Origin of the sequence: Sulfuriferula multivorans (assembly GCF_003851125.1) — a bacterium.
In the GTDB taxonomy this organism is placed as follows: domain Bacteria; phylum Pseudomonadota; class Gammaproteobacteria; order Burkholderiales; family Sulfuriferulaceae; genus Sulfuriferula; species Sulfuriferula multivorans.
The window spans coordinates 1-45,890 of record NZ_BGOW01000045.1 but is presented as its reverse complement, the minus strand read 5'-3'; the positions used below and the strand labels follow the sequence as shown (position 1 = coordinate 45,890).

General features: G+C 54.6%; 39 protein-coding genes and 2 pseudogenes. 27 read left to right on the top strand and 14 right to left on the bottom strand.

Annotated features, from left to right (window positions below; genetic code table 11):
* Together EI185_RS16590 and EI185_RS16585 are read left to right on the top strand one after the other, a co-directional pair.
* Nucleotides 1–81 (top strand): annotated as a pseudogene (locus EI185_RS16590) (IS5/IS1182 family transposase); the annotation flags it as partial.
* A 135-nt stretch (nucleotides 82–216) separates the two neighbouring features.
* Nucleotides 217–1,110 (top strand): crotonase/enoyl-CoA hydratase family protein, encoded by an 894-nt coding sequence (locus EI185_RS16585; RefSeq protein WP_124706266.1) that lies wholly within the window; start codon nucleotides 217–219, stop codon nucleotides 1,108–1,110.
* 4 nt (nucleotides 1,111–1,114) lie between these two features.
* On the opposite strand, the gene EI185_RS16580 is transcribed toward EI185_RS16585, so the two are convergent.
* The 3 genes from EI185_RS16580 to EI185_RS16570 all read right to left on the bottom strand — a co-directional run bounded on the left by EI185_RS16580 (nucleotide 1,115) and on the right by EI185_RS16570 (nucleotide 4,861).
* Entirely contained in the window at nucleotides 1,115–3,259 is a 2,145-nt protein-coding gene (locus EI185_RS16580) for an ATP-binding protein (protein ID WP_223247899.1), read from the bottom strand.
* Between the two features lie 12 nt (nucleotides 3,260–3,271).
* Complete coding sequence (locus EI185_RS16575) at nucleotides 3,272–3,703, bottom strand: response regulator (protein WP_124706265.1); 432 nt, start codon at nucleotides 3,701–3,703, stop codon at nucleotides 3,272–3,274.
* A 90-nt stretch (nucleotides 3,704–3,793) separates the two neighbouring features.
* Nucleotides 3,794–4,861, bottom strand: coding sequence for an HD domain-containing phosphohydrolase (locus tag EI185_RS16570; protein WP_124706264.1), 1,068 nt, complete (start codon nucleotides 4,859–4,861; stop codon nucleotides 3,794–3,796).
* Between the two features lie 264 nt (nucleotides 4,862–5,125).
* Here EI185_RS16570 and EI185_RS16565 point away from each other — a divergent pair, with 264 nt between their 5' ends.
* From EI185_RS16565 to sucB, 8 genes are all read left to right on the top strand, one after another.
* Complete coding sequence (locus EI185_RS16565; RefSeq protein WP_124706263.1) at nucleotides 5,126–6,325, top strand: malic enzyme-like NAD(P)-binding protein; 1,200 nt, start codon at nucleotides 5,126–5,128, stop codon at nucleotides 6,323–6,325.
* A gap of 4 nt (nucleotides 6,326–6,329) precedes the next feature.
* Nucleotides 6,330–6,707: a succinate dehydrogenase, cytochrome b556 subunit gene (gene sdhC / locus EI185_RS16560; protein ID WP_124706262.1), complete on the top strand. Its 378-nt coding sequence runs from the start codon at nucleotides 6,330–6,332 to the stop codon at nucleotides 6,705–6,707.
* On the top strand, nucleotides 6,695–7,030 hold the full coding sequence (gene sdhD / locus EI185_RS16555) for a succinate dehydrogenase, hydrophobic membrane anchor protein (protein WP_124706261.1): 336 nt from the start codon (nucleotides 6,695–6,697) through the stop codon (nucleotides 7,028–7,030). Before sdhC ends, sdhD begins: the two co-directional genes overlap by 13 nt.
* Nucleotides 7,027–8,790, top strand: coding sequence for a succinate dehydrogenase flavoprotein subunit (gene sdhA / locus EI185_RS16550; RefSeq protein WP_124706260.1), 1,764 nt, complete (start codon nucleotides 7,027–7,029; stop codon nucleotides 8,788–8,790). Before sdhD ends, sdhA begins: the two co-directional genes overlap by 4 nt.
* On the top strand, nucleotides 8,790–9,488 hold the full coding sequence (locus tag EI185_RS16545; RefSeq protein ID WP_124706259.1) for a succinate dehydrogenase iron-sulfur subunit: 699 nt from the start codon (nucleotides 8,790–8,792) through the stop codon (nucleotides 9,486–9,488). Before sdhA ends, EI185_RS16545 begins: the two co-directional genes overlap by 1 nt.
* 273 nt (nucleotides 9,489–9,761) lie before the next feature.
* Nucleotides 9,762–11,288: a citrate synthase gene (gene gltA, locus EI185_RS16540; RefSeq protein ID WP_124706258.1), complete on the top strand. Its 1,527-nt coding sequence runs from the start codon at nucleotides 9,762–9,764 to the stop codon at nucleotides 11,286–11,288.
* Between the two features lie 6 nt (nucleotides 11,289–11,294).
* A complete protein-coding gene (locus EI185_RS16535; protein ID WP_124706257.1) occupies nucleotides 11,295–14,042 on the top strand; it encodes a 2-oxoglutarate dehydrogenase E1 component in 2,748 nt (915 codons plus the stop codon).
* Complete coding sequence (gene sucB / locus EI185_RS16530; RefSeq protein WP_124706256.1) at nucleotides 14,043–15,164, top strand: dihydrolipoyllysine-residue succinyltransferase; 1,122 nt, start codon at nucleotides 14,043–14,045, stop codon at nucleotides 15,162–15,164.
* An 18-nt stretch (nucleotides 15,165–15,182) separates the two neighbouring features.
* Here sucB and EI185_RS16525 read toward each other — a convergent pair whose 3' ends face one another.
* Nucleotides 15,183–16,679, bottom strand: a complete 1,497-nt coding sequence (locus EI185_RS16525; RefSeq protein WP_124706255.1) for an HDOD domain-containing protein — start codon at nucleotides 16,677–16,679, stop codon at nucleotides 15,183–15,185.
* Between the two features lie 24 nt (nucleotides 16,680–16,703).
* Nucleotides 16,704–18,413, bottom strand: coding sequence for a sensor domain-containing protein (locus EI185_RS16520; RefSeq protein ID WP_223247898.1), 1,710 nt, complete (start codon nucleotides 18,411–18,413; stop codon nucleotides 16,704–16,706).
* 499 nt (nucleotides 18,414–18,912) lie between these two features.
* Here EI185_RS16520 and flhD point away from each other — a divergent pair, with 499 nt between their 5' ends.
* The 5 genes from flhD (at nucleotide 18,913) to motB (ending at nucleotide 22,675) form a co-directional block, all read left to right on the top strand.
* Complete coding sequence (gene flhD, locus EI185_RS16515; RefSeq protein WP_124706254.1) at nucleotides 18,913–19,230, top strand: flagellar transcriptional regulator FlhD; 318 nt, start codon at nucleotides 18,913–18,915, stop codon at nucleotides 19,228–19,230.
* A 52-nt stretch (nucleotides 19,231–19,282) separates the two neighbouring features.
* Nucleotides 19,283–19,840, top strand: a complete 558-nt coding sequence (gene flhC, locus EI185_RS16510) for a flagellar transcriptional regulator FlhC (RefSeq protein ID WP_124706253.1) — start codon at nucleotides 19,283–19,285, stop codon at nucleotides 19,838–19,840.
* A 65-nt stretch (nucleotides 19,841–19,905) separates the two neighbouring features.
* Entirely contained in the window at nucleotides 19,906–20,676 is a 771-nt protein-coding gene (locus EI185_RS16505; RefSeq protein WP_223247897.1) for a class I SAM-dependent methyltransferase, read from the top strand.
* 151 nt (nucleotides 20,677–20,827) lie between these two features.
* Nucleotides 20,828–21,688, top strand: coding sequence for a flagellar motor stator protein MotA (motA, locus tag EI185_RS16500; RefSeq protein WP_124706251.1), 861 nt, complete (start codon nucleotides 20,828–20,830; stop codon nucleotides 21,686–21,688).
* A 24-nt stretch (nucleotides 21,689–21,712) separates the two neighbouring features.
* Nucleotides 21,713–22,675 (top strand): flagellar motor protein MotB, encoded by a 963-nt coding sequence (motB, locus tag EI185_RS16495; protein WP_124706250.1) that lies wholly within the window; start codon nucleotides 21,713–21,715, stop codon nucleotides 22,673–22,675.
* Nucleotides 22,676–22,755: 80 nt separating this feature from the next.
* On the opposite strand, the gene EI185_RS16490 is transcribed toward motB, so the two are convergent.
* Genes EI185_RS16490 through EI185_RS16480 form a run of 3 tightly spaced genes read right to left on the bottom strand, consistent with a single transcriptional unit; the run spans nucleotide 22,756 to nucleotide 26,505 of the window.
* Nucleotides 22,756–23,598 carry an HDOD domain-containing protein gene (locus EI185_RS16490; RefSeq protein ID WP_124706249.1) on the bottom strand — a complete coding sequence of 281 codons (843 nt, stop codon included), beginning with the start codon at nucleotides 23,596–23,598 and terminating at the stop codon, nucleotides 22,756–22,758.
* Nucleotides 23,591–23,914 (bottom strand): hypothetical protein, encoded by a 324-nt coding sequence (locus EI185_RS16485; protein ID WP_124706248.1) that lies wholly within the window; start codon nucleotides 23,912–23,914, stop codon nucleotides 23,591–23,593. Before EI185_RS16485 ends, EI185_RS16490 begins: the two co-directional genes overlap by 8 nt.
* The gene (locus tag EI185_RS16480; RefSeq protein WP_189836447.1) at nucleotides 23,911–26,505 is read right to left on the bottom strand and encodes an EAL domain-containing protein; all 2,595 of its coding nucleotides are present in this window, start codon (nucleotides 26,503–26,505) and stop codon (nucleotides 23,911–23,913) included. The genes EI185_RS16485 and EI185_RS16480 overlap by 4 nt, the downstream gene beginning before the upstream one ends.
* Before the next feature lie 364 nt (nucleotides 26,506–26,869).
* On the opposite strand from EI185_RS16480, the gene flhB reads away from it, so the two are divergent.
* The 8 genes from flhB (at nucleotide 26,870) to EI185_RS16440 (ending at nucleotide 35,177) form a co-directional block, all read left to right on the top strand.
* Nucleotides 26,870–28,042, top strand: a complete 1,173-nt coding sequence (flhB, locus tag EI185_RS16475) for a flagellar biosynthesis protein FlhB (RefSeq protein ID WP_124706246.1) — start codon at nucleotides 26,870–26,872, stop codon at nucleotides 28,040–28,042.
* Nucleotides 28,039–30,120: a flagellar biosynthesis protein FlhA gene (flhA, locus tag EI185_RS16470; RefSeq protein WP_124706245.1), complete on the top strand. Its 2,082-nt coding sequence runs from the start codon at nucleotides 28,039–28,041 to the stop codon at nucleotides 30,118–30,120. Before flhB ends, flhA begins: the two co-directional genes overlap by 4 nt.
* Nucleotides 30,117–31,391: a flagellar biosynthesis GTPase FlhF gene (gene flhF / locus EI185_RS16465; protein ID WP_124706244.1), complete on the top strand. Its 1,275-nt coding sequence runs from the start codon at nucleotides 30,117–30,119 to the stop codon at nucleotides 31,389–31,391. The genes flhA and flhF overlap by 4 nt, the downstream gene beginning before the upstream one ends.
* Nucleotides 31,384–32,175 carry a MinD/ParA family ATP-binding protein gene (locus EI185_RS16460; protein WP_124706243.1) on the top strand — a complete coding sequence of 264 codons (792 nt, stop codon included), beginning with the start codon at nucleotides 31,384–31,386 and terminating at the stop codon, nucleotides 32,173–32,175. Before flhF ends, EI185_RS16460 begins: the two co-directional genes overlap by 8 nt.
* Before the next feature lie 2 nt (nucleotides 32,176–32,177).
* Nucleotides 32,178–32,909, top strand: a complete 732-nt coding sequence (locus EI185_RS16455; RefSeq protein ID WP_124706242.1) for an RNA polymerase sigma factor FliA — start codon at nucleotides 32,178–32,180, stop codon at nucleotides 32,907–32,909.
* The gene (locus EI185_RS16450) at nucleotides 32,891–33,631 is read left to right on the top strand and encodes a flagellar motor protein (RefSeq protein WP_124706241.1); all 741 of its coding nucleotides are present in this window, start codon (nucleotides 32,891–32,893) and stop codon (nucleotides 33,629–33,631) included. The genes EI185_RS16455 and EI185_RS16450 overlap by 19 nt, the downstream gene beginning before the upstream one ends.
* Nucleotides 33,632–33,767: 136 nt before the next feature.
* Nucleotides 33,768–34,544 (top strand): flagellar motor protein MotD, encoded by a 777-nt coding sequence (gene motD / locus EI185_RS16445; protein ID WP_124706240.1) that lies wholly within the window; start codon nucleotides 33,768–33,770, stop codon nucleotides 34,542–34,544.
* A 165-nt stretch (nucleotides 34,545–34,709) separates the two neighbouring features.
* The gene (locus tag EI185_RS16440) at nucleotides 34,710–35,177 is read left to right on the top strand and encodes a DsrE family protein (RefSeq protein ID WP_124706239.1); all 468 of its coding nucleotides are present in this window, start codon (nucleotides 34,710–34,712) and stop codon (nucleotides 35,175–35,177) included.
* A 135-nt stretch (nucleotides 35,178–35,312) separates the two neighbouring features.
* Here EI185_RS16440 and EI185_RS16435 read toward each other — a convergent pair whose 3' ends face one another.
* The 4 genes from EI185_RS16435 to EI185_RS16420 all read right to left on the bottom strand — a co-directional run bounded on the left by EI185_RS16435 (nucleotide 35,313) and on the right by EI185_RS16420 (nucleotide 41,196).
* Nucleotides 35,313–37,595 (bottom strand): putative bifunctional diguanylate cyclase/phosphodiesterase, encoded by a 2,283-nt coding sequence (locus tag EI185_RS16435; RefSeq protein ID WP_124706238.1) that lies wholly within the window; start codon nucleotides 37,593–37,595, stop codon nucleotides 35,313–35,315.
* Nucleotides 37,596–37,799: 204 nt separating this feature from the next.
* Complete coding sequence (locus EI185_RS16430; protein ID WP_124706237.1) at nucleotides 37,800–38,081, bottom strand: hypothetical protein; 282 nt, start codon at nucleotides 38,079–38,081, stop codon at nucleotides 37,800–37,802.
* Between the two features lie 205 nt (nucleotides 38,082–38,286).
* The gene (locus EI185_RS16425) at nucleotides 38,287–38,955 is read right to left on the bottom strand and encodes a spondin domain-containing protein (RefSeq protein WP_124706236.1); all 669 of its coding nucleotides are present in this window, start codon (nucleotides 38,953–38,955) and stop codon (nucleotides 38,287–38,289) included.
* A 291-nt stretch (nucleotides 38,956–39,246) separates the two neighbouring features.
* The gene (locus EI185_RS16420; RefSeq protein WP_124706235.1) at nucleotides 39,247–41,196 is read right to left on the bottom strand and encodes an AsmA family protein; all 1,950 of its coding nucleotides are present in this window, start codon (nucleotides 41,194–41,196) and stop codon (nucleotides 39,247–39,249) included.
* Between the two features lie 210 nt (nucleotides 41,197–41,406).
* Here EI185_RS16420 and EI185_RS16415 point away from each other — a divergent pair, with 210 nt between their 5' ends.
* Nucleotides 41,407–42,201, top strand: coding sequence for a ZIP family metal transporter (locus EI185_RS16415; protein ID WP_124706234.1), 795 nt, complete (start codon nucleotides 41,407–41,409; stop codon nucleotides 42,199–42,201).
* Here EI185_RS16415 and EI185_RS18080 read toward each other — a convergent pair.
* Nucleotides 42,198–42,371, bottom strand: coding sequence for a hypothetical protein (locus EI185_RS18080; RefSeq protein WP_189836446.1), 174 nt, complete (start codon nucleotides 42,369–42,371; stop codon nucleotides 42,198–42,200). The two genes, EI185_RS16415 and EI185_RS18080, sit on opposite strands and share 4 nt — an antisense overlap.
* A 37-nt stretch (nucleotides 42,372–42,408) precedes the next feature.
* Here EI185_RS18080 and rimO point away from each other — a divergent pair, with 37 nt between their 5' ends.
* A complete protein-coding gene (rimO, locus tag EI185_RS16410; protein ID WP_124706233.1) occupies nucleotides 42,409–43,722 on the top strand; it encodes a 30S ribosomal protein S12 methylthiotransferase RimO in 1,314 nt (437 codons plus the stop codon).
* Between the two features lie 4 nt (nucleotides 43,723–43,726).
* Nucleotides 43,727–45,154, top strand: coding sequence for an exodeoxyribonuclease I (gene sbcB / locus EI185_RS16405; protein ID WP_124706232.1), 1,428 nt, complete (start codon nucleotides 43,727–43,729; stop codon nucleotides 45,152–45,154).
* Between the two features lie 150 nt (nucleotides 45,155–45,304).
* On the opposite strand, the gene EI185_RS16400 is transcribed toward sbcB, so the two are convergent.
* Entirely contained in the window at nucleotides 45,305–45,619 is a 315-nt protein-coding gene (locus EI185_RS16400) for a hypothetical protein (protein ID WP_124706231.1), read from the bottom strand.
* 150 nt (nucleotides 45,620–45,769) lie between these two features.
* Between EI185_RS16400 and EI185_RS16395 the strand changes: the two are divergent.
* Nucleotides 45,770–45,890 (top strand): annotated as a pseudogene (locus tag EI185_RS16395) (IS5/IS1182 family transposase); the annotation flags it as partial.

The window sequence follows — 45,890 nt, the reverse complement described above, 5'->3', positions numbered from 1 at the left end:
ACGCGCTACGTTAAAAACGCTTCCTCATTCCTGGCCGCAGTCCGCATACGCTGCTTGGTGCTTTGGCTCGCTATCTCGTGACGACACTATCTAACGATCAGGCAGTATATTTATTTTTGATTAGAAAGAATATTTACGCCGAAATATTTTTGTGATACCACTGACAACGCGCACATGCGCCGGCAGAGTCATCCCTCGATATACCAGGAGAAAATAATGAACGCAGTAGTGGAATTCCAGCAGTACAGCAATGACAACTTTGAACAGATCCGCACCCGTTTCGATGAAGAATATGGTGTCATGTGGTCGTTCATGAGGCCCGAACCTCGGCCATGTTTTACACGAACTGTTTTACAAGATCTCTTGATGTATCAATATAACCTTGAGAGCTTTAAAGGGCGTGTTGTAACCAATGGACAAATTAAACAGGCTAATTACATGGTTCTGGCCTCCGATCTTCCAGGAGTGTTTAATCTTGGTGGTGACCTAGCCACATTTCGCCGCGCAATTACACAACAAGATCGAGAAGGTCTCTTATCATATGCCAAGTTGTGCATTGATAACGTGTGGACTTACTACAATATGCGGGCCCCAATTACGACCATTTCCCTGGTTCAGGGACAGGCAATGGGGGGAGGATTCGAGTCGGCGCTTTCCGCACACGTGATGATCGCCGAGAAAAGTGCGTTAATGGGTTTGCCCGAGGTGCTGTTTAATCTCTTTCCGGGTATGGGTGCGTTCAGCTTTCTGTCGCGCAAAATCGGAATGCAGGCGGCCGATACCATGGTGCGTTCAGGCAAGGTTTATACAGCGACGGAATTGTATGGGATGGGAGTGGTGGATGTGCTGGCCGAAGACGGGCAGGGGGAAAAAGCCCTGTACGACTGGATACGCAAGAATCACCGTTCGTTGAATTCTTTCCAGGCCATACAGCGCGCCAAGCAGCGTGTAAACCCGCTTACTGTAGAAGAATTATACGAAATCACCGAGATTTGGGTGGATGCGGCGCTGCGCTTGAGTGAACGCGATCTCAAGATCATGGAGCGTCTGGTACGGGCGCAGAACCGCAAAGTGACGGAGCCGGCTATAGCAGAGCAAGCTATCGCATGAGGACTCAGCGCGCGGCTGTCTGCCGACGACTGAGATAGTCTTCGATAGCAGCCCGCGCCGCTGTGTAGTCAGTGCGTAAAAGTCCGAGCATGGCGATACCGCGAAAGCGCAGTTCGCCAGGATCAGCTTGATCCATGGTTTCGGCGCGGACGAAGACCCCTCGGGCACCGACGCTCAGGCTATTGCCTTTGAGCGCGTGGCAATGGTCGCGCAGTGCGCCGTATTGTTTGTGCTTGACCGCGTATTCGATCTTGTCCAGTAATTCGCTTGAATCACGCAAATAGTTGCGTAATAGGCGTTGCACAAACAAGGCATCCCCCGCCCCCAGGATTTCCAGTTCGCTGAGCGTGGCGGCATCCAGCACTGCGTTGGTTTCCGAACTGGCCGGAATCGGATTGGGATGGGAACCGCCCATGACCGTATTCAGCCAGGTTTCAGAGGTGGTGGCAGGCATGCCCAGCAGGTTTGCGATGGTGCTGAACAAAGTGGAGGCATCTACAGGTTTGCTCAGGAAGGCATCGAACCCGGCTTCCTTGCCTGACTGGCGCGCACCAGGAGTGGCATCGGCGGTATGCAGTATGAAACGTGTGCGAGTGTCGTCCGGCCTGGTGAAGCGATAGAGCTTCAAGGCATCCGTTCCGCTCATGCCCGCCATATTGAGATCGGCAATAACCAGATCGAAGCTGGCGCGTTCAAGGTGGTCGAGCAATTCTTCGCCATTGTTGGCCAAAGAGGCCTGATGACCGGCCAGCTCGAGTAAGCGCAGCAGTATTTTCTGATTGGTGGCATCGTCCTCGCATACCAGGATGCGCAGCGAACTACCGAGGTGGGCATCACGCGTAGCTGCTAACGGCACGACCCAGTCATGTTCGGGCTGAGTCAACAGCGTTTTTTCCAGCGGCATGTCAAACCAGAAGCGGCTGCCCATATTTTCTGCGCTTTCAAAAGAGAGGCGTCCCCCCATGGCTTCCACCAGATGCTTGGAAATGGTCAGCCCCAGCCCGCTACCACCGAAGCGACGGGTCGTGGAGATGTCAGCCTGGGTAAAGCTCTCAAATATTTTGCCCTGTGCACTGGTGGGAATGCCTACGCCGGTATCTGCGACTTCAAAACGTAGGTTGCAGTGATGCTCGTCTTCCCCGAGCAAGGTGACGGATAGGGTGACGCCGCCAAGTTCCGTGAATTTGATCGCGTTGCCTACCAGATTGGCAAGCACCTGCTGCAGCCGATGAGGATCGCCGCGCAGCATGTCCGTTGTGGTTGCGATATGGGTATCCAGGTGGATATTTTTGGCTTCAGCATTGGAATGAAAAATTTTTACGGTTTCTTCCAGCAGCTTATGTACGGAAAAGCTGGTGTGCTCGATAGTCAGTTTGCCATCCTCGATTTTGGCGAAATCCAGCACATTATTCAGAAGGGATACCAGTAATCTGGAAGAACTGTCCAGGGTGTCGAGCAAATCCCGTTGCTCGCTGTTGAGCGGGGTGGCTTTAAACAAGGTGCCGATACCGATAATGCCATTGAGTGGCGTGCGAATCTCATGACTCATGTTGGCCACAAAGCGGGTTTTCGCGGTGCTGGCTTCTTCAGCTTTAAGCTTGGCTTCGTTCATTCTGCTAATTAATGCGGCGACATAAATTGGCAAAGCGGTTAGCATCAATAGCAGCCCATAACCTATGGTGGTATGTTCCAGCCAGTATGGGTTAACTTGTGACGTAAAAACGAACCCTGCAACACTTAATGTTTGGGCATGGAAGAGGTATTTGTTGCCATATCTAAACCCGTTACCAAAAATTACCCATAAATATATACCAACCAAAAGGACGCCTGCTTCCCCGGTGAGTAACATAAACAAAGTGGTACTACCTTGATCTAGCCAAGCACCTGCGAGTCTGCGAGTGACTGAAGATTTTCCCGTATAAAGAATGGTGCCAATTATGATAAGGGTTAAAAATAAGAAGACGCTGATAATTTTTATGGCTATCAAATCATTATTTGTAAGCGTATTGCGGACAGTTAGCCTGACTATTAGGAAAGCTAAGATAGATAATCCGATACCCAGCCGAATCAACGATTGCTCAAGCTCCACCCTGTCGCATCTCGCAACATGATCGGTGAACCAGATTTTCATTTTTCCCAGCATGCTCATGGTTGGTCTGCTTTACCGCGTAGTGTATTGCCGCCTGCCATTTTCGAGCAGGGTACGAGCTATTTTTGACAGCTGTGCTGCGCGTGCGGGCTTGGTCAGGCAGGCCGTGACGCCTGCTTTCAGCAATTGCTGATGAATATTTTCATCTTTCAGCGCTGTCACCACGATTATCGGACACATGGGCTCGATTCTTGAATCGCGTACGGCATGGATGAAATGGATGCCATCCATCTGATACATCCGGTAATCGGTGACAATCAGGTCTACCTGTTTTTGACCCAGCCATTCGAGCGCGGCCTTGGGATCGGTCATGGCTACAATGCGCAAATCCATGGAAATGGATTTCATCACGGCAGTATGGATCGCCAGGACCATGGGTTGATCATCAATGATGAGCACGGTCTGGCGATAGGTAGGCGCACTGCGTATATTGCGGACGGACATATGACTGATGGAAGCGAATGAGAATAAATGCTGAGAAGAAGAGGATATCAGCATCATGGCGCACATTTATAGATTCCTCAAGCGCGAGGGTCAGGGGAGATCGGCAAATTCCGACTGTATTTTTTGCACATTCGCGCCGAGTGTAAGCATGATTTTTACCAGTTCAGGATCGAAATGCTGGCCGCTTTCCTTGAGCAAATACTGCATGGCTGCTTCGATGCTCCAGGCTGACTTGTAGGGACGTACCGAGGTAAGCGCGTCCAGTACGTCCGCGATAGCCACGATGCGCGCAGAAAGCGGTATCTCCTGGCCTGAAGTGCCAAGCGGGTAGCCCGACCCGTCGTAGCGTTCATGATGGGCCAGGGCGATTTCACCGCCCAGCCGCAGATACTTGGACGGGCTGTTTGCCAGGATGTCGTGACCGATTTTCGGGTGCTGGCGCATGACGGCAATCTCTGCATCCGTGAGTGGCCCGTTTTTGCGCAAGATGCTGTCGGGAATACCGATTTTTCCGATATCGTGCAGTGGCGCAGCAAGTTCTATGAGCTCCGCTTCCTCTTCAGGCAGCCCGAGTGCATCTGCCAGTATGCGACTATAACGCGACATGCGTAGCAAATGCCTGGCCGTATCGGTATCGCGGTATTCGCCAGCGCGAGCCAGCCGCATCAGGGTTTCCCTTTCACGGCAGCGGATTTCTTCAGTGGCCACGCTAACCATATCTTCCAGAACGCGGCTCTTGTCTTCCAGTGCCAGTTGCTGGTGGCGCTGCGTCAGCAGGTTGCGACAGCGTGAAAAGCACTCGCGCATGTCCACGGGCTTGGTCAGGAAATCGGTCATCCCTGCGTCCAGTGCAGCATAACGCGTTTCCATATCCTGCTTGATGGTGACCATGACGACTGGAACGTGCTGATAGCCGGGTAATTGACGCAAGCGGCTAATAAACTCGACACCATTCATGTCGGGCATTAAATAATCTGCCAGCACCAGATCGGCGGAGTGGGCTGCCGCCCAGGCCAGCGCAGCGGAAGGCGAGGTTTCCTCTTGTACGCTGATACCGGTGCCTATACCGCGCACGACCTGGGCGAGGATAGTGCGGCTGGTCGCCTGGTCATCAAGTATCAGAACTGTACTGGTTGTGGGCATATTGAAATTGGTCATGATCCCGTTTGGCAGAGATTCGACATGGAATGTCATTATATTAATATTATCGGCAGGACTAGCCGAAGCTTTATTCTGGCTGCGCTGTTTTACTCGCGTGTCCTATCCGTTGGCAACATAAGGATCAAGTAAATAATCTTAAACGTTTGATTTTTCATAATAAACACATGCATGGTAGCGCTGAGGGTATAATTTCCCACTGCCTACAATGTAGGCTCGCTTGCTTCATTATAACTACTGCGCAATCAACTATCCCGGAATCCCATGTCCTCATTCAAACAACAAGCTCTCGATTACCATCAGTTTCCCAAACCCGGCAAGCTCTCCGTTGAATCTTCCAAACCGTGTGCCACCCAGCATGAGTTGTCGCTGGCTTATAGCCCCGGCGTGGCGGAACCGGTACGTGCGATCGGTGCCGACCCGGAACTGGCCTATCGCTATACCAACAAGGGCAATCTGGTGGCGGTGATTACCGACGGCACGGCGATTCTGGGCCTGGGGAATCTGGGACCGCTGGCCGCCAAGCCGGTGATGGAGGGCAAAGGCGTACTGTTCAAGCGTTTTGCCGGAATAGACGTGTTTGATATCGAAATCAATGCACCCAGTGTGCAGGCATTTATTGATACGGTCGTGAATATTGCGCCAACGTTTGGCGGGATCAACCTGGAAGATATTGCCGCCCCGCACTGTTTCGAGATCGAAAAAGCGCTGTCCGAACGACTGGATATCCCAGTATTTCACGACGACCAGCACGGCACGGCAGTGATCATTTGCGCAGGCCTGATCAATGCGCTGCATGTTCAGGGCAAAAAGCTGGCCGATGCCCGGATCGTCTGTCTGGGCGCCGGTGCGGCGGGCAGCGCGTCATTACGTTTGTTGCTGGCCATGGGCGCGGACAAATCCAGGCTGCTGGTGGTGGATAAGGTGGGTGTCCTGCACACCGGCATGACCGATTTGCCGCCGCATCATGCTTTTTTTGCCGCTGAGACGGATGCACGGACGCTGGCCGATGCGATGCAAGGTGCGGATGCATTCATCGGCGTGTCGGCGGCCAATCTGGTGACGCCTGCGATGATCAGGAGCATGGCGGACAAGCCCGTAGTATTTGCCTTGGCTAACCCGGACCCGGAGATTACGCCGGATGCAGCGCATGCTGCGCGCGATGATCTTATCATGGCGACAGGACGTTCGGATTACCCGAATCAGGTGAACAATATACTGGGCTTCCCGTTCATTTTCCGCGGAGCGCTCGATGCCAGAGCCAAGCGTATTACACAAAAAATGCTGATAGCGGCCGTGCATGCGCTGATGGATTTGGCGCGCGAACCGGTACCGGCAGATGTTCTGGCTATATACAACCTGACCAAACTGGAATTTGGACGCGATTACATCCTCCCCAAGCCTTTTGATGCACGTCTGATGGAACGCATCCCGCCTGCAGTGATGAAAGCGGCAAAGGAGTAAACCGGTGCGGTATCCGTCCCGTCCGGTTTACCTCAACCTGTTTAAAATCCACCTGCCCTTGCCGGGGTGGGTGTCCATCCTGCAACGCATGAGCGGTGCCGTGCTGTTTCTGGTCACGCCGCTACTGTTATATCTGCTGCAAATCTCATTTGACGTCGACGGCTACACACGGCTGCGCGAGTGGCTGCACATGCCGGTGGTCAAAGTGCTGTCGACGCTATTGCTGTGGATCTATTTGCAGCACCTGCTGGGAGGAGTGCGCTTTTTGCTGCTGGATATCCATGTAGGCACAGCACTAACCATGGCACGCAAGCTGTCTGCAGTGACGCTGCTGGCAAGTAGCTTGCTGACTCTGGTCATTGCAGGGAGATGGTTATGGTAGGCGGTGCGCTGTCAACGTGGCTGGTGCAACGCGTGAGTGCACTGCTTTTGGCCGCGTACTCGCTGTTTTTCCCGCTGTGGGTCGCGCTGCATTGGCCGCTCGATTTTGCTGTCTGGCGCGGATTGTTCGTGCCTTTGCCAATGCGCATCGCGACATTGTTATTCGTGGTGGCGCTGGCGCTGCACGCCTGGGTGGGGATGCGTGATATTTTTATGGATTATGTGCATCCGCTCGGGCTGCGTCTGACTCTGCATATTGTAGCGTTGCTCTGGCTGGCGGCTTGCGTGGTATGGGCGACGGCGATTTTGTGGCGTTTATCATGATGCCGGTCAAGCGCAAATTCGACGCGGTCATCGTCGGTGGCGGCGGGGCAGGGCTGCGCGCTGCTTTGCAGTTGTCCGGTTCCGGCCTGCAGGTGGCGGTGGTGTCCAAGGTATTCCCGACGCGCTCGCACACGGTATCGGCGCAGGGCGGCATTACCGCAGCGCTGGGCAATGTCACGCCGGACAACTGGCACTGGCACATGTATGACACGGTGAAGGGCTCGGATTATCTGGGCGACCAGGATGCCATCGAATTCATGTGCCGCCATGCCGCCGAAGCGGTGATCGAACTGGAGCACATGGGGCTGCCTTTTTCGCGTCTGGACAATGGCCGCATCTACCAGCGCCCGTTCGGCGGCCAGTCGATGAACTACGGCGGCGCGCAGGCCACGCGCACCTGCGCTGCCGCCGACCGCACCGGCCATGCCTTGCTGCATACCTTGCACCAGCAGAATCTCAAGGCCCGTACCCATTTTTTCGACGAGTATTTCGCGCTCGATTTGCTGCGCGACGCCGATGGCTATGTGCTGGGCGTGACCGCGCTGTGTATCGAAACCGGCGCGCCGCTGGTGATCGAGGCGCGCGCCACGCTGCTTGCAACCGGCGGCGCGGGACGCATTTTCCGCTACTCCACCAACGCGCACATCAATACCGGCGACGGTCTGGGTATGGTGTTACGGGCAGGTCTGGCGCTGCAGGACATGGAGTTCTGGCAGTTTCACCCCACCGGGCTACCTGGTTCGGGTAGTCTGATTACCGAGGGCGTGCGCGGAGAGGGCGGGTATTTGGTCAACAACCGGGGCGAGCGTTTCATGGAACGTTACGCGCCGCACGCCAAAGACCTTGCCGGGCGCGACGTGGTGGCGCGCGCGGTGGCGCTGGAAATTCATGCAGGACGCGGCTGCGGGCCGCACGGCGACACCATCCATCTCAAGCTCGACCACCTCGGCGCGGCGCTCATCAAGGACAAGCTGCCGGGTATCCGCGAACTGGCGTTGCGCTTTGCCGGCGTCGATCCGATTGATGAGCCCATCCCGATTGTGCCGACGGCACATTACATGATGGGCGGCATTCCCACCAATCTGCACGGCCAGGTAGTCATGCCAGCCCGCTTCGGGCCGGAGGAACCGGTGCCAGGGTTGTACGCGGTAGGTGAATGCGCCTGCGTTTCCGTGCATGGCGCCAACCGGCTGGGCGGCAACTCGCTGCTGGATCTGGTGGTGTTCGGCCGCGCTGCCGGCAATCACATTATCGAAACCTTGCGTGAAAACCCGTTCGCGCGCCTGTTGCCGGAATCCGCGGCTGAAGGAGCGCTGACGCGGTTGGAGCGCTGGAATAAAACTGGCGCAGGGGAAAATGTGGCCGATCTGCGCCTGACGCTGCAAACGCTGATGCAAAGGCATTGCGGCGTATTCCGCACCGAGGTGCTGATGCGTGAAGGCATCGCTGCCCTGGATATTCTGCAAACCAGGCTGGAGGGCGTCCGCCTTGCCGACCACAGCCAGGTATTCAATACCGCCCGCATCGAGGCGCTGGAGTTGGAGAATCTGTTTGTCGTGGCTCGCGCCACGCTGGTTTCGGCACTGGCGCGCACCGAGAGCCGCGGTGCACACGCGCGTGATGACTATCCCGAACGCGATGACGACCATTGGCTTAAACACACCCTGTACACAAGTGAAAACGACCAGATCGATACCAAGCCGGTGCGCCTGAAGCCGCTCACCGTGGAGCCGTTTTTACCCAAGGAGCGAACCTACTGATGCGTTTCTCCATTTACCGTTACGACCCTGAGCAGGATGCCAAGCCGCATATGCAGGTCTACGATCTGGACATCGATCCGGCCGGCAACATGCTGCTGGATGCGCTGCTGATGATCAAGGATACCCTCGACAGCACACTCACCTTGCGCCGCTCCTGTCGCGAAGGGGTATGCGGTTCGGATGGTATGAACATCAACGGCAGCAACGGGCTGGCCTGCATTACTCCGCTGGCAGACCTGAAGCAGCCGGTGGAGGTGCGCCCGTTGCCGGGTCTGCCGGTGATCCGCGATCTGGTGGTGGACATGACACCGCTCAATCAACAGTATCGTTCGGTTGAGCCCTGGCTGAATAATGCCGACCCCGCACCCGAGATCGAACGCCTGCAAAGCCCGGAGCAGCGTGCGCAGATGGACGGACTGGTGGAGTGCATCCAGTGCGGTTGCTGCTCTTCCGCCTGCCCGTCGTTCTGGTGGAACCCGGACAAGTTCGTCGGCCCGGCCGGACTGCTGGCAGCCTATCGTTTCATTGCGGATAGCCGCGACCAGACTTCTGATCGGCGCCTGGACAATCTGCAAGATCCCTATCGGCTGTTTCGCTGCCACGGCATTATGAATTGTGTGACAGTTTGCCCAAAAGGGCTGAATCCCACCGCAGCAATTGGTAAAATGAAAACATTGCTGGTAAAGCGCGGTGCATGATTAAGGGCTCGTTCATGAATAAATGGACTTACGTTGTCGTGTATTCGGGCGTCTGCGGCGTTGCAAAGCTTGCGAATGGAACAACCATTCGCCGCGCTTCGCGCCTAGCATCCATCCCGAATACACGGCAACCCTTCGGGCTGGGGCCGCTTTGGGCGCATCCCGGCGTTGCGAGCCGCTTGTTGTGAATGACACAACCGCTCGTCTCGCGCCTTGGGCTGCATCCCAAAGCGACCCCAGCGTAAGTTCATTTATTCATGAACGAGCCCTAAATTGAACCGTCTGCGCTGGCGTGCCCGGCGCGGGATGCTCGAACTGGACATCCTGCTACAGGATTTTCTGGAGCGGCATTACCCCGATCTCCCATCCAGCCAGCAAATCGCATTCGGCGACTTGCTGGAACTGGGCGATAACGAGCTGTGGGATATGATCCAGACAAACCAGTCTGTGGTTCAGCCCGAACAGGCAATAATTATTGAATGGCTGCGTACAGGAAAGCAAAAAATGAAACCACCGACTAAAGCCACCCTCACTTTTGACAACGGCGCCAAGCCCATCGAATTGCCCGTGCTGTCCGGCAATCTCGGTCCCAGCGTGATCGATATTCGCAGCCTGGGAAAATCGGGTTATTTCACCTATGACCCGGGTTTCCAGGCCACAGCGAGTTGCAGCTCCAGCATCACATTCATAGATGGCGACAAGGGCCTGCTCTATTACCGTGGCTACCCCATCGAGCAGCTGGCGCAGCATTCCGATTTCATCGAAGTGGCATATCTGCTGCAATATGGTGAATTGCCCACAGCCGAGCAGAAGCAGCACTTCGACGCCACCATGCGTCAGCACAGCATGCTGCATGACCAGATCAACATGGTATTTCGAGGCTTCCGACGTGATGCGCACCCGATGGCCGTGATGGTAGGTGTGGTGGGCGCGCTGTCGGCGTTTTATCATGACTCGCTGGATATAAATGACCCGCGCCACCGCGAAGTGTCCGCTTTCCGCCTGCTGGCAAAAGTACCCACGATTGCGGCAGGAAGCTACAAATACAACACCGGCCAGCCCTTTATGTATCCGCAGAACCGCCTGGGTTATGTGGAAAACTTCATGCACATGATGTTTGCCACGCCATGCGAGCCTTATGTTGCCAACCCGGTACTGACGCGCGCGCTGGAACGCATCATGATCCTGCATGCAGACCATGAGCAGAATGCCTCCACTTCCACGGTGCGCCTGGCAGGTTCCTCGGGTGCCAATCCCTTCGCCTGCATTTCGGCAGGCATCGCATCGCTGTGGGGCCCAGCACATGGTGGTGCCAACGAGGCAGTTTTGAAAATGCTGGAGGAAATCGGTGATGTTTCGCGCATCGGTGCTTTCATTGAGCGTGCCAAGGACAAGAGCAATTCGTTCCGCCTGATGGGCTTCGGCCACAGGGTATACAAAAACATGGACCCGCGTGCCGCAGTGATGCGCGAAACCTGCCATGAAGTGCTGGATGAGCTGGGGCTGAACGACGACCCGCTGTTCAAGATTGCGCGCAAGCTGGAACAGGTCGCGTTGGAGGATGAATACTTCATCGCCAAGAAACTCTATCCCAATGTGGATTTCTATTCCGGCATTGTGTTGCGTGCGTTGGGCATTCCTGTAAACATGTTTACCGCCATCTTCGCGATGGCCCGCACCGCGGGATGGGTGGCGCAGTGGAACGAAATGATCGGCGACCCGGAAAACAAGATTGGCCGGCCACGTCAGCTGTATGTGGGGGAAGTGCGGCGCGATTATATTGCGGTGGACAAACGGTAAACTGATTTGGATCAATGGCAGTCACATAGCGCGCTGTTTTCCGGCAATGCGCCACTGCTGGAAGCGTTGTTCGGAGCTTATCAGGCTGACCCGGGCAGCGTGCCACCACACTGGCGCGCCTGGTTTGATGCGCTGCCGCCAGCCTCCGACCGGAGTCTGACGCCACCCCCTCTAACTGTATCCGGCACGCCATGTGACGTACGCCAGGTGAGCGTACTGCAACTGATCAATGCGCATCGTTTTCTCGGTGTGCGTCATGCCGATCTTGATCCGCTCAAGCGTTTTCCACGGCCTGAAGTTCCGGAACTCGATCCGGCGCATTACGGGTTGACGGCTGACGATAATGGCCGTCTATTTGATACCGGCTCTCTGGTAGCGCCTGCACAGGCCACCCTGAACGATATTTTGTACATTCTGCGGCGCACCTACTGTGGCACGCTGACGGCGGAGTATATGTATATTTCCGACAATGCGCACAAACGCTGGATGCAGGCGCGGCTGGAGGGCTGTCTCTCCACACCGCAGTTCGATGCACCACAAAAAAAACGCATACTTGAAGGACTCACCGCTGCCGAGACGCTGGAAAAATTCTTGCATACTCGCTATGTGGGGCAAAAGCGTTTTTCGCTGGAAGGTGCAGAAACCCTGATTCCCATGTTGCACGGTGTGATTGAAGGTGCGGCACAACGCGGTGCGCAGGAAATCGTGCTGGGCATGGCGCATCGTGGACGTATCAACGTACTGGTCAATGTATTGGGTAAACCACTCGGGCAGATATTCGGTCCGGCACAGGTCCACGTTGATGGCGCGTTAACCGGCGACGTGAAATACCACCAGGGTTTTTCCACGGATGTGGCGACCAGAAACGGGACAATACACCTGGCTCTGGCATTCAATCCTTCGCATCTGGAAATTGTCCATCCGGTGGTGCGCGGATCGGTACGCGCACGTCAGCAGCGTCGCGGCGATCACGACGGCACCGAAGTGGTACCGGTGATCCTGCACGGCGACGCCGCTTTCTCCGGCCAGGGTGTGGTGATGGAAAGCCTCAACATGTCGCAGACGCGCGGCTTTACCAATGGCGGCGGAATACACATTGTCATCAACAACCAGATCGGTTTCACTACCTCCGACCCACGCGATACACGCTCATCGCTGTATTGCACCGATGTGGCAAAAATGATCGAGGCGCCGGTGTTGCACGTCAATGCCGACGACCCGGAGGCTGCGCTGCTGGCGGTTGAGATCGCCCTCGATTACCGGCGCGAGTTTCGCAGGAACATCATCATTGATCTGGTGTGCTTCCGCCGCCATGGCCACAATGAACAGGATGAACCGGCTGTGACGCAACCGTTGATGTACCACAAGATTGCCGAACACCCTGGCACACGTACGCTGTATGCCGGCAAGCTGGCTGCACAAGACGTGATCAGCGAGACCGGGTCAATGGATATGATTTCAGCTTATCGGGAACAACTGGAAACCGACGAACGCATCGTGCAGCCTGCCGTGTCGCTATACAAACGCGCCTTCGCCGCCAACTGGAAAGCCTATCGCGACATCGACTGGAAACATCCCGCAGAGACTTTTTTGCCGCTTACCCAATTGCGTGAACTGGCGGAAAAAGCCTGTACTGTTCCGGAAGGCTTCACGCTGCACCCGCGCGTAGCCAAGATTCTTGCCGACCGCCGCGACATGGCGGCGGGGAAGTTGCCGCTGGATTGGGGAATGGCCGAGATACTTGCCTATGCCAGCTTGTTGCGCGATGGCTATCCGGTGCGGCTGTCGGGTCAGGATAGCGGACGCGGCACTTTTTTTCATCGCCACGCCGTGTTGCACGATCAGCAGCGCGAACGCTGGGATGCGGGCGAGTATGTGCCATTGCAACATATCTACCCGAATCAGCCGCATTTCGTCGTGATTGATTCCTTGCTCTCGGAACTGGCTGTGCTTGCGTTCGAATACGGCTACGCGACCGCCGAGCCGGACGAACTGGTGATCTGGGAAGCGCAATTCGGTGATTTTGCCAATGGCGCGCAGGTAGTCATCGATCAGTTCATCGCCAGTGGCGAAGCCAAATGGGGGCGCTTGTGCGGTCTCACACTGTTTTTGCCGCACGGCCAGGAAGGACAGGGGCCGGAACACTCTTCGGCACGGCTGGAGCGTTTCATGCAATTGTGTGCCAACGACAATATCCAGGTGTGCCAGCCCACCACTGCGGCGCAGATGTTCCATCTCATCCGCCGCCAGATGTTGCGCCCGTATCGCAAGCCGCTGATCGTGATGACGCCGAAGAGTCTGCTACGCGCCAAACCGGCCAGCTCGCCGCTCGAGGCATTCACTGCGGGCGAATTCAATGTCGTGATCGGCGCAGACGATGCGATAGATGCCGCTCGCGTGCGTCGCGTTGTGGCCTGCAGCGGCAAGGTCTATTTTGACCTTCTCAACGCATCCCAGGAACGCGGTATCACCGATATTGCTCTGGTGCGCATCGAGCAACTCTATCCGTTTCCACGCGACGCATTCAGCGCGGAAAGGGCGCGCTACCCGAACGCCACCGAGCTGGTATGGGCGCAGGAAGAACCGCAAAACCAGGGCGCCTGGTTTTCCATCCAGCATCATCTGCGTGAATGCATGGCGGCGACGCAGACCCTGAACTATGCCGGCAGACCTTTCGCCGCATCGCCTGCGGCAGGCTATCCTGAAGTGTATGAAGCACAGCGCAAAGCGTTGATAGACGAGGCACTCAAATAAATGCGGATCGAAGTCAAAACCCCCGAACTGTCCGATTCGATTACCGAGGGAACGCTGCTGGAATGGCACAAGCAAGTCGGCGATACCGTGGTGCGCGATGAAACCCTGATCGATCTGGAAACCGACAAGGTCATACTTGAAATTTCCGCCCCGGCTTCCGGGATACTGGTGGAGTTGCTGCGCGAGAACGGCGCGGTGGTGACGGCGGGAGAGGTGATCGCCCGGATTGAAAATGGCGAGCCGGAGACAACAACGCCTCCTTCGCCGACGACAACAATACCCGGGCAGCAAGAGAAAGTAGAGATAATCCTGGCGCAGGAGAAACCGTTACCTGTCGCGCAGCCTGTTCTGCAAACCTCAGTGCCAGAAGTGCCGGCTACGCCGTCTAAACCCGCACCTCCCCCTCTCGACACACGCCAGGGCCGGAACGAGCGCCGCGAACCAATGAGCCGTCTGCGTATTCGCATCGCCGAACGTCTGATGTCCGCGCAACACAGCGCCGCCATTCTCACCACTTTCAATGAAGTCAACATGCAGCCGGTAATGGACCTGCGCGCCCGTTACAAGGATGATTTCCAGCGCGAACATGGCGTCAAGCTCGGTTTCATGTCGTTCTTTGCCAAAGCGGCAGTATTGGCGCTGAAGCAATTCCCCGTCGTCAACGCCGCCATTGATGGCAACGATATCGTGCACCATGATTACTATGATATTGGCATCGCGGTTTCCACCACGCGCGGCCTGGTCGTACCCATTCTGCGCGACGCCGACTGCAAGGGTTTTGCCGATATCGAGCGCGCCATCGGTGACTTCGCCCAGCGTGCCGAGGCGCTGCAACTGACTCTGGAAGAACTCAGCGGCGGCACCTTTTCGATCAGCAACGGCGGCGTGTTCGGCTCGCTGCTCTCAACGCCGATTCTGAATCCACCGCAGTCGGCTATTCTGGGGATGCACAAAATTCAGGAGCGCCCCATCGCCGAGAACGGCCAGGTGGTAATCCGCCCGATGATGTACCTGGCGTTATCCTACGATCACCGCCTGATCGATGGCCGAGATGCTGTGCAGTTTCTGGTGGAGATGAAAACCGCGCTGGAAGACCCGGCGCGGCTGATGCTGGGTATCTGAGCTGTGGAATCTTCTGAGTCAAATGAGTAATGTGGAATTTTGCTGATAATGCTGTTCAATTGCGCTCACCAGTACTGAGCGCAGTTCATTCAGTTGCATGAGCTCAGCCGTATTGATATGGATTCCGTCAACGGCAGGGGTGGTGTCCCAGTCACCGTAGATGAAGCCTGCCGGATGACGATTTACTGTCAGGGGCAGAATGACGAAACTGTGCGCCGTTGGCAGCGCATCGCGCCACCAGCGTGGCAGCTTGTTAACAAAATTTGGGTCTTTGGCGTTCTTTACAAAAATTATTTTGTCGTTCGCCAGACCTGCATGAAAAACGTCGGGTTGATAGGCATCACTGAATACCAGGCGTGGCATGAGTTCCTGCATTTTTTCGCCAAAGCCGGTACGGGCAAAATACTTACCTTCGTTGCTGTTGCGCAGGAAAAAAATGGCACGGCTCAGGCCCAGACCCTGATAAACAGTTTCCAGTGCCATGGTCAGTATCTGGTATGCCGTGGCTTTGTTTGATATACCGTGCATATCGGCTACACCACGTTCCAGAATCGTCACAGCGTTTGCCGGCTGGTCGCTTTGTACAGAAGCAGCGGAGACCTTCTCAGGCGGATGTGTTTTAGCGACGCTGATAAACAGGGTATCTTTTTCAGCGGCTTGCTGGCCGGCCTGGATGGCTGTAAGCATTTCGGATCCATCCATCCCCAGCATATCGGCATAACTGTTTGCTATATTTGCCAGTTCGGCAGAGCCGGCGTCAGTCTCATCACACAGCACCTTGGCACAGTGGGTGGACATGGTTGAAACAGCGCCCAGCCACGCGGCATGATCCAGCGGTTCGTCCACGATTTTGGGTAATACATCCTGCATACTGTTGATGAGTACAGGCGGCAAACCCCATTTCTGGCCGACCCACCGGCCTATCTCGTCGAGCCCTATTCCCAGCGTATCGCACGCCGCCTGCGCTTCTTCGATGCCCTGCTCTGCACAGCGTGCCTGTACCAATGCCCAATGATCGGGCAGGTAAAAAGTCACCATCATGCGACCCAGGTTATGCAACATCGAACACACAACAGCTTCTTCAGCATCGCGAGCGCTGGCAGCGCCGGTGACTTGTCGCGCGATATGGCTGGCGAGAACTGCTTTTTCCATTTCATTGTGGGTGTTTGTCGAAGCTGCCGATGCCTTGGCCAGGCCATCTATCAGTTTTGAGCTCAGTGCCAGATGGCCTATTGATTCCGTACCGACGATAAGGACCGCTTTCGACACGGTGTTGATGTCCCGCCCGAACATCGAGTACATGGCGCTGTTGGCGAGCCGCAATACCTTTTGAGTCAGTGCCGGATCGGACAATACCGTTTTGGTCATGTTGAACTCGCGGTCACCCTCGTCGTGTACTGCGCTCATGATCATACTGACCACATTGGAAAAACCCGGTAAGTCACCCTGTTGCTTGACGCGTTTCCACAGCAATTCCAGGGTTTTTTGCGGATTACCGGTCGATATTGTGCTCATTGCATCAAAGACTTTCATAAATTTTCAGATTACGAACGCTGCTGCAGAATTGGCTTTCAGGGCCGCTATGGCTTCGTCGGGCAGCATGGGATGGCCTGTCAGAAACCCCTGGATCAGTGTGCAACCCTGTTTGGCGAGGAATTGCAGCTGTTGTTCATCCTCAACGCCTTCAGCGATCGTGTTGAGATTTAAATGGCTGGCCAGACTGATCACGACGTCGCAAATGGCCGCATCCTTAACCGAGCCAGGCAAATCCTTGACGAAAGTGCGGTCGATTTTAAGCGTGTTAATAGGAAAACGTTTCAGGTATGCCAGTGAAGAGTAGCCGGTGCCAAAATCGTCGATCGCGATGCGTACGCCGCGCGCGGCAATCGCCGTCAGCAATGTTTCGGCATGATCAGGATCCGACATCAGGATGCCTTCGGTGATTTCCAGAAGCAATTGACTGCCTTGCAGATCGGATAGCTTCATGGCTTCATCCACGGTTTCCAGAAAATGATCGTTCCTGAATTGTCTTGGACTGACGTTAACTGAGATATAGAGCTGACGTCCGGCCGCTTCTTCGAAATGCCTGATTTGCACGCAGGCTGCCTTGAGAACCCATGCGCCCAGCAAAGTGATCAGGCCGTTATTTTCTGCCATGGGAATGAACTGAATGGGAGGCACCAATCCCAGATCGGGATGCATCCAGCGCATGAGTGCCTCGAAACCCATAATCTGGCGTGTCGTTGCGTCGACTACAGGTTGATAATGCAATAGGAACTCGCCGTTCTTGACTGCCTCGAACATTGCCGCTTCGATCGAGACATCATGTACCGGTTTGGTGAACGTTTGGGGATCATAAAGTACGTAACGCGCTTTGCCGGTTTCTTTTGCGCGATACAGGGCTAAATCGGCATGAGCTAGAAGTGCCACCTCGTTATCGCCATGATTCGGATAGGTTGCTATGCCGATAGAGGTGCTCACGTACAAGGCGTGGCCCTGAATTTCGAAGGGTAACTGTATGGCGGCAATCATGCGACGCGCGACAATTTGAATGTCGGCTTCAGTCAATGCATTGGGCAGCAGGGCTATGAATTCATCACCACCCACGCGCGCCAGGGTGTCTGTGTCGCGCAATGTGTCACGCAGTCGCATACTGGCTTCGCGCAGCAAAACATCTCCCACCGGATGTCCCAGTGCATCATTGATTTTTTTGAAGCCGTCCAGATCCAGCGCGACGACCGCAAAGCCTTTTCCGGTCCGCCTGGCTTGTGCCATCGCCATGCTCAGGCGGTCTGAAAGTAGCGATCGATTGGGTAAGCCGGTTAACGCATCGTGGGTGGCCAGGTGGCGCAAACTCTCTTCAGTCGCCAACTGTTGCGCAATGTTTCTGCCCACGGCGAGCAGTTCCATATTGCCTTGCCCGGTAGCATAGGCAGTTATCAGAAAATCAAAGCAGTGCACCGAAGCATGAGTTTTTATCTGTACGTTTACCTGGCTGTGCCGACCCGACTGGATGGCCTGTGTGACAGCCGCGCTAATCAATGTATTTTCTTCCGGTACGGCCAGATCAGATAATAATAAACCAATGAGGATACCGTCAGGTTTGATCAGTTCGATGGTGCGCTTGCTGGCGGAAAGAATTTCACCTTTATCATTTAACTGAAAGACAGCATCTCCCGCAGCTTCCATCAAATTTTCCAACTGGATTTTGAGATTGGCGCGTGGTGGGATATCGGGCATGACAAACATGATGGGAATCTATCTCCAGTGGGGCATATCAAGAGCAGTGCACGGCATTATAGATAGGCTAAGTCCGCAATGAAGCCGTGCCTGATTGCGAGTAACTTTGCATTGATCCGGAGTGTTCAAATATTTTTTGCGGATGAAATACTGTCTGGCGCCATGATACCCGCGCATAGAATCGGATGGTAAACCGGTTCGGAACTATCTTCCAGCATTACCTCTGCATGTTTAATCCTGGTTGATCTGTGTCAATTTTTTTATGGGTTTAATCGGTCGTCTGATGGACAGTTCTTATCGGTATGGAAATGGTGGGGTATTTGAGCCCATAGGCTCATTGCCTGCAGGGAGCTTGTAAGACAAACACCTACAAGCGGTCTGTTGCCGTTTCTGACGTGAATTACAGAACATGGCCTATTTTCCCCGTTTGATTCAGGCTTCATTATGGCAACCACTGGGATTGCGAGTTGCAAACAGGTTACCGACGGTTACTGCTAAAGGAAAAAAAATGACAGCGAACGAAGTAATGACTGAAATCCGTGACGCCAACCTGAGCTATCTGATGCTTGCGCAACAGTTGATCCGTTCCGACAAGGCCACGGCGATTTTCCGTCTGGGGATCGACAATCAGATCGCCGATCTGATTTCAGGCCTGAGCAACGCACAAATTCTCAAACTGGCGGGTACCAGCATGATGCTGGCGCGCTTCCGTTTTGACGATAGCGCCATTCTCGGCATGTTGACCAATTACAACAAGGACCGCTCTCTGGCGCAATCACACGCCGCCATCCTGATGGCTGGACAACCTATAGAAGAAATCGCCTAGTCAATGTAAGCGCAACAACGCACATCAAATCGATTCAGACTGGAACGCAAAAATGACCAAGAAAAGCGTAGTAACCGAATCCAATGAAATTCAACTCGCAATCAAACTGGTCAATCTTGGCGCCCGCCTGCAATTGCTTGAGTCGGAAACGTCCTTGTCGCGCGAGCGTTTGCTAAAGCTGTACAAGGAACTCAAAGGGGTTTCGCCACCGAAAGGCATGCTGCCATTTTCCACCGACTGGTTTCTGACCTGGCAACCCAATATTCATTCTTCACTGTTCATCAATATTTATAATTATCTGGTAGAGCACGCCAAAGTTCATGGTATTGAGGCGGTGATGAAGGCGTATCAGCTTTATCTTGAGCAAATACAACCCGGCAACGACGAAGAACCCGTCCTGTCACTTACCCGTGCCTGGACACTGGTGCGTTTTGTGAGCAGAAAAATGCTTAAAACGACGACCTGCTGCAAATGTGGAGGTCACTTTGTGGTGAATAGTCTGGATCTGCATAATGACTACGCCTGCGGCCTCTGCCATATGCCATCCCGCGCCGGGAAAACCAAAAAAGTCCGTGAAGATGCCGCCGCTGCGCTGGCAATGGCAGCCTGATAAATATCTACCTCATAGCAAAGTAGCGATTAATCGTGGATAGCGGGATGCTGCCAGGTAGCCACGTGCACTCTTTCATATCCACACTGCGCATACCAGCAATCCAGGCACTGATTATTCAGTTCGTGTCGTTTTTTCTGGCCATACTGGCAATACGCGGAATTTGGATCCTGACTGACATGCAGGCAGGCATTGTTGCGGCTGCACTATTGCAAGGAGTCATTGCGGCTGCCTTGGCTTTCTGGCGGCGCCTTGCACCCTGGTGGTTAGCCATTCAATTTCTGTTTCCGGTCGCGTTGATAGCCATGCTTTCGCTTTCACTGCCGCCGGAAATTTTTCTTGGCCTGTTCGTTTTACTACTTGGTTTGTACTGGACGACATTCCGTACCCAGGTTCCGTTTTATCCATCCGGACTGGAAGCCCGGGAAGCAGTGGCCGGCCTGCTTCCGGTTGATCGCCCAATCCGTTTCATCGATATCGGCAGTGGTTTGGGTGGATTGGTGCTGAATCTTGCAGCGCGCAGACCGGAAAGCGCTATTTCCGGAATCGAACTGGCACCGCTACCCTGGCTGGCAAGCTGGCTGAGGGCGCAGCTGGTGCGCAGCCGCGGGCATTTTATCCATGGCGATTACACGCGTCTGGATTTTTCGCAATACGATGTGGTGTTTGCTTATCTGTCACCTGCGGCCATGTCTGCGCTGTGGGAAAAAGCCGGAATCGAAATGCAACCTGGCACGTTGCTGTTGAGTTATGAATTTTCCATTCCGGGCGCCGTTGCCGATGTCATTGTCACGTCCAAAACACAAGGGCCTACCCTCTATGCCTGGCGCTTTTGATTAACAGATGCAAGAGGGGGTGCGTTGCTCAAGTTCTTGTAACGTGCGTCGTAAACCTAAATGAGCGCGGCTTTCAGATTCCTGTTCAGTCAAATAGGCGTTCAGGCAGTCAGCTATCTTAAGAATCATATAATCAACGGAGTTTGAGCGCGTGTTAGTCATTGTCGGGTATATCGTTGTTTTAGCTTCCGTGTTTGGCGGTTTCGCACTTGCTGGCGGGCATTTGGCTTCGCTTCTGCAGCCGGTGGAGTTGCTCATGATCGGCGGCGCCGCGACGGGTGCATTTCTGGTTGGTAATAATGCCAAATCCATCAAGGCCACGCTCAAGGCGCTGCCCAGCCTTGTAAAAGGATCCAAGTACACCAAAGCGCTGTACATGGAGTTGATGGCGCTGTTGTATGAATTATTGAGCAAAGTACGCAAAGAAGGCCTGATGTCGATCGAGGGAGACGTCGACAGGCCGGAAGAAAGCCCGATTTTCAGCAAATATCCGGCGATTCTCTCCGATCATCATATTATGGAATTCATGACCGATTACCTGCGTCTGATGGTGGCCGGAAACATGGATGCATTCCAGATCGAGAATCTCATGGACAACGAGATCGAAACTCACCATCACGAAGGTGAAGTGCCTGCGCACTGTATTGCAAAACTCGGCGACGGCATGCCGGCATTCGGCATCGTGGCCGCAGTCATGGGGGTGGTCCATACCATGGCATCGGTGGGGCTGCCGCCTGCGGAACTGGGTATTTTGATCGCCAATGCATTGGTCGGAACCTTCCTCGGCATCTTGCTCGCGTATGGATTTGTGGGGCCGCTTGCCAGTCTTCTGGAGCAAAAGCTGCATGAATCCTCGAAGATGTTTCAGTGCGTTAAAGTGACCTTGCTGGCCAGCCTGAATGGCTATGCCCCTGCGCTTGCAGTTGAGTTCGGCAGAAAGGTGTTGTTCTCGACAGAGCGTCCTTCTTTCAGCGAACTGGAAGATCACGTCAAGCAAGCCAAATCCAAGTAATCAGATAGCTCAGCGGGAACAGACATGGCCGAAGCGGTACCACGCCCCATTATCGTCAAACGTATCAAGAAATCCGGGGGCGGCCATCACGGCGGCGCCTGGAAGATTGCCTATGCTGATTTCGTCACGGCGATGATGGCGTTTTTTCTGTTGATGTGGTTATTGGGATCCACGACCAAGGGCGAGCTGCAAGGCATTGCGGAATATTTCCAGACGCCTCTCAAGGTGGCCATGTCGGGCGGCTCGGGGAGTGGCGATAGTTCCAGCGTCATCAAAGGCGGTGGTAAGGATCTGACCAAACAGGTTGGGCAGATTAACAGGGGTGACAATCCAGCGCAGAAAAAAACCTATGATCTCAAGTCCGCGCAGGCTGACCTGGAGCGTATTGAAGCTTCTCGTCTGAAAGCCCTGAAGGGCCGTATTGAAGCCGCTATCGACGCCAACCCGACGCTGAAACAATTCAAAAAACAATTATTGATCGATATCACTACTGAAGGTTTGCGGATCCAGATTGTGGACGAAAAAAATCGCCCCATGTTTGCTTTGTCCAAAGCAAAACTTGAACCTTATACCAAGGAAATTCTGCACGATATCGGACAGACCCTGAATGACGTCCCGAATAAAATAAGTCTCTCCGGGCATACCGATGCAACGCCTTATTCAGGCGGAGGGAGCGGGTATAGCAATTGGGAACTGTCTGCCGATCGCGCTAATGCTTCACGCCGCGAGCTGGTGGCTGGCGGTATGGATGAGGGGAAAATATTACGCGTCGTGGGCCTTGCTTCAGCGGTACCTATCGACCGGAATGATCCGTTCAATCCCATCAACCGGCGTATCAGTATCATAGTCATGAACAAGAAAACAGAAGACGCCATAGCCAAAGAAGGGGGTGGAGTGGCGGATGTTTCCAGCGCAGCGCAGCTGCAACAAAGCCTGCCGGGAGCGAAGGCAATACCGGCAATTAAACCGGGTACTCAGGGGAAATAGAGCAGGTAGACTCTGGAAGTATCCGGATCACCGTTCAATTTTCTTTTGCGATGGGTTCGGTGTTTAGCCGGCTTCCATATCTATACAATCAGGATTTGGCACATTTCTTCAAACTGCTGTTCAGTCTCTTCAAACACCAGCAAGACCGTTTCCTGACCAATGCCCAGCTTGTTCCAGGCCGCTGTGGAAATCAATGGAACAAGTTCTTCCTCATCCAGAGCCAGGTCGAGAGCGTGCACGATGGCATCGGCGACATGCACGAACGATACCAGAGCGTTTTGTTTAGACTGATCCGGCGTATGGTGGCTGCCTATGGCCAATTGTATTTCCGGCGGCAGTTTCCAGTATTCGACAAGTGCTTGGCCCACCATGGCGTGATCAATACCCAGTACCGCCTGTTCAGCCTGGAATGCGGTGCAATCGTGCGTCGTGCGATGAGTAAGCACCGCCTGATGCTGTTCAGGAAAATATATCGCCAGAACCAGCCTGCCAATATCGTGCAACAGCCCCACTGTAAACGCGAGTTCCTGATCCTGATTAAGTTGACGCGCCAGTGTTTTGGCGCAAACAGCCACGGCAATCGAGTGCCGCCAGTTTTTCTCGATTTCGCCAGCCAGGTTCTGGCCGCCGATAAAGCCGTTAGTCACCGAAGCAGCGGTAATCAGGGTACGCATACTCTTCAGGCCCAGAATCGCAAAAGCCTCTCGAATGCCGGTGACTCGATGAGACATTCCATAAAACGAGGAATTGGCCAGGCGCAAAGTTGTAGCGACCAATGCCTGGTCGCGGGTCAGCTTTTCGGCCAGCGTGTCGATATCGATATTTTCCTTCCCCATGCTGCTCAGCAAATCAGTCACGATTTCAGGAAGAGGTGGCAGGCTCCGGATCGTTTTGACGGTCTCGTCCATGGACAGCTTATTCATGGTTTTCGCCCAAACGATATTGCAAGAGGTGGCGCAGTAACAGGTCATTCGCCTCTGTATTTCCATCCGCCCTGAATAGTTTGGTCAGGCGTTGGTGCTGCAGTGCATGCGCAGTTTTCATATCGGCTGGAGCATATGCTGTAGTGAGCACATGCAAATATTTTATTCTGCGCCGTCGCAGGATAATCAGGGCCGATTCAGTCAGCGCCGCTCCGCGTGGCAGCAACATGTTTCCTTCGGCATCGCTTAGATTTTCCACCAGGATCATGCCTGCAACGGCCTTGTCCAGGCTGACTTGTTCATGCACGGGTTTCATACGATGATCTCTTGTTTTACCAGGGTCAGCAGGCTGCCGCTGGAGAGCGAGTGCATGCCCATACGCTGGTAAATGATACGGTACGGCCGATTTTGTATGCAGACAGAAAGTGCGTCGCCGGCGTCATGAGCATTTGTCGCGTCGCGAAGCGCGGGTAGCAACTCATGCGCATCGCTACCAAGAAGCGGCCCATGAAAAGCAAACAGGACCTCGGCTGCGGAGTTGATAAAAACGATGACACCATCGTCGTCCAAACCTATCATGGGTAGCGGTATGTGTTCGAGCATTTCGCTGAGAATGTCGTGTTGAACCTTATCGCGCAAGTTCTGCTGTTCCTGCTGTGAAATTATTTTCTCCAGCTTCAGGTGGGCGCTGGACAGTGCCTGGCTCAATGCTTTTGTCTTGATATTCAGGCGGCGGTTTTCCTCCTTGAATTCTTTATTGAATTCCAGATTATGGCGCCGATGTTCCTCTGCCATTTCCTTAAGTCGAAAAGCGTCGTCAAGGTGTTGACGCAGTAGCTGATCATCCCATGGTTTAACGATAATTTTATGGACCAGATCATTGTGGTCGTTATCGATAACGCTTTGTCTTTCATTGTGAGCAGACAAAACCATCCGTATCACGCCGGGGTGCATTTTCATGGTACGGCTGAGTAGCTCAATGCAGCTCATGTCGGGTATTGCCAGGCCGGATACCAGAACGTCGACGTCGTGCTGGGCGAGCAGCGCCAGCGCTTCCTCTGCGCTGCAAGCGGTCATGATCAGATACTTGTCCTGATGCAGCAATTGTTGCAGTGCTGCCAGAATATCAGGATCAGCGTCCACCAGAAGCAGGATACGCGTTGATTTCCTGTGGATTAAAATATTTTCCGGAAGATGTCTTTTTTCTAACAGCAGCGCGGTTATTTCTACCGGTGGAAGCGGCCGGCTGAAGTAGTATCCCTGCATTTCGTCACATCGATGGCGGCGCAGAAATTGACACTGGGCAGCTGTCTCGACCCCTTCGGCGACGACCCGGATGCCGAGGCTGTGGGCCATGGAAATAATCGCCTTCGATATCGCTGCATCATCAGCATCGGTAGTGATGTCCCTGACAAAGGAGCGATCAATTTTGACGCGGTCAAACGGGAAACGCTTCAAATAGCTTAATGAGGAATAACCCGTACCAAAGTCATCCAGAGCCAGGTCTACTCCGAGCGCCTTGAGTTGACGAAGGGTGGCTTCGCTCGATGCTGTGTCTTGCATCAATACCGTTTCAGTGATCTCCAGAGATAACATGCCCGGATTGATGTGGTACTCGGCGAGCACCAATTCAATCCGATCCGCCAGCCTGGGGTCACGGAACTGTCGGGGCGAGACGTTCACGGCAACCTGGAATCCTGTCAGACCCTGGTCAATCCAGGTACGTATATCCTGGCAGGCTTTGCGTAATACCCATTCGCTAATGCTGGCGATCAGGGCAGATTCTTCGGCAATGGGTATGAACCGCACTGGCGAAACCATGCCGAATACGGGATGCTGCCATCGTACCAGTGTCTCCAGTCCGACCAGCTGGCCCGTACTCAGGCTAACCAGCGGCTGGTAGTGCAGGAGCAATTCATCATTGGCAATGGCAGAACGCAGGGCTTCGTCCAGCATGACGCGCTCCTGCATGCGCTCATTCATTTCGCTGGAAAAGAACTGGAAGTGGTTGCGCCCATGGTCTTTCGCCTGGTACAGGGCCATGTCGGCGTATTTGAATAACGTTGCAGTATCCGGACCATCTTGCGGATAAAGCGCTATGCCGATACTGCAGGTGACGTGGAAGCTATGGCCTTGTATGAAAAATGGATCAGCAATGGTCTGGAATATTTTTTCACAAATTGTTGCTACATGATGCGACTGATTGATTTCCCGCAGCACCAGCACGAATTCATCGCCGCCATGCCGGGATACCGTATCACCTTCTCTGACGCAGGCACGCAGCCGTTCGGCTACATCGAGCAACATCCGGTCACCCGCAGCATGTCCAAGACTGTCGTTAATCAACTTGAAGTGATCCAGGTCGAGGAATAGCAGCGCCACGCTATCTTCGCTGCGGTCGGTTTGGGCTATCGCCTGTTCCAGGCGGTCTTTGAGCAGATTGCGGTTGGGCAGTCCGGTCAGCGCGTCGTGGGTAGACTGATGCGCAAGTCGCTCCTCATCACGTTTATGCTCGGAAATGTCGGTCTGCACACCAATGAAATACGTAATCTGGTCAGTTTCATCGGGTACCGGGGAAATGAGCAGTTTGCACCAGATTTCCGCGCCGTCCTGATGATACTTGCGCAATACCAGATTGGCTTCGCTCTTGTTGGCAAGCGCGCTGTAGACTGCGGCCATCTCATCTTCATCGTGATGATTGCGGAGTAAAAAAGAAAAATCGCGTCCGACGACTTCTTCGATTGCATGACCGGTCATGCGGCAAAAGGCATCGTTGGCAAAAATAATCGGATTGGATGCGTTCGTTGCATCCAGGATGACAATGCCGTTTCCTGAAAACGCAAGTGCGCGGCTACCTATCCGCAGCAGGGGGTCGAACTGTCGGTGCCGATCGGGATGGAGCGTCATTGGCCCATGCCCGGATGGCCGGGTAGTGCACATTTGGCATTGAAGCCCGGCATGTCTTCAAATCTGTTGCGCATATACGGCCTTTGGTCATAGAGTCAGCAAGGCTTGTTAAGCCAATTCATTCATACAGAATCAAACCCCTTTAGCCTGATTCAGGCTGACATTGTTACATCGGCAAATATTTTGGAAGTCTTTAGCCATATTTCGTCGTTGATCGCATCAATTTCGGGTCTTCGATGAAATACGGGGGGATTTATGTACTTATTCCCCCGATGGCCTGAACGGCTTATCGCCAATAATCGTAGCTGTGTGATCCGGCTTTGCGTCATATTGAAGGCAAGGCGGTCCCGCTATAGGAACAGCGATGTCTGAAGACAGCGATCTCGAAAAAACCGAATCAGCCACCCCGCAGCGACTTGAAAAGGCGCGTGAGGACGGCAATGTCCCGCGTTCGCGCGAGCTGGCCACTTTCACCATACTGATCGCTGCGGGAAGCGGTATCTGGTTTTCGGGAGACAAGCTGATTCGTCAACTGGAAAGCACGCTTGTTTCCGGCCTCAGCTTTGAGCGTAGCCAGGCATTTGATATGTCTGCACTTTTTGCGCACCTTGGTGCGAGCCTGGGCGATCTGTTGTTGGTGTTCGCGCCGATAGCACTGCTATTGATTATTGTGGCTCTGCTTACTCCCGCCATCATTGGTGGCTGGTTGTTCAGCACCAAGTCTCTGCAACCGAATTTTGGACGCATGAACCCGATCAAAGGGCTGGGTAATCTGGTCTCTTCCAATGCGGCGGTGGAATTCGGCAAGGCGATAGCCAAAACCATTCTGGTGGGCGTGGTTGCCAGTCTGGTGATCTGGCAGCAAAAAGACGCGGTTCTGGCCCTGAGTGTCGAGTCCCTGCATGAAGGCAGCGCCCATCTTGGCAGCCTGCTGTGGATCAGTTTTATCACGATTACCGGTGCCTTGGGTGTGATCGTCCTGATTGATGCGCCTTATCAAGTGTTGCATCACGCCAACAAACTGAAAATGACGCGCCAGGAAGTTCGCCAGGAAGCCAAGGAATCGGACGGAGATCCGCAAATCAAGGCAAAAATCCGCGCGCAGCAGCGTGAAATGGCACGGCGCCGCATGATGTCCGAAGTGCCCACGGCGGACGTGGTGGTGACCAATCCGACCCACTACGCAGTGGCACTCAAATATTCAGACGGTGCGATGCGTGCACCCAAAGTAGTTGCCAAAGGCGCCGATGAGGTGGCTGCGAAGATTCGCGAACTGGCCGGTGCGAATAATGTGCCGCTGCTGGAAGCTGCGCCGCTGGCACGGGCGCTATACCGGCATGCGGAACTGGGTGATGAAATTCCGGAAGCGCTGTATACCGCTGTGGCGGAAGTCCTGGCTTATGTATTCCAGTTGCGCGCCTATCGGGAGCATGGCGGTGTGCGTCCGGATATCCCCGGCGAACTCGACGTGCCGCCGCAGCTTGATCCGCTCAACGCAGCGGCCCAGGCCACGAATAATACAGGAGCCATGCAATGAACGGCCTGAAACTGCCTGCCTGGTTGACAGCGCCTGGCGGGGCTTCGCTGGTTGCACCGATGATCATTATCATCATGCTGGCAATGATGATGTTGCCGCTGCCGGCTTTTGTGCTCGACATCTTTTTCAGTTTCAATATTGCCCTTGCCATTATCGTATTGCTCACCAGTCTGTATACGGTAAAGCCGCTGGATTTCATGGTTTTCCCTACGGTTCTGCTGGTCAGCACCATGCTTCGGCTCTCCCTCAACGTCGCGTCTACCCGGGTAGTGCTCACCGAAGGGCATACCGGCCCGGACGCTGCGGGTAAAGTAATCGAGGCTTTCGGACACTTCCTGATCGGCGGTAATTACACCGTCGGTATCGTGGTATTCATCATCCTGACCATCATCAACTTCATGGTCGTCACCAAGGGTGCCGGACGTATCGCAGAAGTCGGCGCGCGTTTTACCCTGGATGCCATGCCCGGCAAACAGATGGCGATCGACGCCGACCTGAATGCGGGTTTGATCGGCGAGCAGGAAGCACGCCACCGCCGTACCGAAGTCGCACAGGAAGCCGAGTTCTACGGTGCAATGGACGGTGCCAGCAAGTACGTACGAGGCGATGCGGTGGCTGGCATCATGGTGACGGTGATTAATATCATCGGTGGCCTCATCGTGGGCATGGTGCAGCATGATCTGACTTTTGCAGTCGCCATCAAGAATTACACCTTGCTGGCCATTGGCGATGGTCTGGTCGCACAGATTCCCTCGCTGCTGATTTCGACTGCGGCAGGTATTGTGGTTTCCCGCGTTGCCAGCGATCAGGATATTGGGGGGCAATTACTTAGCCAACTTTTTGCCAAGCCGCAGGTACTCTATATTGCCGCTGCAATCATCGGCGGAATGGGGCTTATTCCCGGCATGCCGCACTTTGCTTTTCTTCTGCTGGGCGCGGTGCTGGGCGGTGGCGGTTATATCCTTACGCAACGCGCACTCAAGACAGACATTGAACCGCCACCCGCTGTGGTGGCCGCTCCCAACGAGATGGAAGAAGCGACCTGGCAGGATATTGTGCCGGTAGACACGCTGAGTCTGGAAGTGGGTTATCGCCTCATTCCTCTGGTAGATAAAGATCAGGGCGGTGAACTGCTGCGTCGTATCAAGGGTATTCGCAAGAAATTCGCTCAGGAAGTCGGTTTCCTGTCACCGCCGGTGCATATTCGTGACAACCTCGAACTCAGGCCAGCGGAATATCGCATCAGCCTGAAAGGCGTTGAAATCGGGAACGGCGAAGCGCATGCCGGTCAATATCTGGCTATTAATCCTGGCATGGTTACCGGTACGCTGCCCGGCGCATTGTCCAGCGATCCGGCGTTTGGTCTGCCCGCAACATGGGTTGATGCGGGATTGCGCGAACAGGCGCAAACCATGGGCTATACCGTGGTGGACGCCGGCACGGTGGTGGCGACCCATCTCAATCATCTGATCACGCTGCATGCTGCTGAACTGCTGGGGCGTCAGGAGGTGCAGCAACTGCTCGACCATCTGGGTACGGAATCACCCAAGCTGGTAGAAGATCTGGTGCCCAAGCTGGTGACGATTTCCACACTGCAAAAGGTGCTGCAAAACCTGTTGATTGAGGGCGTGCATATCCGCGACATGCGCACCATCATCGAAACCCTGGCTGAGCATGCAACGCGTATTCAGGATCCCAATGAACTTACTGCCCTGGTGCGCATCGCCCTGGGTCGCGCAATTGTCCAGCAGCTGTTCCCGTCGGCGAACGAGCTTTCGGTGATGACTCTGGATAGTCGTCTGGAGCGCCTGCTGATGCAAGCTTTACAGGCGAGCGGACCGGAAGGCGCAGGAATTGAACCCGGTCTTGCCGATATGCTGGCTACTCAGACCGAACTGGCTACCCGACAGCAGGAGCAACTGGGCTTCACCCCGGTACTCCTGGTGCCGGGACCCTTACGTGCACTGCTCGCACGCTTTCTGCGCCGTGCACTCCCGCAACTCAAGGTGTTGTCGCACGCCGAACTTCCCGATTCAAAAACCATTAGGGTTACCAGCCTAGTTGGAGGCCAAGCATGAACGTTAAAAAGTTTTCTGCCAGTAATTCCCGTGACGCCTTGCGCAAGGTTCGCGATGCACTCGGTCCGGATGCGGTGATTCTGTCGAACCGAAGTATCGATGGCGGCGTTGAAATCATGGCGCTTGCAAATGAGGATATCGCTGCGCTGGTGGCGCCGTCCGTGGAGAAGGAAACTGTGCCGCAACCACAGCTCACGCCATTGCCGCCAAAACGTCGTATGGAGAGCAACCAGGCCGCCAGCCTCTCGGGCGCTCTTGAAACCGCGCGCGCAGCATCGACCGCGAAACAGGCCGCCGCCAGCGAGTTCAATGAAGTCATGAGCGAGATCCGTTCGATGCGCGGCATGCTGGAGACGCAACTCGCCGAGTTGTCATGGGGAGCCAGCCAGAGCAGGCAGCCGCATCGCGCCGTCATCATGCGCGAATTGCTGGCGGCAGGATTCAGCGCCAGTCTGGCGCGGCATCTGGCGGAAAATCTGCCGGCCGCAGACACTGCCGAAGAAGGGATGACCTGGGTCAAATCGGTTCTGGTACGCAACCTGCAGGCCATTAACAACGAAAACGAGATTCTGGAAAAAGGCGGGGTGTTTGCCCTGGTCGGACCTACCGGCGTAGGCAAAACCACCACAACCGCCAAGCTGGCCGCGCGTTGTGTGATGCGCCACGGCACCGGCAAGCTGGCATTGATTACTACGGACGGCTATCGTATCGGCGGCCATGAGCAATTGCGCATCTACGGCAAGATTCTGGGCGTGATGGTGCATTCGGTGAAAGATGAAGCCGACCTGCGCATCGCACTGGACGAATTGAAGAACAAGCACACGATCCTGATCGATACGGTGGGCATGAACCAGCGCGACCACATGGTCGCTGAACAGGTTGCCATGCTCTCGGGCGCAAGCACCAAGGTAAAACGCCTGCTGTGTCTCAATGCCACGTCTACCGGGGAGACGCTCAACGAAGTGGTGCGGGCTTATCAAGGCTCGGGGCTGGCGGGTTGCATTATTACCAAGCTCGACGAAGCAGCGACCATAGGCAATGTACTGGACGTGGCCATCCGTCAGAAACTGAGCCTTTACTACACTGCCAACGGCCAGCGCGTGCCGGAAGACCTGCACGTCATCAATCGCGATTATCTGGTTGACCGTGCATTCAAACTGAAGCGCGAATCTTCGCCATTCCAGTATCAGGACGATGAGTTACCACTGGTAATTGCCAATACCGTACGTGCGATGAAAGATAAATCTCTGCGCGAGGTGAATCTTGGCTAATTTCGATTTTGATCAGGCAGAAGGCCTGCGGCGCATGCTTGCCGGCCCTCGTCCCCGCATCCTGACATTTCTGTCGGTGCTGCGCGACGAGGAAAAAAACGCAATGCTGGCCAATCTGGGCGCATCGTTGGTGCAGACGGGAAGCGATGTGCTACTGGTCGACGCGCGTTCCGCATCAAAAGGGATCGCATCGCGGTTTGGCGCGACACGTCGTGCAAGCTTGCTCGATGTAGCGCGGCAGGAAAAGGCGCTGGATGAGGTGGTTCAGCCGGTATCGCAGGGTTTGGGTCTGGTTTCACTGGCGCGTGGACGACAGAGCCTGGTCAGCCGGGACGAGGCCGATGCCCAGCGCCTGGCCAATACCTTTGACTTGCTCGCAAGACAGGCCGGTGTCGTCATGGTGGATGGAGAACTGGACGCGAACGATTCATTTCCGGTTCCGGCCATGGCCGAAGGCCAGATCGTGGTTCAGATGTCTCCCGGTGCAGCGTCGATCAAATCCGCATACAGTCTGATCAAACGCCTTAACGGATGCATGGGCAGGCGCTCGTTCGGCGTGCTGGTGACCGGAGCATCCGAAGAAGAAGCTCACCTGGTTTATGAGAATATGGCGCGAACGGCAAGTCGTTACCTCGCCATTCAACTCAATTCCATGGGTTCTGTGCCGGCTGATGAGCACCTCAACCGCGCGGCGCATCTGGGCCGTTCGGTAATCGATGCATTCCCGCTGGCCGGTGCTTCCGTTGCATTCAGGCGCCTTGCCGGACAACTCAGCCTGTCCTGAATATGTATACCGCTAACGGAAAATCGGACAAGAATTATCTCCTGGCCCAGCATGCACCGCTGGTCAAGCGGCTCGCCTTTCATCTGAAAGCCCGGCTGCCGCCCAGCGTGGAAGTGGACGATCTGGTGCAGGCAGGGATGATCGGTTTGCTTGATGCCATTAATCGGTATGAAGAAACCCACGGTGCACAGTTTGAGACGTATGCCGTGCAACGTATTCGCGGCGCGATGCTGGACGAGCTGCGCAGTACCGACTGGTTGCCGCGCAGTATCCGTCAGAACATGCGCAAGATTGAGGTGGCGATGAACGCCCTTCAGCAACGCCTGGGCCATGAACCCACAGAAACCGAAATCGCCAGGGAACTCAAACTCTCATTGGCCGATTATCAGGAATTGCTGAGCAATGGGGCCGGACACCAGTTGATGTATTACGAAGACTTTCATGATGCGGATGGCAACGACCATTTTCTGGACCAGCATTCCAAGGGCGAATCCGGCGATCCGCTGAAAGACCTGCTCGAAAGCGGTTTCCGCGGAGCAGTTGCAGAAGCGATCGAAGCGTTGCCGGAGCGCGAAAAAATCCTGATGGGTCTTTACTATGAAGAAGAAATGAATCTCAAAGAGATCGGTGCGGTCATGGGGGTTTCGGAATCGCGCGTATGCCAGTTACATAGTCAGGCCATAGCCCGGCTCCGCTCAACACTCAGGGGACAGGCGTGGACTGGGGCAGTTTAGCCGGCGTTGTACTCGCTCTGGCGGGCGTCCTGGTTGCACATTTGCTGGACGGCGGCCATCTCGGTTCGCTGGTGCAACCGGCCGCATTTGTCGTGGTGGTGATTGGAACAATAGGCGCAGTCCTGTTGCAAAATCGGGTACAAGTGTTTGTCCGTGGCGTTTGGATGATACGGCGGGTATTCGTTCCTGCACTGGATAACCGGCATGAGATGGCTGACGAAATCAGGGTCTGGAGCCATACGGCGCGGCGTGAAGGCCTGTTAAGCCTGGAACCCTTCATGCTGGCGACGCAAGATCCATTCACCGCCAAGGGTCTGCGTCTGATCATCGACGGAACCGAGCCCGCCAAACTCAGGGAAATTCTCGATCTCGAGATTAGCGCCTATGAGATGGAGCAACGCCAGGCTGCGAAAATATGGGAGTCTGCGGGCGGTTATTCGCCGACCATCGGAATTCTGGGCGCAGTGCTGGGATTGATTCACGTGATGGAGAATCTCTCCGATCCGACCAAACTCGGTGGAGGAATAGCCGTGGCTTTCGTTGCGACCATTTACGGTGTCGGGCTGGCCAATCTGGTTTTTTTACCCATAGGCAACCGGCTCAAAACAGCAGTCATCCATGAAGTCAGTACGCGTGAAATGCTTGCTGATGCGTTTATCGGAATTGCCACCGGCGATAACCCGCGTGTTATCGATGAACGCGTGGCTGTCTATCTCAGATAGGTTGGGTTTAAATAAAGGCAAAAGGCAAAAGGCAAAAATTAAAAGGCAAAAGTTAAAAACCAGAAGCAAACCCGTGCCTTGCCCGGGTTGATTTGCCTTTAATTTTGGCCTTTTGCCTTATTAACGAGTGAGCGCCATGGCCCGAAAAAAATACGAAGAAGAGCACGACAATCACGAGCGCTGGCTAGTCTCCTATGCGGATTTTATTACGCTCCTGTTCGCATTTTTCGTGGTGATGTATGCAATTTCGTCGGTAAACGAGAGCAAGTATCGCGTGCTTTCCGATTCCCTCGGCAGTGCTTTTGGACAGACGCGAACACCACAGACGAAATCCGGGTCAGAGCAGCCGGTATTGCCGCTGCCCGGAAAACTGCTGGTGCCAAGGCCCCATGTCAGTGAAGCGGTAAGGCGCGAAAGGGAGCAGATGACCGGTATCGCCCGGGACATCCTCAAAGTGCTCGCGCCGCTGGTCAGCGAGGGCAAGGTTCGCGTTACCCAGACGGCACGCGGGGTGAGTGTGGAAATCAATGCCAGCCTGCTGTTTGCACCGGGCGAAGCCACTTTGACCGTGGATTCCAGTCAGGCACTGAAGGCCGTCGCAGCGGTGCTCAAGCACGATCAACATGCAATACGGGTTGAAGGCTATACGGACAATCTGCCGATCAGCAACGCCTTTTTTCCATCCAACTGGGAATTATCCGCGATGCGCGCAAGCAGTGTCGTCAGGCTGTTCGGCGAGAGCGGCATCAGCGAGAATCGCCTGACAGCGGTTGGACACGGATCGAACCAACCCGTCGATTCCAACGCAACGGCTGCAGGCCGCTCACGCAACCGTCGCGTGACGGTAATCATCCAGTCGGCACTCCCTGAAGTTGTTACCGAAGTACCCGTCAAACCATCTTCTCTCAATTAGCCTGGCCCTCATTGCGGGCACGCAGGGAATCGAGACCGGGTTTCCTGACGGGTACTTTCGGACTATTTACAAGATACCGGGAATGATTAAACCTGCATTCACCATGCCCGTAACCGGATGCATGGACGATAATATTTGAAATCCAATTCAAAAGGAGGAGGCATCATGTTGTATAGATTGAAACAATTCATATCCGTGGGAGTTTTGGCAGGTCTGGCCGTGCTGACTGGTTGCGTTTCAGCAGGTGCATCGCCAGGCAAGAGCGCTGGTGCTGGCGGTTTCCCTGAAAATGTGGTTTACCATGTCAACGATAGTTCGATTGCGCGCCTGGCGCTGAACAACGTTAAAAACCATTTGAGTGCCAATCCTCAAGCGCACATTGTGGTTGTTACCCACGGGAAAGGTGTGGATTTTCTGTTAGAAGGCGCCAAGGATCAGCAGGGCAACCCTTTTGATATTACGGCTCAGGAATTGAAAGCCAAAGGAGTGGAATTCGATGTCTGCAACAATACCCTGGTCGGGCGGAAAATTGATCCTAAAACAGTGATCCCCGAAGCCAAAATTGTTCCTTCAGGTGTGGCCGAAATTTCCAAGCTGCAATCCCTGGACCATTATTCGTACGTCAAGCCATGATTGGTTGAGCAACCGCATCACTGAACTATTACTTCGGACGTATTGTATTGCCAAAAATGGGCTCATTTCGAGCCCATTTTATTTTCCGGTATTTTTTGGCTGATCCATCACTGATTCCCGCAACCAGTCGAATTGCTATAGGCCTATCGTTTGTTGCGGATTGCTGGTCAGCAGGCGTTCCAGCTCGTTATGGGGTACGGGTTTGCTGAAAAAATAACCCTGTACTTCATCGCATCCATACTGTTTTAGCAAGGCGAGTTGTTCTGCCGTTTCTACTCCTTCGGCAATGACATTCAGGTTCAGGCTCTGCCCCAGCAAAATGACGGATTTTGTGATGGACGCATCATTGGGGTCGGTAGTCATGTTGCGAACAAAAGACTGGTCCACCTTGAGCTTGTTGATGGGGAAGCGTTTCAAATAGCTGAGTGAAGAATAGCCAGTCCCGAAATCGTCAATGGAAAGCTGGAGATTCAAGGCTCGCAGGCTGTTTAGCGTGGCGATGGTTTTTTCAGCATCGTGCATCGTCACACTTTCGGTAATTTCCAGTTCCAGATAGCGTGGGTCGATCCCGGTTTCCTTGATTACTGCTGCAACGAGTTCGGTAAATTCAGGATGCTGAAACTGGCGTGCAGAGATATTGACGGCCATGACCAGATCACAAAAACCCGCATCGTGCCAAAGCTTAGCCTGTAAACACGCAGTACGTAGCACCCATTCACCTAGCGGGATAATGAGGCCGACTTCTTCAGCAAGCGGGATAAACTCCGCTGGCGAAATGAATGTCTGCCCGTCGCGATGCCATCTGAGCAGCGCTTCAACGCCTAGTATTCGGCTATTTGCGATCGCTACCTGGGGCTGGTAATGCAAAGTCAGTTCGTGTCGTTCCAAAGCATGGCGCAAGCCATTCTCTAAAGACAGCCAGCGTTCCGCCTTCTTGTTCATGTCTTCGGTGTAACTCTGGAAGATATTGCCGCCTAATGTTTTGGCCCGATTGACCGCCGCTTCCGCATTTCTGATCAGGCTTTCGGAATCCTGCCCGTCTGCCGGGAAAACACTTGCTCCAATGCTTAGTGTAAAAAAGAACTCCTGATTATTAACATGCAATGGCTCATGCATGCTTATCAACAATTTTTCTGCAAGCGATTGTAGTTGATGTGTGCTGGTCAATTCCGGAAGCAGTAAACCGAATGTCGCACCTTCAAAGCGGAACAATACCGCACCCCGAATCAAGTCACGGTTCTCGTGTAGCAAGGTGTTTAATCGCGCCGCTATGCTATGCATGAGGTTGTCACTGGCCTCATAGCCTTGGCTTTCCAGTATTCGCTTGATGCGATCGAGCCGCAATAGAGCGACCGCCAGCATGCTATTTCCATTTCCCTCTGCCTGTCTGATTGCTTCTTGCAACCGTTCACCCAGCATGCGGCGATTCGGCAGACCAGTCAGCTCGTCGTGATAAGCCTGGTATACGAGTTCTTCTTCGGCCCGCTTGCGGTCGGTAATGTCAGAAATATAAATGTGAAAAATATGCAAATCTGCCAAGGCATGAACAAAACAGTCGAGTACATGGTTATGTTTGGTGTATTCCAGCGACAAGTTTTCACGTCCGGTGGTTTTGAGTTCGGCAAGTCGCGTTTTAAAATCATCAGGCAAAAGTTGATTCGTGTTGGCCAGGCCGAGCCGTGCGAGCAATTCCGTCGTGGCAGGATTGGCATAGGCAACCGTGCCATCCCAGGCCATACGCAAGACAGGGCTCGGGTTGCGTTCCGGAAACGTGGCAAGACGTCTTCTCTCCGCATTCTCCGCGATATATGCATTGACGTAATAGCCGATGAGAATGGCAATTAGGAAAATCACAATGCTGAATCCGATGACCATCTGTATCATCAGTCGGGTGCTGGATTGAGCCAGATTGCCATTGTCGAAGACACTTTTCTGGTTCAACTCGACCAATGCATCGATCGCCGGAGTGATTTTGTTCTCTGTTTTACTAACTTTAATCAATATTTCTCGCGCGTGATCCCAATCAATTTGTGGAGTATTGAGGGTTTGGTCAAGTTCCACGGCATACCGTGATATTTCCTCGGCCAGCGATTCGACCTGTAAAAGCTGTTTATTGCCTTCCTGATTCGTATGAATGGTGTGTAACCCTGCATCAACCTCGCGCTGCCTGGCTTCATAGTTTTCCAGGAAAACGGCACGGTCAGTGGTGGCGTAGTATTCGTACAGGACGGGTTTCTGCGCAAAAATAGCCACGCGCAGTTTTGAAATGGCGTTGAGCCGGGGTAAATTATCAACAACCAGTGAATTGGTAACAGCGGATACGGAGTGCCCATTGATATAGATCAGTGTGGACAGTGTGAGGCCCAGCGTGAGAACAAGAAGATAAACCGCGAGAATTTTTTTGGAGATGGATGACATCGCGTACCGGCTCGGGCGTTGTATTTGAGATTATCGATTCGTGATACGGGAGGTACTGTGAAGAGGCGAATTGTTTTTATGTGCCCGGACTAATTCGAGCTTAGTGTAAAGGCTGCGGATTCTCTCGTCCATCAGCCAATCCAACTGAAGGCGCCATTCTTAATGATTCAGCGGAAGAAAGAAGTGGAAAAGGAAGCCAGCAGGTCAGCAGTTAGTTTCGCGCAATGTACACAATGGTAAGCGCCACTGCCAAAAAAACCCGGGGATCCACACGGTTCGCCAGTTTCGATTTGAAGAAGACAATGCAAGCAGCTGGAAGGCGAGCGAAATAAGAGCAGCCGGATAGGCTGCAACGACCATCACTTTCACAAATGTACTGGTGTTCGCCACGGCATCCAGCGAGTACCAGCCAAAACAGCCGATGCCTGGCAAAGCCACAACCAGAATAACGCCGATGAGCAAGCGGGTGAGAGACGATACGCGCATACTGTTCCTAATGCATGAAATGGATTGTCTTACCTTTAACGGCCGCGGAAGGGGCAGAATGAAGTCCGTCGTTTAGTGCAATCGCAGTCAGAGAAAATCAGGCATCGATATTGCAGCCGAATTCTACAGCCCTCTGCAGGCATCCGGATTGACTCCTCCGCCAAACCCTGGAGCGGCTCGGCGGAGAAACACCAGTCATGACGGATTAGTTGATACGTTTAATTTCAATTTGCGCCACTGGGTTACGCCAGTCATGTAGTGCAGGGGTCAAACCGCCCCCACCATGCACGCCTGAATGCACATAGACATATCCTTCCGCCGGAGCGGGGTCGTGCACATGGCTACCGCATGGTGGGCCGGGGATGAAAGCGCAGTTTTCAGTATTGGCTTCACTCCCTGCATCATAGGCATCTGCCTCGGTGGTCAGCCCGCCACGCCTGGGTGCCTGTATCCCACGCGCCGCCATGAAACCGTCGTTGGTGGATACCAGCATTGATGCTATGGAAATTTCAGAGAATTTGCTGGTTGTTTCAATTTCAATAGTCATTGATGCTCCCGGCATGATGCCACCAGTTCCCCGAGCCGTACGATAAACCGAAGGGGTTGAGGCAACCGAATCAAGCAGTGAGGACGGGTTCCCTTCTTCTGCCAGCATGGCCAATTCAGTGCTGGAAGGAGTGCCTAGAGTGAAAAGTTTGTAGTCACCATTGTGCGCAATGACCGCAGGGGGTGCCAGGATTTGTCCGCGTGTGATATTGGTGATGGTGATCGCGTAATGGCGTATTCCTTCGTCATCGGAATGAGCAGCCGGTGCTACCAGAATTGCGCTGGCAGAGAGGGCAGCCGTCAGGACGGATAAGATAGGTTTCTTCATGTTGCCTCCTTGTTTGATGGCGGAAAATTTGTATGGACGAACTCGACAGACACGCCGGGTTGTTTTCGCCCATCGCCAGCATGGAATGCGGAGGTCACAAGGAGATCACGATATGATCACGTTTTTATCACGAAATGTATTTCAGAATTGCGCGATATGCGGCTCGCCAGAGCAAAAATTTACTCAAGAACAAACAAGTCCACTTTTTTGTCATGGCGCGCAGTTGCCACTCGGCGCTATTAATTAAATCTTTCAAGCAGGTGAGTTGGACAATGAATCCTATCGAAAGGCTTAGTGTTTTGCCGCCTGAATCAAACGACCGCATTCGCTGTTTTTCCCAGGGCCGGTATCGACCAGGGGAATAATCGCCAGGAAAGGGTTGATCACGCCCAGGGCAATTGCACCGGCACTACGTAATGCCAGCTTGGTTTTGTCGATCGATACCTCGGGCTTGGCAAATTTACCCCGAATGTAAATCGGGGTGCGCAAGGCCAGCGGGCTGATTACCTTGGTGTGGGGTATTAAATCCAGATTGATGGTTTCTTGTGCCAGATTAATATCGCCGCTACCGGTGATGGTGGTGATCTGGGTATCCAGCAGCATTGTCCTGGTTTGCAACACGCCTTTCCTGACGTCGAAATCAGCGACGGCGCAATTCAATTTGACGACTTTGTCGCCGGTAATTTTTAATTGCAATATTTCCCACAGGTGTAAACCGATGGTTTCCAGCATCAGCTTGCTGATTTCGCCGCCATTTACAAGCAGGACAACTTTTCCGTTGGAACTGGCAAGCATCTGGCTGATAGCGTTGCCTTCTCCGGTGAGATCAAAGTCCCCGTTTACCTGACCGATGCTGGTTTTGCTCAGCTTGAAGGTGGGGAATAATTGATTGAGTAAAACTTTTCGTGCATGAATGTTCAATTTGGCCTGAATCGGGTCGTGTTGACCATTGAGGGTAATGGCACCCGCCAGCGTCCCGCCCGCAACACCAAACTTCAGTGGGTCGAGGGTTAATACAGAATTGTTCATTCGAACACGAGTCTCAAGGTTTTCGATAGGCAACGCGCGTGCGCGCTGGATGCGTTTCGCCTGAATTTTGACATCGGCATCTACACTATTCCAGCGTTCGGTGCGGAAAGGCAGATCAGGCAGCACGTCGCGTTTGTTCTGACTGGCGACAGACTGTGTAGAGGCAGCCTGTTGCACCCGATTGGGTGCTGAAGATTTACCCTTGTTTTGCTTGCTCATGCCTACTGGCGATCCAAGATCCGCCAGATCCAACAACTGAAATGTTAAATCACCCCGCAAAAACGGGCGTTTGCCGCCTCCATCGACTTGCATGTTGCCTATGACGTTGCTATTGCCAATACGCCCGGTGAATTTTTCATAACGCCATTGCCGGGCGTTATGCAGCAGGTGTCCCTTGGTCGAATACGCGGTGGTGCGTGGCAGGGCAATGCCTATCAGCGGATATAACTGATCGAGGCTGAGGCCGCTCAGCGTCATGTTCAAGTCAACAGCGCTAAAGTGGGTCAGGCTGGTCACTGTACCGGCAGCCTGGAGTTGGGTGTGGCCGAGACTGGCCTTGATGTTGATAGGGTAGGGCGTCGTTTCATCGCTCAGCGCAAGGATGGTACCGCCACTGCCACTCGCATTTAATGGCAAGCCTTTGTATTCGCCCTGTGCGCTGAATACGATATCCGCAGTTGCAGCACCCTGCGACAGGGTTTGGCGTGTGGAAAGCGCGGCCTGAATTTGCGTTTTCTGCGCCGGGTCACTGTAGGTGAGATGACCATTATCCAGCACGATGCGATCAATTCTGGCCTGGGCGTTTTCATCTTTCTGATTGCGGTCCAGTAGCCAATTCTTGCGGCCGTCCGGGCTTTGTTCGAGAAAAACCTGCGGCTGAGTGAGCCTCACTGTCGATAGCCAGAATTGACGTTCGAATAATTGGGGCAAGCGGATGCCGCCATCCACGCGTTTGATGCTAAACATCAACGGCTGCTTGGCCCAGGCAGGATTGGCGAAGGTGATATCGGTAACCTGGACATGCGTGACCGGCCAGCCCAGTTTGACATCGAGGTTTCCATTGATCGTCAGAGCGCGTCCGGTTTTTTCGGTGACGGCGCGCTCGATAGGATGACGCAACCAGTTCCAGTCGAAGAACAGGATCAATAGGACGATGATGATGGTTATCGCCGCCAGAAGGTAGCCCAGCCATCTCAGGATGCGGCGCAACATGTTTATTTCCGGCGAATTGTGTTCTGGCAGTTTTGCATTGTGGCCACTCGAAATCCGTACGCTAGCGTACATACGATAGGTTTTTTTATTGTGGTTGCTGACGGTTACGGGCTGTGAGAGAATCACGCCACAACAGTGAAAGCGCCAGGCGCGAACGCGGCGTTAAGGGCTTTCGAGCCACCCCTCTCAGCAACCCATTCTCTTGCCACCATGACCATCCTCACCTGGATTATTGCTGCCAGCTTTCTCGGCGGTGCGCTGAGCGTATTGGCTGCTGCGGTGTTCGCTTATGCGGCCAAACCCAGCTGGGTTGGGATGCTGGTGAGTTATGCGATTGGTGCTTTGCTGGGTGCGGTTTTTCTGGAAATACTGCCGCATGCGTTCGAGGCATCCGGCAACGCACACACCACCGCAGCCACGGTGCTGGCCGGCATCATGGGTTTTTTCGTGCTGGAAAAACTGGTGTTGTGGCGCCACTGCCACCACGAAACCTGTGAGACTCACGGTCTGGAACAGACCCACAGCCATAGCCAAGACGGGCACGATCATGGCCGCAGCGGAATGATGATCCTGGTCGGGGATACCTTCCACAATTTTGTCGATGGTATTCTGATTGCCGCAGCGTTTCTCACGGATGTGCAGCTGGGCATCGTCACTGCGCTGGCGATCATTACGCACGAGATTCCGCAGGAGGTTGGCGATTTTCTGATCCTGCTGCATTCCGGCTACAGCAAGGCGCGCGCGTTGGCGTATAACCTGCTGTCCAGCGCGGCAACGCTGGTGGGTGGTTTGCTGGCGTATTATGCACTGCAATCCATGCAGAACCTGATCCCGGTATTCCTGGGGCTGGCGGCGGCGAGCATGATCTACGTTGCGGTTGCAGACCTCATCCCCGGGCTGCACAAACGGGTTGGACTGATGGCGACCGTGGAGCAAGTGCTGCTGATCGGCGCCGGGATTGCCACCATTGCGGTGACGGAGATGCTGGTGGGCAAATACGCCTAATCTTCTTCAGCCGCTCTGCGGCGTTTGCGCCCCGGCGTGTCGAGGATGTAATAGATCAGAGCGATCAGGCTGCCGCCGATGACGAATACGGCAATCCCTTTGAGCAGGGACGGAGCGGTGGCCACCATCATGATCCAGATATAGGCGCAGGCAAACAAAACAATGTACATGGCGACGCTGGTTTCCAAACACGGATAGATCGAACAGATGACTAAAATTCCAAAAGTTGGTTTCGTTTCTCTGGGCTGCCCCAAGGCGACGTCCGACTCCGAACGTATTCTGACCGAATTGCGCGCCGAAGGGTATATTATTGCGCCGAATTACAGCGACGCCGACCTGGTGGTGGTCAACACCTGCGGCTTTATTGACGCCGCCGTGGAAGAATCGCTGGATGCCATCGGCGAGGCGCTGGCGGAAAACGGCAAAGTCATCGTCACCGGCTGCCTCGGCGCCAAGGGCGATGTGGTGCGCCAGGCGCATCCGCGCGTGCTGGCAGTGACCGGTCCACATGCCACCGAAGCGGTGATGGAAGCCGTCCATGCGCATCTGCCCAAGCCGCATGACCCTTACCTCGATCTGGTTCCCGCGCAAGGCATACGCCTGACGCCCGACCACTTCGCCTACCTGAAGATTTCCGAAGGCTGCAACCACCGCTGCACCTTCTGCATCATTCCTTCCATGCGCGGCGATCTGGTGAGCCGCCCCATCGGCGACGTGATGCAGGAAGCGGAGAATCTGGTCAACGCCGGCGTGAAAGAACTGCTGGTCATTTCCCAGGACACCAGCGCCTACGGCGTGGACGTGAAGTACCGCACCGGATTCTGGAATGGCCGTCCGCTCAGGACACGCATGACCGAACTGGCCGCAGCGTTGTCGCAACTGGGCGTGTGGGTACGCCTGCACTACGTTTATCCCTACCCGCACGTGGATGAAGTCATCCCGATGATGGCGGCGGGCAAAATCCTGCCCTATCTGGATATTCCGTTCCAGCATGCCAGCCCGAAAGTACTCAAGGCCATGAAACGCCCTGCCGCCGCCGAGAATACCCTGGCGCGCATCAAGGCCTGGCGCGAAATCTGTCCTGAACTGGTGATCCGCAGCACCTTCATCGCGGGTTTTCCCGGCGAGACCGAGGCCGATTTCCAGATGTTGCTGGATTTCATTGAAGAGGCTCAGCTTGACCGCGTCGGTTGCTTCACCTATTCGGCGGTGGAAGGCGCAACCGCCAACGCGCTGGCAGACCACGTTCCCGAACAGCTCAAAGAAGAACGTCGCGCGCGCCTGATGGAATTGCAGGCCGACATCAGCGCCGACCGCCTCGCCGCGCGCGTGGGGCAAACCATGACCGTGCTGGTGGATGAAATTACGGAGGAGGGCGCGGTGGCTCGTTCTTACGCCGATGCGCCGGAGATCGACGGCGTGGTGGTCATCGAAAATCCGGCTGGCTTGGTGCCGGGCGAGTTTGCCAAAGTACGCATCACCGACAGCGGCGAGCACGACCTCTGGGGCGAGGTGGTTTGAGCGCATGCACACCTTTCTCTGGCACGACTATGAAACTTTCGGCATCGACCCGCGCAGCGATCGCCCGGCCCAGTTCGCCGCCATCCGTACCGATGCGGAATTAAACGAAATCGGCGCGGCGCTGATGTCCTACTGCCAGCCCGCGCCGGATTACCTGCCCGATCCGCAATCCTGCCTGATTACCGGCATCACGCCGCAGTTGTGCCTGGAACGCGGCCTGCCCGAATACCGGTTCGCCAGCGAGATCGAGCAGGCATTCAGCCAGCCCGGCACCATCGGCGTGGGTTACAACACCATCCGTTTCGACGACGAATTCACGCGTTTTTTGCTGTGGCGCAATCTGTCCGACCCCTACGCGCGCGAGTGGCAAAACAACTGCGGGCGCTGGGACTTGCTCGACGTGGTGCGCACCACCTACGCCTTGCGTCCGGAAGGCATCGTCTGGCCGACCAAAGAGGATGGCCGCCCGAGTTTCAAGCTCGAACACCTCAGTGCCGCCAATGGCCTTGCCCACGCTGCCGCGCACGATGCGCTGTCCGACGTGCGTGCCACCATCGCACTGGCGCAGCTGATCCGACGGCGCCAGCCACGCCTGTTTGATTTTTGCTTCACCCTGCACAAAAAAGACGCGGTGGCCGAACAGATCAGCCTGCATGCGCCGCGCCCGTTCCTGCATGTGTCGGGCATGGTGCCGACCGAGCGCGGCTGCCTGATGCTGGCGTGGCCGCTGGCGCTGCATCCCACTAACAAAAACGAAGTCATCGTCTGGGATCTGGCGTTCGATCCCGCCGAACTGTTCGAGCTCGACGCCGCCAGCATCCGTACCCGCCTATTCACGGCAGCTGCTGCCTTGCCGGAAGGCGTGAGTCGGTTGCCGATCAAGACCATCCATCTCAACAAATCGCCCGTCGTCATCAACAATCTCAACACGCTGACGCCTGCGATGGCCGAGCGCTGGGGCATGGATATCGCTGCTGGCCTGCAGTACGCCAGCCGCTTTGCCAATGCGCCGGATATGCTGGCCATCTGGCGCGACGTATTCCAGCGTCCGGCAGCAGGCGCCGTGGATGTGGACGCGGACTTGTACGGAGGCTTCGTCGGCAACAACGACCGCCGCGTGCTGAACCGGCTGCGGAGTCTGCCGCCCGAACAACTGGCGCAAGCCCACCCCAGCTTCGACGACCCGCGTCTGGAAGAACTGCTGTTCCGCTACCGCGCCCGTAATTTCCCGGCTACGCTAAGCGAGGGCGAAGCGCAGCGCTGGCACGAGCATCGCGCCGCGCGCCTGTTTGAAGGCGCAAGCGGCGCACGCACGCTGGAGAAATTATTCAACGAAATTGATACGCTGGCTGAAACCGCGGACGAGCGCGGCGAAGAAATTCTGGCAGCGCTGTATGACTACGCAGAAGCGATCGCGCCGGAAACTGCCTGATAGATATCGCTAACAATCCAAGACTCGTTGCGATTTGCGTTGGTCAACGCCTCCCCTTACATATCGTACATAAGCCGCGCGCTAAAATATCTCGCGCACCTTGTCTTACTGGCGCCAAATTACCCTGGAACAGGGTGTATCCGAATGAAATCAGTGTTGCGGCGGCGATGCGCTGGCCGTTCGAGCTACTGGGATTGTCTTCGGGCAGAGAAAGTCATAAGTACTCTTCTTCTTGCTAAATACACGCGCTGCAAGCTGCCAGATTTCCTTGTGGTCGGCTGGGTGAGCAGAGCGCCAACGCTCACGATCCCGCCGAATCGTTGCCAAATCACTCTCGATATTTGATGGCGTTATCTGCACCCCAAAATCATCGGGCACACTGCCTGTATTCTGGCTAAGTGCCCGATCCAGGACAAGCTGGCCGACGGCAGGTTTATAGTGAGAAGAATCGAAATAGTGGCTCATAGGCTCATGGCTCCCGCAGGCGGGAACCGTTTGCGTGGTGACGCTGTTGTAGCCGCTAAAATCCCACAGAGGGAAAGGAGGGCGACCACTAGACAGTGTCGTCACGTGATATGTTAAAATAGTTTTTTACATAAACTGCGGTGGACGCGAATGGCTGATGCCTATCAACGACATGATATCTCCGATGCGGCGTGGGCGCTACTTGAGCCGCGATTGCCGGGGCGTAAAGGCGTGTGGGGCGGCATCGCACACGACAACCGACGATTTATCA

Bases quoted from the DNA above. Each gene is read 5' to 3' on its own strand.
- rimO (WP_124706233.1), top strand. From the start codon at position 42,409: ATGACTAAAATTCCAAAAGTTGGTTTCGTTTCTCTGGGCTGCCCCAAG.
- EI185_RS16420 (WP_124706235.1), bottom strand. From the start codon at position 41,196: ATGTTGCGCCGCATCCTGAGATGGCTGGGCTACCTTCTGGCGGCGATA.
- EI185_RS16435 (WP_124706238.1), bottom strand. From the start codon at position 37,595: ATGTCATCCATCTCCAAAAAAATTCTCGCGGTTTATCTTCTTGTTCTC.
- EI185_RS16430 (WP_124706237.1), bottom strand. From the start codon at position 38,081: ATGCGCGTATCGTCTCTCACCCGCTTGCTCATCGGCGTTATTCTGGTT.
- motB (WP_124706250.1), top strand. From the start codon at position 21,713: ATGGCCGAAGCGGTACCACGCCCCATTATCGTCAAACGTATCAAGAAA.
- flhC (WP_124706253.1), top strand. From the start codon at position 19,283: ATGACCAAGAAAAGCGTAGTAACCGAATCCAATGAAATTCAACTCGCA.
- EI185_RS16525 (WP_124706255.1), bottom strand. From the start codon at position 16,679: ATGAGCACAATATCGACCGGTAATCCGCAAAAAACCCTGGAATTGCTG.
- motD (WP_124706240.1), top strand. From the start codon at position 33,768: ATGGCCCGAAAAAAATACGAAGAAGAGCACGACAATCACGAGCGCTGG.
- sdhA (WP_124706260.1), top strand. From the start codon at position 7,027: ATGATGCCGGTCAAGCGCAAATTCGACGCGGTCATCGTCGGTGGCGGC.
- sbcB (WP_124706232.1), top strand. From the start codon at position 43,727: ATGCACACCTTTCTCTGGCACGACTATGAAACTTTCGGCATCGACCCG.
- EI185_RS16575 (WP_124706265.1), bottom strand. From the start codon at position 3,703: ATGTCCGTCCGCAATATACGCAGTGCGCCTACCTATCGCCAGACCGTG.
- EI185_RS16455 (WP_124706242.1), top strand. From the start codon at position 32,178: ATGTATACCGCTAACGGAAAATCGGACAAGAATTATCTCCTGGCCCAG.
- EI185_RS16425 (WP_124706236.1), bottom strand. From the start codon at position 38,955: ATGAAGAAACCTATCTTATCCGTCCTGACGGCTGCCCTCTCTGCCAGC.
- EI185_RS16570 (WP_124706264.1), bottom strand. From the start codon at position 4,861: ATGACCAATTTCAATATGCCCACAACCAGTACAGTTCTGATACTTGAT.
- EI185_RS16545 (WP_124706259.1), top strand. From the start codon at position 8,790: ATGCGTTTCTCCATTTACCGTTACGACCCTGAGCAGGATGCCAAGCCG.
- EI185_RS16485 (WP_124706248.1), bottom strand. From the start codon at position 23,914: ATGAAACCCGTGCATGAACAAGTCAGCCTGGACAAGGCCGTTGCAGGC.
- flhA (WP_124706245.1), top strand. From the start codon at position 28,039: ATGAACGGCCTGAAACTGCCTGCCTGGTTGACAGCGCCTGGCGGGGCT.
- EI185_RS16480 (WP_189836447.1), bottom strand. From the start codon at position 26,505: ATGACGCTCCATCCCGATCGGCACCGACAGTTCGACCCCCTGCTGCGG.
- flhD (WP_124706254.1), top strand. From the start codon at position 18,913: ATGACAGCGAACGAAGTAATGACTGAAATCCGTGACGCCAACCTGAGC.
- EI185_RS16415 (WP_124706234.1), top strand. From the start codon at position 41,407: ATGACCATCCTCACCTGGATTATTGCTGCCAGCTTTCTCGGCGGTGCG.
- sucB (WP_124706256.1), top strand. From the start codon at position 14,043: ATGCGGATCGAAGTCAAAACCCCCGAACTGTCCGATTCGATTACCGAG.
- EI185_RS16580 (WP_223247899.1), bottom strand. From the start codon at position 3,259: ATGAGCATGCTGGGAAAAATGAAAATCTGGTTCACCGATCATGTTGCG.
- EI185_RS16490 (WP_124706249.1), bottom strand. From the start codon at position 23,598: ATGAATAAGCTGTCCATGGACGAGACCGTCAAAACGATCCGGAGCCTG.
- EI185_RS16400 (WP_124706231.1), bottom strand. From the start codon at position 45,619: ATGAGCCACTATTTCGATTCTTCTCACTATAAACCTGCCGTCGGCCAG.
- sdhD (WP_124706261.1), top strand. From the start codon at position 6,695: ATGGTTATGGTAGGCGGTGCGCTGTCAACGTGGCTGGTGCAACGCGTG.
- EI185_RS18080 (WP_189836446.1), bottom strand. From the start codon at position 42,371: ATGTACATTGTTTTGTTTGCCTGCGCCTATATCTGGATCATGATGGTG.
- EI185_RS16440 (WP_124706239.1), top strand. From the start codon at position 34,710: ATGTTGTATAGATTGAAACAATTCATATCCGTGGGAGTTTTGGCAGGT.
- EI185_RS16565 (WP_124706263.1), top strand. From the start codon at position 5,126: ATGTCCTCATTCAAACAACAAGCTCTCGATTACCATCAGTTTCCCAAA.
- EI185_RS16585 (WP_124706266.1), top strand. From the start codon at position 217: ATGAACGCAGTAGTGGAATTCCAGCAGTACAGCAATGACAACTTTGAA.
- flhB (WP_124706246.1), top strand. From the start codon at position 26,870: ATGTCTGAAGACAGCGATCTCGAAAAAACCGAATCAGCCACCCCGCAG.
- EI185_RS16520 (WP_223247898.1), bottom strand. From the start codon at position 18,413: ATGTTTGTCATGCCCGATATCCCACCACGCGCCAATCTCAAAATCCAG.
- flhF (WP_124706244.1), top strand. From the start codon at position 30,117: ATGAACGTTAAAAAGTTTTCTGCCAGTAATTCCCGTGACGCCTTGCGC.